This is a genomic window from Citrobacter sp. LST-B2, from assembly GCF_057983045.1.
The window spans coordinates 1,038,090-1,095,760 of the sequence record NZ_CP192598.1 but is presented as its reverse complement, the minus strand read 5'-3'; the positions used below and the strand labels follow the sequence as shown (position 1 = coordinate 1,095,760).

Sequence of the window (57,671 nt, the reverse complement as noted above, 5' to 3'; positions counted from 1 at the left end):
TGTTGCCCGCTGAGAACGTCCGTATGGCTACCATGCTGCTTCAGCGCGTCATTGAGAAGGCGCGCGCTGGCGTCATCGTCCATCACGGCATAACGCGGGGAGAATTCCAGGCACTGCTCCACCATACGGCTGACATTTTTACCTGCCACCAGCGCGATAACGCGGAAGTGCTCAGGGTTTTGACGCACCACGTCCAGCGTGCTGCAACCGATAGAGCCGGTCGAACCCAGAATGGTTAATTGCTTCATCAAACATCCGAAAAAATGAGACAGGATAAAAAGCAAAACGCCGCCAGCCGATCGTATGATCTTCTGAGCGGCGTTTTGAGCGTACAGCGGAATCAGAACTGCATCAGTTCTGCTTCTTTATCTGCCAGCGCCGCATCCACTTTCTTGATGGCGGCATCCGTCATTTTCTGTACGTCGTCCTGAGAACGGCGATCGTCATCTTCGCTGATCTCTTTGTCTTTCAGCAGTGCTTTCACTTTGTCGTTCGCGTCACGGCGGACGTTACGTACGGCAACACGCGCCTGTTCAGCTTCGCCACGAACGATTTTCGTCAGATCTTTACGACGCTCTTCCGTCAGCGGAGGCAGCGGAACGCGAATATCGCTGCCTGCGGAGCTCGGGTTCAGACCGAGGTCAGAAGCCATAATCGCTTTCTCAACGGCCGGGCTCATGGAGCGATCAAACACGTTGATTTTCAGGGTACGGGAATCTTCTACCGTTACGCTTGCCAGCTGACGCAGCGGCGTTGGCGTGCCGTAATATTCCACGACAATGCCATCCAGCAGGCTGGGAGAAGCACGACCCGTGCGTATTTTGCTGATTTGGTTTTTGAACGCTTCTACGCATTTTTCCATGCGTACTTCAGCATCTTTTCTGATATCGCTAATCACGTTACGAATCCTTGGATACTAGTCTCAGTCAGACCAGACAGCACACAATACACTTCATCCTTCAAGCTGGCTCTGCGTTGACTGCAAGCGTTCACTCCAGTCACGTACTCAGGTACGCTCCTGGAGATTCACGCTCTTGTCGCCTTGACGCAGCATGAATGACTTTGTGTATTCAGAATGTGCTCAGTATAGTCTCGTTTAATTTATGACACAGGATATAAAAGTCCCGCCGGGTAAAGGCAAATCTTACCCGTAATTGGCCAATACGGGAATTATTCCGTAATTAATGTGCCTTCTTTTTCACCCATGACGACGCGACGCAGTGCACCAGGTTTGTTCATGTTAAAGACACGAATCGGCAATTTGTGGTCACGCGCCAGCGTAAACGCCGCCAGATCCATCACTTTCAGTTCTTTATCCAGAACTTCATTGTAGGTCAACTGCTCGTACATCGTAGCAGCAGGATCTTTCGCCGGATCGGCAGTAAAGACGCCATCGACTTTCGTCGCTTTCAGCACCACGTCGGCTTCGATTTCAATGCCACGCAGGCACGCCGCAGAGTCAGTGGTGAAGAAAGGATTACCGGTACCCGCAGAGAGGATAACCACGCGGTTATTACGCAGCAGGCTGATAGCCTCTGCCCAGCTGTAGTTGTCGCATACGCCATTCAGTGGGATAGCGGACATCAGGCGAGCGTTCACATAGGCGCGGTGAAGCGCATCGCGCATTGCCAGGCCGTTCATCACGGTGGCCAGCATGCCCATGTGGTCGCCCACAACGCGGTTCATACCCGCTTTCGCCAGACCAGCACCACGGAACAAGTTACCGCCACCAATCACCACACCAACCTGAATACCCAGTTCAACCAGTTCTTTGATTTCCTGAGCCATACGATCCAGTATGCTTGCGTCAATACCGAAGCCTTCCGAACCCTGCAGAGCTTCGCCACTTAACTTAAGCAGAATGCGTTTATAGACGGGTTTTGCATTGGTAGCCATGTTTCTTTCCTGAGACTGTCAACGATTAAAAATGGGGGTAAATTCTGGCGACAATAATATGTCGCTACTCAGTACAACGAAATAAGAGCCATACTGATTTTGCGAGACGGGTGACAAAAAGAAGCCGCCCTCAGGCGGCTCCTTTTCGACAATTAAGACTGCTTGGACATCGCAGCAACTTCTGCTGCAAAGTCAGTCTCAACTTTCTCGATGCCTTCGCCCACTTCGAAGCGGATGAAGCCAGTTACGTCAGCGTTGTGCTCTTTCAGCAGCTGACCAACAGACTTGCTTGGCTCCATAACGAAAGGCTGACCCGTCAGAGAAACTTCGCCGGTGAATTTCTTCATGCGGCCTTCAACCATTTTCTCTGCGATTTCTTTCGGCTTACCAGACTGCATCGCGATGTCCAACTGAACCTGGTATTCTTTTTCTACCACTTCAGCAGACACGTCTTCCGGCTTAACAAATTCAGGCTTGCTTGCAGCAACGTGCATTGCCAGCTGCTTAACCAGCTCTTCGTCTGCGCCTTTAGCGGCAACCAGAACACCGATGCGCGCACCGTGCTGGTAGCTACCCAGAACGTCACCTTCCAGGGAAGCGATACGGCGGATGTTGATGTTCTCACCGATTTTCGCTACCAGCGCAACGCGCTCTTCTTCGAACTGCGCTTTCAGCACTTCAACGTCAGTGATTTTGCCAGCAACAGCGGCATCCAGCACTTTGTCAGCAAATGCCTGGAAACCACCATCTTTAGCAACGAAGTCAGTCTGGCAGTTAACTTCCAGAATGAAAGCGATGTTGCCGTCGATTTTGGTTTTAATCACGCCGTCAGCAGCAACGTTGCCTGCTTTTTTCGCCGCTTTGATAGCGCCGGACTTACGCATGTTTTCGATTGCCAGCTCGATGTCGCCATTAGCTTCAGTCAGTGCTTTTTTGCAATCCATCATGCCTGCGCCAGTACGCTCACGCAGCTCTTTTACCAGGGATGCGGTAATTTCAGCCATTCTAAAATCCTCGGAAGATTTGATCTGCCCGGCGTCAAACCGCACAGATTTAAAAGTGAAAAAGGGGGCCATATACAGGCCCCCTAACCAAACATGATACTACCTGGTTTATAAGGGCTCTTCCCCTTCATATTCCGAACCGCAGGAGCGTTTTCTTCGCTCGCTCATCCCAGTCACTTACTGATGTAAGCTCCCGGGAATTCTCGAGCTTGCCGCCTTCCTGCAACTCGCACTATTTCAGGGAAGTTATCAAGCCTTATTATTCAGCTTCTACGAAGCTTTCTTCCGCCTGGGAAGCCAGATCCTGAGAACGGCCTTCACGAACGGTTGCAGCAACAGCGCCCAGGTACAGGCTAACAGCACGGATTGCGTCGTCGTTACCCGGGATAACGAAGTCAACACCATCCGGATCAGAGTTGGTATCAACGATAGCAAATACCGGAATACCCAGGTTGTTTGCTTCTTTGATAGCAATGTGCTCGTGGTCAGCATCGATGACGAACAGAGCGTCCGGCAGACCGCCCATGTCTTTGATACCGCCCAGGCTGTTTTCCAGTTTCTCAAGCTCACGAGTACGCATCAGCGCTTCTTTCTTGGTCAGCTTTTCGAAAGTACCGTCCTGAGACTGAGTTTCCAGGTCTTTCAGACGTTTGATGGACTGACGAACGGTTTTCCAGTTAGTCAGCATACCGCCCAGCCAGCGATGGTTCACGAAGAACTGGTCGCAGCTGTTAGCAGCGTCTTTCACCGCTTCGCTTGCAGCGCGTTTAGTACCAACGAAAAGGATTTTACCTTTACGAGAAGCAATCTTGTTCAGTTCAGCCAGCGCTTCGTTGAACATCGGTACAGTTTTCTCAAGGTTGATGATGTGAACTTTGTTACGCGCACCGAAGATGAACGGCTTCATTTTCGGGTTCCAGTAACGGGTCTGGTGACCGAAGTGAACACCAGCCTTGAGCATGTCGCGCATGGAAACAGTTGCCATGATTAAAACCTCTATAGATAAAGTTGGGGTTATGCCTCCACGTATCCCATATTACCGACCCCAAAGGGCACCCCGGAATATGTGCCGATACGTGTGTGTTGTTACACAAAGTGAGATTTGTCGCTTCCGTCCATTCTGTGTATACGAAATGAGATCGGAAGTCCGGCGCGCTTTATACCACAAATACGCCGTGGACACCAATTATTGTTGGCTTGCTGTGCTGTTAATGATTCTCAATTTGGCAGCATGTATGCTGGACTGATACCATTGACAGCACTTACACAATTATTGTCGAAATAATCGACACTGATGGACAGAATTCATGGCTATCTCAATCAAGACCCCTGAAGAAATCGAAAAAATGCGCGTCGCGGGCCGTCTGGCCGCGGAAGTGCTGGAGATGATCGAACCGTATATCAAACCGGGCGTTAGCACGGGTGAACTGGATCGTATCTGTAACGACTACATCGTTAACGAGCAGCATGCGATCTCGGCCTGCCTCGGCTATCACGGTTATCCGAAATCCGTCTGCATCTCTATTAATGAAGTGGTGTGTCACGGGATTCCGGATGATGCCAAGCATCTGAAAGATGGCGATATCGTCAACATCGACGTAACCGTCATTAAAGACGAGTACCACGGCGATACCTCCAAAATGTTTATCGTCGGCAAACCGACCATTCTGGGCGAGCGTCTGTGCCGCGTCACCCAGGAAAGCCTGTATCTGGCGTTGCGAATGGTGAAACCAGGTATCCGTCTGCGTACGCTCGGTGCGGCGATCCAGAAATATGCGGAAGGAGAAGGTTTCTCCGTGGTGCGTGAATACTGCGGACACGGCATTGGTCGTGGCTTCCACGAAGAGCCGCAGGTGCTGCACTATGATGCGGATGACGGCGGCGTGGTGCTGAAACCGGGCATGACCTTTACCATCGAACCGATGCTCAACGCCGGTGATTACCGTATCCGCACAATGAAAGACGGCTGGACGGTCAAAACCAAAGACCGGAGCTTGTCTGCACAATACGAGCATACTATTGTGGTGACCGATAACGGCTGTGAAATTCTGACGTTACGTAAGGATGACACCATCCCGGCGGTCATTACGCACGACGCATAACTTTTTTGCCTGATGGCGCTCTCGCTTATCAGGCCTACAAATGGCACTATTCCGTAGGCCGGATAAGGCACTTTCGCCATATCCGGCTTTTTTAATGGGTGGCGCATAATGAATACACTTCCTGAACAACACGCGAATACCGCACTCCCCACCCTCCCCGGTCAGCCGCAGAACCCGGGGACCTGGTCTCGCGACGAACTCACCGTCGCCGGAATCAAAACGCATATCGACGCGTTCCAGCAATGGCTGGGCGATGCCTTCGACAGCGGGATTTCCGCCGAACAGCTGATTGAAGCCCGGACCGAGTTTATCGACCAGTTGCTGCAACGTCTGTGGATCGACGCCGGTTTTGGACAGATTGCCGATCTGGCGCTGGTCGCCGTCGGTGGCTACGGACGCGGTGAGCTTCACCCGCTTTCCGATATCGACCTGCTCATCCTGAGTCGTAAAAAATTACCGGACGATCAGGCGCAAAAGGTCGGCGAGCTGCTGACATTGCTGTGGGACGTCAAACTGGAGGTCGGGCACAGCGTACGTACGCTGGAAGAATGCCTGCTGGAAGGGTTGTCGGACCTGACCGTCGCCACCAACCTGATTGAAACCCGTCTGTTGATTGGTGACGTGGCCCTTTTTCTGGCACTGCAAAAACATATCTTCAGCGAAGGTTTCTGGCCCTCCGACAAGTTCTACGCCGCCAAAGTGGAAGAGCAGCATCAGCGCCACCAGCGCTATCACGGCACCAGCTATAACCTCGAGCCGGATATCAAAAGTAGCCCCGGCGGTCTGCGCGATATCCACACGCTGCAGTGGGTCGCCCGTCGCCATTTCGGCGCTACCTCGCTCGACGAAATGGTCGGCTTCGGCTTTTTGACTCAGGCAGAGCGCGCTGAGCTCAACGAGTGCCTGCACATTCTGTGGCGCATTCGTTTTGCCCTGCATTTAGTGGTCAGTCGTTACGATAACCGCCTGCTGTTCGATCGCCAGTTGAGCGTCGCTCAGCGCCTGAATTACAGCGGCGAAGGCAACGAGCCGGTTGAGCAGATGATGAAGGATTATTTCCGCGTCACCCGCCGCGTCACGGAACTCAACCAGATGCTGCTGCAGCTGTTTGACGAAGCGATCCTCGCGCTGTCCGCCGACGAAAAGCCGCGTCCTATTGATGACGATTTTCAACTGCGCGGCACGCTGATCGATCTGCGTCAGGACGATCTGTTCATCCGCGAACCGGAAGCGATCCTGCGGATGTTCTACACCATGGTACGCAACAGTGCGATCACCGGGATCTACTCCACCACCCTGCGCCATCTGCGCCATGCGCGCCGCCATCTGAATCAGCCGCTGTGTTATATCCCGGAGGCGCGATCGCTGTTTCTCAGTATGCTGCGCCATCCTGGCGCAGTCAGCCGTGGCCTGCTGCCGATGCACCGCCATAGCGTGCTGTGGGCCTACATGCCGCAGTGGTCACGGATTGTCGGGCAGATGCAATTTGACTTGTTCCATGCTTACACGGTGGACGAACACACGATTCGCGTGATGCTGAAGCTGGAAAGTTTTGCCAAAGAAGAGACCCGTCAGCGCCACCCATTGTGTGTGGATCTCTGGCCACGTCTGCGCCAGCCTGAGCTCATTTTTATCGCCGCGCTGTTCCATGATATTGCCAAAGGACGCGGCGGCGACCACTCGGTGCTGGGCGCACAGGACGTGCTCAAGTTTGCGGAACTGCACGGCCTGAACTCGCGCGAAACGCAGCTGATTGCCTGGCTGGTTCGCCAGCACCTGCTGATGTCGGTGACCGCTCAGCGCCGGGATATTCAGGATCCCGAAGTGATTAAGCAGTTCGCCGAAGAGGTACAGACGGAACATCGCCTGCGCTTCCTGGTTTGCCTGACGGTGGCGGATATATGCGCCACTAACGAAACGCTATGGAACAGCTGGAAGCAAAGTTTGCTGCGCGAGCTGTACTTCGCCACGGAAAAACAGCTGCGTCGGGGAATGCAAAACACGCCGGATATGCGTGAACGCGTGCGCCATCACCAGTTGCAGGCGCTGGCGCTGCTGCGGATGGATAACATTGATGAAGAAGCATTGCACCATATCTGGTCGCGCTGTCGCGCCAACTACTTCGTGCGCCACAGCCCGAACCAGCTGGCCTGGCATGCGCGTCATCTGTTGCAGCACGATCTCAGCGAGCCGCTAATTCTGCTCAGCCCGCAGGCAACGCGCGGCGGGACGGAAATCTTCATCTGGAGTCCGGATCGCCCGTATCTGTTTGCCGCCGTCTGCGCCGAGCTGGACCGGCGTAACCTCAGCGTCCACGATGCTCAGATTTTCACCACCCGCGATGGCATGGCGATGGATACCTTTATCGTACTGGAACCGGACGGCAGCCCGCTGTCGTCAGACAGGCATGAAGCCATCCGCTTTGGGCTGGAACAGGCAATCACCCAGCGCAGCTGGCAGCCGCCGCAGCCGCGCCGACAGCCGGCAAAATTACGCCACTTTACCGTCGATACCGAGGTCACATTCCTGCCCACGCACACCGACCGCAAATCGTTCCTCGAGCTTATCGCGCTCGATCAGCCAGGGCTGCTGGCGCGGGTCGGGCAAATTTTTGCCGATCTGGGAATTTCGCTTCATGGCGCCCGAATTACAACCATTGGTGAGCGAGTAGAAGATTTATTCATAATCGCTACAGCAGACCGGCGTGCACTTAATAATGCGCTGCAGCAGGAAGTGCATCAACGGTTGACAGAGGCCCTCAATCCAAACGATAAAGGGTAGTGTGTTTATTTATAGGGAAAGAGTTTAACAATGCAGCAGTTACAGAACGTTATTGAGACCGCTTTTGAGCGCCGTGCCGACATTACTCCGGCCAATGTGGATACCGTGACCCGTGAAGCGGTGAATCAGGTGATTTCCCTGCTGGACTCCGGCGCGCTGCGCGTGGCAGAAAAGGTAGACGGTCAGTGGGTGACTCACCAGTGGTTGAAGAAAGCGGTGCTGCTCTCTTTCCGTATCAACGATAACCAGGTGATCGATGGCGCGGAAAGCCGCTACTTCGATAAAGTGCCGATGAAATTTGCCGACTACGACGAAGCACGCTTCCAGAAAGAAGGCTTCCGTGTGGTTCCGCCTGCGGCAGTTCGTCAGGGTGCGTTTATCGCCCGTAACACCGTGCTGATGCCGTCCTATGTCAACATCGGCGCTTACGTTGATGAAGGCACGATGGTCGATACCTGGGCAACCGTCGGTTCCTGCGCGCAGATCGGTAAGAACGTTCACCTGTCCGGCGGCGTCGGCATCGGTGGCGTACTGGAGCCGCTGCAGGCGAACCCGACCATCATCGAAGATAACTGCTTTATCGGCGCACGTTCTGAAGTCGTAGAAGGCGTGATTGTCGAAGAAGGCTCGGTGATTTCGATGGGCGTTTATATTGGTCAGAGCACCCGCATTTACGACCGTGAAACCGGTGAAGTCCATTATGGTCGCGTTCCGGCAGGCTCCGTTGTCGTTTCCGGCAACCTGCCGTCGAAAGATGGCAAGTACAGCCTGTACTGTGCGGTAATTGTGAAAAAAGTCGACGCCAAAACCCGTGGCAAGGTCGGCATCAACGAGTTATTGCGTACCATCGACTAACGGCGATTTGAAAAAGCGGGCTTAGCCCGCTTTTTTTACATCTGCGAGTGGCAGAAACAGGGCTTTTCGTTAATTATTCAATAGTTATAGTGAGCTTAAGGGTACCGCTATGTATGACAATCTGAAAAGTCTGGGCATTACTAATCCTGAAGAAATCGATCGTTACAGCCTGCGGCAAGAAGCCAATAACGATATCCTGAAAATCTATTTCCAGAAGGATAAAGGTGAGTTCTTTGCCAAAAGCGTGAAGTTTAAATACCCCCGCCAGCGCAAAACCGTGGTTGCCGATGGAGTGGGTCAGGGATACAAAGAGGTACAGGAGATCAGTCCCAACCTGCGCTATGTGATCGACGAACTCGATCAGATCTGCCAGCGCGATCGCACGGAAGTGGATCTGAAACGTAAGATCCTTGATGATTTACGCCATCTGGAAAGCGTGGTGGCGAATAAGATCACCGAAATCGAAGCCGATCTGGAAAAACTGACGCGAAAATAAGCAGTTTGTTGCCGGATGGCGGCGTCATACGCCTTATCAGGCCTACAGGCACATCCGCGTAGGCCTGATAAGCGTAGCCCCATCAGGCAATGAATCAATGCTGCTCATCCAGCTGTAACGCCACGTACAGCAGCAGCCGATCGTCGAAATTCCCCAAATCCAGCCCGGTCAATTCCGAGATGCGATTCAGTCGATATTCCAGCGTATTCCGGTGAATAAACAGCGCCTTAGAGGTCGCCAGCGGCTGCACGTTGTGGCGAAACCACGCCGCCAGAGTGCGGCGCAACAGGCCGTTATTGTCCATCGCCTTCAGCCGCACCAACGGACGCGCCAGCTCATTGGCCTGCCAGCCGCCGCGCAGACTGTCGAGCAGTACCGGCAGCATTAAGTCCTGATAAAAGTAGCTGCGGCTTTCCGGCATTCGTTGTTTGCCGACCATCATCGTCGTGCGCGCAGTACGGTACGAACGCGCGATACTGCCAGGCCCGGTAAAATAGTTGCCCAGCGAAACGCGAAAGCGCAACTGTCCGTTCTCTTTCATGCGCGCAATCAGCTGCTCAACGCGCTTGCGGTGATCTTCGGCATCCCAACGGCCAAACGAATTCAACGCCGGTTTTAACACCACCATCTCGGTCAGCGAAACGATCGCAATCAGGTTATTACGCTCCGGGGTGGTCAGTGCATTCTGTAATTGCTGCAATTCCGCCATAGCGCTGTCCACGCCGAGTTGTCCGCTGTCCACTTCCACCACCGCCACCACGCGCGGCTGGTTGAGGTCGATACCTAAACGTTGCGCCCACTCGGTCAACGCTGGCGTGTTCTCTTCCGCCTGAATCAGGTTCATCACCAGCTCTTCACGCAGGCGACTGTCCTGGGCCAGCAGATGCATCAGGCGCGACTGCTCCAGCATCATCTCCGCCGTCATGCACACCAGTTCGCCATATTTGCGCAGATGTTCCGGTTCGCCGGTCAGGCCAATCACGCCCACAATTTCGCCTTCCAGGCGCAGCGGCAGGTTAATCCCCTGACGAACGCCATGCAGATGACGCGCAACGGCATCATCGATGTCCACCACGCGGCCCTGAGAGAGGACTAACAGCGCGCCTTCGTGCAATTCCCCAATTCGCTCGCGATCGCCGCTACCGATGATCCGTCCACGGGCATCCATCACGTTGATATTGGTATCAATAATGCGCATCGTGCGTGCCACGATATCCTGCGCCATTTTGGTATCAAGATGCCAGCCAGCCATAAAGCCCTCCTGTGAGCAGAGCTCCAGCATAAAGAAGATAACAAACGCTGACATTGTGCAGATGCACAAAGCAAAGGGAAGAAGTATGGAGTTGTGGGAAATATCACAAAAAGAAACCCCTTCCTGTGACAGGAAGGGGTTTTGGGGAGATTACTGCATCAACAGGTAGATATTGCTGTCGCCACGCTGAATGTTCAACGCCAGGACAGACGGTTTGCTGTCGAGGATTTTACGCAGTTCGGCGATGTTTTTCACCGGCTGCTGGTTAGCGCCGACAATCACATCCCCTTTCTTCAGGCCAATTTGCGCCGCCGGGGTGTTCGCTTTCACGTTGTTCACCACGACGCCTTTATCCTGACCTTTATTACTCATTTCAGCCCCTTCAATACCGCTGAAGATGGAGCTGGAATCAACCTGAGTCTGGCTGCTCTGCTGCAGTTCCAGATTCACGGTAACCGGCTTACCGTCGCGCAGCAGGCCGAGGGTAATTTTGCTGCCCACCGGCATGGTGCCAACCTGCGCACGCAGTGCGGCAAAGCTGCTGATCGGCTTACCGTTCAGGGAGGTGATCACATCACCGGCTTTAATACCGGCCTTCGAAGCGGACGAGTTCGGCATGACCTGGCTGACAAAGGCACCGCGCTGTGCATCAACTTTCATCGCTTTCGCCAGTTCGGAGCTCAGTTCGGTACCCATGATTCCCAGTTCGCCGCGTTTCACCTGGCCGAACTCCACCATCTGAGAGGTCAGGTTTTTCACCATATTGCTCGGGATCGCAAAACCGATACCGATGTTGCCGCCGTCCGGCGCGAGGATCGCCGTGTTAATACCGATCAACTCGCCGTTCAGGTTAACCAACGCGCCGCCGGAGTTACCGCGGTTGATCGCCGCATCGGTCTGAATGAAGTTTTCATAGTTCTGCGCATTCAGGCCGCTACGACCCAGCGCAGAGACGATACCGGAAGTGACCGTCTCGCCGAGACCAAACGGGTTACCGATGGCGACAGTGTAATCCCCCACTCGCAGGGTGTCGGAGTCAGCCAGCTTAATCGCCGTCAGGTTTTTCGGATCCTGAATCTGGATCAGCGCAATATCAGAGCGCGGGTCTTTGCCGACGATCTTAGCGTCGAATTTACGGCCATCGCTCAGTTGAACCTTAATCACCGTGGCGTTATCCACCACGTGGTTGTTGGTGACGACATAGCCTTTCGCGGCATCAATGATGACACCGGAACCCAGTGCCATAAACTTCTGCTGCTGGCCGCCGCCATTACCGCCCTGTGGGCCGCCCTGGCAGAAAGGCGAACTCTGGAACGGGGAACCGTCCTGGCAGAACGGGGAATCATCACCAAAGAACTGCTGGAAATTACGCGGCATCCGCGGCGTATTGACGGTTGTGCTACCTTCCACGTTAATGCTGACCACCGATGGCATCACTTTTTCGAGCATCGGTGCCAGACTTGGCATCTGCTGTGCGGTCGTCGCTGATGCAGTTTCAGCCGCCGTTGCAGAAAGCGGGGATAACGCCAAACCTAAACTCAGAGCCAGTGCACTCATTGCTAATGTGGTTTTTTTCATGTGTCTCAATCTCAATTAACAGATAACGCAAAATTGCTGTGTACGTCAGATTCATTTTATAGCGCTAAGTTCCGGACAGAAGTTTATGGAAAAGGTAAAAATTTATTGTCCGTCTTTACAAAACTCAGTCTATTGTTCGACCGCCATCAGGCGGCGGTATTCATCCCATGCATAGAGGTCTGTCATGCCACTGATATAATCCTGGATCAGCCGGCAACGATAATAATATTCCAGCACGGGATACTCAGGCGAATCTGGTGTTAATTTACCCACGGCCTCCACATAGGCCAGTCGGTGACGCGTTGACAATTTCTGAAATAAGCGGGATTCGATAGGAAAGCGCTGCAGACGTTCTTTTTCCACCAGCTCACTGAAATCCGCAAGCGGCAGGCTTAATAAAGGACGGTAGATATCGAGTAAGCCACTGATCACCCGATAACCCTGTAATTCGAGTTGCTCCACATCAGGATGGCTAAACACATGTTTCATCGCAACATTTTTATAGATTTTCAGCAGGCGACTAAAGCTGCTGCCGTCTTCCAGCAATGCCTGATTAAACCTTCCGTCAAAGATTTGTTCCAGGTTATCAATAAAACGCTGCGCGGCGTAAGGCACCAGTTTATTAAGTGTATTCACCCGCAAATACATGAAAAATTGATCTTCAGTACTGCGGCTCAGATAATTCGCCCGTGATTTGTCCCAGGCATTTTCGACAACCTGCGCAAAGAGCGAACCTTTCTCATGCTCCCCCCAGGCCTCATATAAATGATGATAGAGTTGCTCAACGCTGAAGATTCTTTTCTCTACCGCATCTTCCAGATCGGCGACGCAATAAGAGATATCGTCGGCGGCTTCCATTATCCACGTTAACGGAAAGCGACTGTAAACCGCGAGATCGAGTTCTTTACGTAACCTCGCAATATACGGTTCTTCAGAAAGGTAATAGCCGGGTTTTTTCATTAAATAGTTGTGCGTCGCGGGCGTTTCTCCCCGCCACCATGCCGGACGGGTATATTTTAAGATCCCGCCGACCTGGGCCCATGTCAGGTTCATTCGCATCAAGGTATGTACCAGCCGAATCCCCTGAGCATTCCCTTCGAAATGACACAGGTCCTGGCGTACTTTACGGCGGATATCGTTCAACGACTCCTCGCCTTCGCGCAGACGCAACGTCGCCACAATGCAACGATCTTCGGTTAAGGGTTGGCTTTCCGCATCCGCCGGATGTAAGCGCTGGCGAAACCAGTCATTGATCGCCGCCTCGCCAAAATGCCCAAAAGGCGGGTTGCCAATGTCATGCATCAGGCAGGACATTTCGACGATGCTCTCAAACGGTCCCGTTAACTCATCCAGGCCGTATGGTTCCAGCAGTTTTTGTTCTTTGAGGCGGCTTAAAATCTCTTTGGCGATATAACGCCCCACCTGCTGAACTTCCATCGAATGGGTAAGGCGCGTACGCACGGCGGCATTACGCTCAAGGGGAAACACCTGGGTTTTCTGCTGCAGGCGACGGATCGCCGGAGAGTTAATAATGCGTCCACGGTCGCTTTCAAAAATGCGCAGGATCTCATGCTCAGTTTTGACCCCTTGCGGTGAACGAAAACGACGGTGCCAGTTTATTTTTTTCCGGAAATCAATCTGTGACATGTCCTCTCCCGCGTGAGAATGCACTTCGCCTTAAGCGCATGATAGACTATGCCTTTAAATCTCACCTGGCGCGAGTAAATCTATGAAAATCGGCATCATTGGTGCAATGGAAGAAGAGGTTACGCTGCTGCGTGACAAAATCGAAAACCGTCAAACTCTCACCCTAGGCGGTTGTGAAATTTACACCGGTCAACTTAACGGAACCGACGTTGCGCTGCTGAAATCCGGTATTGGTAAAGTGGCGGCGGCGCTGGGCGCTACGCTGCTGCTTGAACGCTGCAAGCCGGACGTCATTATTAACACCGGTTCCGCAGGCGGCCTCGCTCCAACCCTTAAAGTGGGCGACATTGTGGTCTCTGATGAAGCGCGCTATCACGACGCTGACGTCACCGCATTTGGTTATGAGTTCGGCCAACTTCCGGGCTGCCCGGCCGGTTTTAAAGCCGATGAAAAACTGATTGCCGCAGCGGAATCCTGCATCGCTGAGCTGAACCTGAACGCGGTACGCGGCTTGATTGTCAGCGGCGATGCCTTCATTAACGGCTCCGTGGGGCTGGCGAAAATCCGTCACAACTTCCCGCAGGCCATTGCCGTTGAGATGGAAGCCACCGCGATTGCGCACGTTTGCCATAACTTCAAGGTACCGTTTGTGGTGGTCCGCGCGATCTCGGACGTTGCCGATCAGCAGTCCCATCTCAGCTTTGATGAGTTCCTGGCCGTTGCCGCGAAGCAATCCACGCTGATGGTTGAATCGCTGGTACAGAAACTGGCGCATGGCTAAATCCTTCTCCAGGGCGCTTGTCGCCCTGCTGTTAGCCCTCCCGGTGTGGCTGCATGCCGCACCGCGCGTGATTTCACTCTCTCCCGCCAACACGGAACTCGCCTTTGCCGCCGGGATCACCCCCGTTGGCGTCAGCAGCTATTCAGACTATCCGCCACAGGCGCAACGTATCGAGCAGATCTCGACCTGGCAAGGCATGAATCTGGAAAGGATTGTGGCGCTGAAGCCGGATCTGGTCCTCGCCTGGCGCGGCGGTAATGCCGAACGGCAGGTGAATCAACTCTCCTCGCTAGGCATCAAGGTCATGTGGATCGATGCCGTCACCATCGAACAGATTGCCGACACGTTGCAGACGCTGGCCGACTTTAGCCCGCATCCCGAAATGGCAAAGCACGCCGCGCAAACCTTGCTGAACGACTATTCGCAGCTAAAATCTCAATATGCAGGCAAAACGAAAAAACGCGTATTTTTGCAGTTTGGCATCAATCCGCCCTTTACCAGCGGAAAAGGATCGATTCAAAACGAGGTTATTGAGCTCTGCGGGGGAGAAAACATCTTTGCCGGCAGTCGGGTTCCCTGGCCGCAGGTCAGTCGTGAACAGGTGCTGGCGCGCGCGCCGCAAGCGATCGTTGTCGCCGGCGATGCAGGTGAAATTCTCAAAATTAAGCAATACTGGGGTGATCAACTACAAATTCCGGTAATTCCTCTCAACAGTGACTGGTTTGAACGCGCAAGCCCGCGTATTATCCTCGCCGCAAAACAACTCTGTAATGCGCTTTCCCTGGTGAATTAGCGCCTGCCCCAACAGGTGTGTTGTGAGGATTTGATCATGCTCGTCTATTGGCTGGATATTGTAGGCACAGCAGTATTTGCTATCTCTGGCGTGTTACTGGCCGGGAAACTGCGTATGGACCCGTTTGGCGTGCTGGTATTGGGCGTCGTTACCGCCGTGGGCGGCGGGACGATCCGTGATATGGCATTAGATAACGGTCCCGTTTTCTGGGTTAAAGACCCAACCGATCTGGTGGTGGCGATGGTCACCAGCATGTTGACGATCCTGCTGGTGCGTCAGCCCAGACGCTTGCCTAAATGGATGCTGCCGGTGCTGGACGCCGTCGGCCTGGCGGTGTTTGTCGGGATCGGCGTCAACAAAGCATTTATAGCAGGGACGGGGCCGCTGGTGGCTATCTGTATGGGTGTCATCACCGGCGTGGGCGGCGGTATTATTCGCGATGTGCTGGCACGAGAAATCCCGATGATCCTGCGTACGGAAATCTACGCAACGGCCTGTATTATCGGCGGGATTGTCCACGCAACCGCGTATTACACCTTCGCGATGCCGCTGGAAGCCGCCAGTATGATGGGGATGGTTGTGACGCTGGTCATTCGCCTCGCGGCGATCCGCTGGCATCTGAAGCTACCGACATTTGCGTTAGATGAGAATAGCCGTTAAATCCAGGCCGGATTAGACGCTTTGCCCGGTAGCGCCTGCGCTTACCGGGCGCATTACAGACAGCACTCAGATGCTGAAGGAAGAGCCACACCCGCAGGTGCTTTTCGCATTCGGGTTGGTAACTACAAAACGAGAACCTTCCAGACCTTCGGTGTAGTCAACGGAACCGCCGACCAGATACTGCAGGCTCATAGGGTCAACCACCAGGCCAACACCCTGTTTCTCGATGGTCATATCGCCTTCGTTGACCTGGTCATCAAAGGTAAAACCATACTGGAAACCGCTGCAACCGCCACCGGTGATATAGACACGCAGTTTCAGGTTCGGGTTTTCTTCGTCCGCGATCAGGCTTTTTACTTTATTGGCTGCTGCTTCAGTAAATTGCAGTGGCAGCGCTACGTCATCACTCATATTTTTGCTCCAAACGACATCGGCAATTGGGCAAATTCTGACCCAATATTAACGCCATTATCTAATACCCTGGTATTTCATTCAAGTATTCTCGCCAGCGGTGGTCGTCTGACTTTTTGCCGCCTGCTCCGCTTCCTGCTTCGCCAGCGTGCGGGCAAGGATAGTGGAGTATAGCGGTTTTCCGCCCAGGAATTGTGCTAATAGTGTTGCGCCAAGACAGGTAATAATCATTGGCAAAATGAGCTGATAGTTATCAGTCATCTCCAGCACCAGCACAATCCCGGTCAACGGCGCGCGCACCGATGCCGCCAGCAACGCGCCCATTCCGGCAATGGCGAACGTTCCGGCCTCAAGCTGATAATGCGGAAAGCCTGCCGCTGCTGCCATACCAAATGCGGTGCCCAACAACGTACCCAGCGCCAGCATCGGCGCAAAGATCCCTCCGGGCGCACCGGAAGAGAAACAGAGCAACGTGGTGATCACTCGCGCGATAAAGATAAACAGCAACAGTCCGACGCTAAAATTGCCCGCCGCCGCAATAGGGATAAGGTTAAAACCGCCGCCAGCCGCCGCTGGTTCAATCAGCCCCAAAATGCCACACAGACCGCCAATCGCCCCACCCATCAGCACCCATTTAGTGGTGTTTCCATGGTGAAAGCGCTGGAACATATCCTGAGTACGCAGCACCAGCTTATTGAAAACCGGTCCTACACAGCCAAAAATCATCCCGAGGATCAGATACAGCCACAGCGTATTGACCGGTGAGTTGGACAGTTTCCCCACTTCGATAATCGGCGATTCACCGTTGAAAATGCGGAAAACAATGCTCGACATGATCACGCCGGTAAAGACGGCTTTGATCGAGATAAGGTTATAGCGAAACTGCGGGCGCATCTCCTCAATGATAAACAGAATGCCCGCCAACGGTGCGTTGAAGGCGGCAGAAAGCCCTGCCGCTGCCCCGGTTGCCAACAGCGTGTGGCGCGCCTCGGCGCTACGCATGCGGAAGATATCCAGCACCATGCGGCCAATATTTCCGCCGATTTGTACCGTCGGCCCTTCGCGTCCCAGCACCATCCCTGCACCCAGCGTGCCCATCCCACCGATAAACTTCACCGGCAACACACGCCACCAACGGACGGGGCGAAGCTCTTCCAGCGCCCCTTCGATCTCCGGGATCCCCGACCCGCCAGCTTCCGGCGCAAATTTACGCACCAGAAAATAGCCGACCATCGCCAGTAATGCAGAGAGAATAAACGCCAACGGCCAGAGCAGCATCGGATGGTCAGCCACATTCACTAGCGCACCGATACGCAGGTTTTGCACCCAGCTCACCGCTTTTTCGAACGCCACGCCTGCCAGACCGGTAAGCGTCCCCACCACTGCCGCCATCATTAAGATCGCCAGCGGCGTTTTATCTCGTTCCAGCAGTCGACGGATTTGGTCCCTGCGCCGTAAGCGCACAATTTGCTGTGCTTCAAAAGAGGGAGTTTCTGTCTTCATCAGATGATCATTAATTGGTAATACAAATGCAGAGGCGGCATTGTACTCGCCTCTTACCCGAAAATCCCCTGCAAATCGTAATGTTTCAAATGCGCAAAACTTTCATAACCTTCTCTGAATAACTAGAATAGCGGGCATTCACTTTTTCTACGAACCAGGAACCCATCCATGAGTAAGTCTGAAAACCTCTACAGCGCAGCACGCGAGCTAATCCCCGGCGGCGTTAACTCCCCTGTTCGCGCCTTTACTGGCGTGGGTGGTACTCCGCTGTTTATCGAAAAAGCGGACGGCGCGTATCTGTACGATGTCGATGGCAAAGCCTATATCGATTACGTCGGCTCCTGGGGACCGATGGTGCTGGGACACAACCATCCGGCGATCCGCAACGCGGTGATCGAAGCGGCTGAGCGCGGCCTGAGCTTCGGCGCGCCGACCGAGATGGAAGTCAAAATGGCGGAGCTTGTGACCGAACTGGTACCGACGATGGACATGGTACGAATGGTCAACTCCGGTACCGAAGCGACCATGAGCGCCATTCGTCTGGCGCGTGGTTTCACTGGCCGCGATAAGATCATCAAATTTGAAGGCTGCTACCACGGCCACGCGGACTGTCTGCTGGTAAAAGCCGGCTCCGGCGCACTGACGCTGGGCCAGCCGAACTCTCCCGGCGTGCCGGCAGATTTTGCAAAGCATACCCTGACCTGTACTTATAACGATCTCAATTCCGTGCGTGCCGCGTTCGAGCAGTTCCCGCAGGAGATCGCCTGTATCATCGTTGAGCCAGTGGCAGGCAATATGAACTGCATCCCGCCGCTGCCGGAATTCCTGCCGGGTCTGCGCGCACTGTGCGATGAGTTCGGCGCGCTGCTGATTATCGACGAAGTGATGACCGGCTTCCGCGTGGCGCTGGCTGGCGCACAGGATTACTACAGCGTGGTGCCGGATCTGACCTGTCTGGGCAAAATCATTGGCGGCGGTATGCCTGTAGGAGCGTTCGGCGGTCGTCGCGACGTGATGGACGCGCTGGCCCCGACCGGCCCGGTTTATCAGGCGGGCACCCTCTCCGGCAATCCCATTGCCATGGCGGCCGGTTTTGCCTGTCTGACCGAAGTGGCGCAGCCGGGCATTCACGAAACGCTGGATGAACTCACGACGCGCCTGGCGGAAGGTCTGCTGGAAGCGGCAGAGGAAACCGCGATCCCGCTGGTCGTTAACCACGTTGGCGGCATGTTCGGGATTTTCTTCACCGACGCGAAAACTGTCACCTGCTATCAGGACGTGATGGCCTGTGACGTGGAACGCTTCAAGCGCTTCTTCCACATGATGCTGGACGAGGGGATTTACCTTGCGCCATCCGCGTTTGAAGCGGGCTTTATGTCCGTAGCGCACAGCATGGAAGACATCAATAACACTATCGACGCCGCGCGTCGGGTGTTTGCAAAGCTGTAATAGAGTACGTTTTAAACCGTAGGCCGGGTAAGGCGAAGCCGCCACCCGGCTTTTTTATTGCCGGATGGCGACGCGAAGCGTCTTATCTGGCCTACACGAAAAACATCCGAATCAACGACTCTGCTTACGTAACAGATAAATAAAGTACGGCGCACCGATAAACGTCGAGAGTATCCCCGCCGGGATCTGATACGGAAACAGCACCATCCGCCCGCACCAGTCGGCAAAGATGAGCAATAATCCTCCCGCCAGCGCCGACATCACAATATGCGGCATCGTTCGACGAAAACCTAACATCCGCGCGATATGCGGCGCCATCAGCCCGACAAAACTCAGTGGGCCGATTGTCATTGTGGCGGCAGCCGTCAGACTGGCTGCCAGCAGCAGCAGGCCAACCCGCGACGGTGTCAGCGCGATACCGACTGCACGGGCGGTATCACCGCCCAGCGGCAAAATCGTCAACCAGCGACGGCACAGTGGCGTGATCGCCAGCAGGATCGCCATCACCACCCCTGTATGCAGCACCTGCTGACCCGTCGCATTATAGGTCGAACCGGAGATCCAGGTCAGTACCCCGGCCATGCGCGGATCGCCGCTTGCCTGTAGCATCATCAGCAGCATGGTGAAGGCCGTGCTGAGCGCCATCCCGGCCAGCAGCATACGGTGGGGGGAGAACCCTCCCCGTCCGGCGGCAATCATAATGATCAACAGCGTGGCGGCAGCACCGAGACTCCCGGCGGGCAACAGCCAGCCAAACGCATCGCCCGGCACCAGAAACAGCATCAGCACAACGCCGAACGCCGCGCCGGAGCTGATCCCCAGCACCTCAGGACTCGCCATCGGGTTCCCGGTCAGCCGCTGGATGATACACCCCGCCACCGCCAGCATCACCCCGGCGATCATCGCCGCCAGAATGCGCGGCCAGCGCCAGGGCATCAGTTCTTCCAGTTGCACGCCGCTGGCCAAGCTCCAGCCCTGCGCGTCACGCCCCAGCGACAGCGCTACATATGCCCCGATCAACAGCAGCACGCCGCCGATCAGCGCATAACCCAGCACATGCTGACGTTCCGTCGTCACCCGGTCGCTGACGTTCATGTCCGGCGCGCTCATACTACGCAGGCGCGGTAGCAGCCACAGCAGCAGCGGTGCGCCGATCAGTGCCGTCACAGAACCGGTGGACACTTCCATCCATACGCGGGTCAGCCAGAGAATAACCTGATCGGACAGCCACAGAATCAGCGCCCCAATCAGCGGAGCCAGCATCAGGCGCGCCAGCAGACGACGCGCGCCCAGCATTTTCGCCAACAGCGGCGCAAACAGACCGATAAAACCGATAATCCCTACCGCATTGACCAGCAGCGCGCTAAGTACAATCGCCAGCGTCAGCGCCGCCAGACGCGCCAGCGACAGCGCCAGCCCTAAGTTGCGCGCAACGCCATCATCCAGCCCCATCAGGGTTAGCGGGCGCAACAACAACAGAGTGAGCATGACGCCGCCCAGCAGCTGCGGCCACAGACGCTGCACACCGCCCCAGTCAGTTTGCGTCAACGTTCCGGTACTCCACAGGAACATGCTCTGCAACTGATCGTGGTGAAAGATGACTAACAGTTGGTTGATGGCCCCGCAGTACAGACTGACCACCAGACCGGCGAGGATCAGCGTGACGGGAGAAAGTCGTTTTCCCCAGGCGACGCCAAACACCAGCGCCCCGACAATACAAGCGCCCGCCAGAGCGGCAAACTGCCCGGCCATCACGCCCGGTATCGCCCACAATGTCGTGACCGTCATCCCTAACTGTGCGCCGGTCGCCACGCCCAGCGTGGTCGGTTCGGCCAGCGGGTTACGCAGCACCTGTTGAAAGAGCACGCCAACCAGACCCAGCCCGGCCCCAACCAGCAGGGAGATCACCAGACGAGGGAGAAGGCTGTAATGGAAAATCATCTGCTCGATGACGTCGATATCCGGTGACCACAGCGCCTGCTGCCACTGGGTACGCGGCAGCGCAATGGTGAAATTCGTCCAGGTTAACCCTACGGCGACGATAAACAACAGCGCCAGCAATAACGCCGGGAAACGTGCAATACGTTGACTCACGCCTTGCCCCCCAGCGCATTATCCAGAATACGGACAAAATTCATGGTCGACAGTGTGGCGCCATAAAACCACACGGGCGGTACGCGCTGGAAACGCCCTTCACGCACGAACGGCATCGCCTGCCAGAGCGGCGTTGCCATCAGCGTGGCCATTTCTTTGTTATTCCCATGATCAAAGCAAAGCACATCGGCATCTTTGTAGGCTGCAAGGCGATCGATCCCGACCACCGTACTGCCCCAGAAATTGGTTTCTCCCTGCCAGGCGTTGCGAATCCCGTATTCATCCAGCACGTCCTGGAACAGGCAGTTCGGGCCGAAAACCAGCATATGGCGAGGATCGAGGAGAGTGATCAACAGCAGCGGGCGTTCTCCACGCTGCACAAAGCGCGATTTCCGGCTGGCGATAAACTGGTCGTATTCCGCCAGATGTCGCTCAGCTGCAGATTCCAGATTCAGCATCTGCGCCATATCGATCAGAGATCGACGCGCCACGGCTAAGGGCTGTTTGCCATCGCTGAAGTTGAAGCCACGTCCGGGCGCAATTCGCGCCAGCGTTTCGGGAGAAGGGCCGTACCCTGTCGACCAGAACATATAGGAGGGTTTCATTTCGGTCAGCAGCTCAAGGTTCGGCTCAGTGCGTAATCCGACATCAATCACCGACGCAGGCAGCGGCGGTTCATTCACCCACAGGCGGTAGTTAGGAATGTCTGCCACGCCATAGGGCGTCACGCCAAGCGCCAGCAACAGCTCGACCGGCAGCCACTCCAGCGCCACGATACGATGTGGATCGACAGCGGCTGCGCGCGCCGGTTTCATCTGCCAGAGCAGCGGGGAAAGTGCCATCGCCGTTAATAAACGACGACGTGTTATGTGGTGTAAGCCGCTCATCAATACACAAAACTCACAGGTGCAGCGCCTGCCGGATGCGGCAGGATCCCCATCGGGATGCCATAAATACGTTCCAGGGTTTCGCTACGCATTAGGTCGGCGGGCGTTCCCTGGGCAATCATTTCGCCCCCGCGCAAGGCGACTAAGTAGTCACAGTAGCGGGCAGCCATGTTGATATCATGCAGCACAGCGATCACCGTCAGGCCACGCTCCTGGCTGAGTCGATGAACCAGCGCCAGCACATCCACCTGGTGGGCAATATCCAGCGCCGAGGTGGGTTCATCGAGCAGCAGACAGCGACTGTCCTGCGCCACCAGCATCGCAATCCACGCGCGCTGACGTTCACCGCCGGAAAGACTGTCGACCAGACGATGCGCCAGGGGTTTTAACCCAACCAGCGTGATCGCCTCTTCCACTTTTTCTCTGTCTGCGACGCCAAAACGGCCCAGCGCCCCGTGCCACGGATAGCGACCAATCGCCACCAGTTCACGTACGGTCATCCCTTCCGCCTGCGGCAACTGCTGCGGTAAATACGCCACCTTACGGGCAAACGCTTTGCTGTTCCAACTGTTCAGCGGTTGCGCATCGAGCAGGATATCCCCTTCTGACGGCGGCTGATGGCGACCCAACATTTTTAACAACGTGGATTTACCTGAACCATTGTGACCAATCAGGCCAGTCACTTTACCGACGGGAAAAGTTAACGACAGAGGGTGCAGAAGCGTGCGACCTGGCACGCGAAAGGAGACATCACGCAGTGCAAACGTGGTATCGGGATGATGAGTCTGTTCCTGCATAGCGGCCAACTTGTAAAGCGGGCACGCAATGCGTGCCCAAAGAAAAATTAGAAACGGAATGTTGCGGTAGCAACGACCTGACGTTCCGCGCCCCAGAAGCAGCCATAGGTGTTAAAGCAGCTGGCGACGTATTCGCGGTCAAACAGGTTGTTGACATGCAGCGCGACGTTGGAACCTGCCATGCCAAGGCGTGCCAGATCGTACCGAACCAGCGCATCCACCAGGGTGTAGCTGCCGACTTTGAAGGAGTTAGCCGGATCGCCATAGCTGGAGCTGGTATAGCGAACGCCAGTGCCCAGAGTCAGACCGGAAAGCGGGCCGTCAAACATCGTGTAATCCCCCCACAGCGACGCCATATGTTTTGGCACCTGCGCCGGGGTGTTGCCTTTGTAGTTGGTGTCGGTGGTGTATTCCGCATCCGTATAAGTGTAGGAACCGACCACGTTAACGCTGGCAGACAGCGCCGCTTTTGCTTCCACTTCAACGCCGCGTGAACGAATCTCACCGCCTTCAACCGAGAAGAACGAACCGTTAGGATCGGCCATCAGGTTGTTGGTTTTGGTCAACTGATAGACCGCACCGGTGATCACGATCGGACGATCGTTCGGGACATATTTCACGCCCGCTTCGTACTGCTTGCCTTTAGACGGCGCAAAGATGCTGCCGTTCGCGCCCACGGTAGAAGCCGGTTCGAACGACTCGCTGTAGCTGAAATACGGAGTCACGCCGTTGTCGAACAGGTAGTTTACGCCGCCGCGCCAGGTAAACTCGTTATCATTACGCGAGTGCTGAGTATTCGCTTCACGATCCAGAGTATCCTGCTGCGCCCAGTCATAACGTCCGCCCAACGTCACCAGCACTTTATCCCACTGCATCTGATCCTGGGCGTACACGCCGGTCTGCTTCTGCTTGTTCAGCACGCGATAGGCGGCGCCAGGCCCTGGATGGGATCCGAAGTCGAAATCACTGCGATCAAGGTTGTAGATGTCAGATGGCGCAACTGAACCAGCCCAGCCAAACCAGGAGTCGATGTCGTTACGCATACGCATAAAATCAACGCCGGTCAGCAGGGTATGATCCAGAGAACCGGTCGCAAACTTGCTTTGCAGTTGGGTATCCACAGAGAAGTTCTGCAGTTTTTCGTTATCATCCACATACTGACGGGTCAGCGTATGCCCCCACTGTGACTGCGGTACGCTGGCGCAAGGGCTGGTGCTCGGGTTGCTCGAATAGAGCGGATCGGAACACATGCCGTAACCATATACACTGTTCTGCGACACTTTGTTTTCCGCGTAACGCAAGTTCTGACGCACGGTAAACGTATCGTTGAATTCGTGGTCGAAGCTATAACCGACCATCTTCTCATTACGAGAGTAGGTATTGTTTTTCGCGCCTTCGTTGAAGTCGGTCGACAGACGCTTACCGTTCGGCAGCGTGCTGACAGTCCCCTCTTTCGGCAACCAGCCGTAGTAACCGGTCTCAGGTTCGTTCTGGAAGTAGGACAGGAACGTGAAGTTGGTTTTGTCATCCGGACGCCAGCTAAAGGACGGCGCAATAGCATAACGCTGTTCTTCCGCCCCCTGCTGCTGCGCATTCGCCGAGCGGGCCAGACCCGTTAAGCGATAAGAGTAAACGCCGTCGTCATCCAGCGCATCGCTGAAGTCAAAACCGGTCTGGAACAGGCTGTTAGTGCCCATTTTAAACTGAACTTCTTTCAGCGGCTCGGTGGTTGGACGCTTGCTGACCATGTTCAACAAACCGCCTGGGTTGCTCTTACCGTACAGAACAGAAACCGGCCCACGCATCACTTCCGCGCGTTCCAGCATATAAGGATCAATCACCGCATCGTTGTAAAAGTTCCCCTGCATCTTCAGGCCATTCAGATAGTTATTCTGGCTTTGGCCGTCGGCAGCGAAACCGCGAATGATCAGGTAATCATAGGTGTTAGATGCGCCACGCGTGCCCACGGCAACGCCTGGGGTATAGCTGAGCGCCTCTTTCACGGACTTCGGCTGGTGTAGCGCCATCTCTTCGGCAGTCACCACAGAAATAGACTGGGGAACTTTCTGAATCGGGGTATCCGTTTTGGTCGCGGTGGCTGACTGGCGTGCCGCGATGGTTGCCGCCGGTCCCCATGCACTTTCCTGCGGAGCAGGAGCCGCGGTGACGGTGATAGTGTCTTCTTTTTTCGGTTCAACCGCCGCCTGTGCATAGACAGACATGCCGCTAACCGCTGTGGCTACTACGACTGCAATTTTACGCAGCGAGTGTTTTGGCTGAGCAGTTTTTTGACGCGCCATTGGTATATCTCTGATGGAAAGTGAATGATAACGTAAACGAGAATTATTATTATGACGGCAGAATAATATTCGAAACGCGGCCGCGATAGCAAGCGATACGCGTCCCTACCAAAACTGAGGGGTTAAGAAATATCCAGATGAAAAGAAAGGGTTAAAAAGAAGCCGGAAATGTTTCGGTGAAGGCATTGCCGGATGGCGGCGAAAACGCCTTATCCGGCCTACCAACCCAATACTTGCATGAGCCCAGTAGGCCGGATAAGCGAAGTGCCATCCGGCACGGCGGTTAGTTACCGCCAAACATATCCTTAATCCATCCCGCCACGCCATCGCTGTCTTTCTTCTCTGCCTTCGGCGGCTGTTGCTGCGGTTGCTGTGGCTGAGAAGATTGATCGAACGGATTCCCGGTCGGCTGCTGCATCATTTCGCCCTGCTGGCAGAGCGAGTCGGGATCGGAGGTCCAGACTGGCAACGTGCGCATACCGCCACTGCAGACAAAGTTGCCGTCATAGTCGACGCCCATCTCCGTAATATCTTCCGGTGGCGTCAGCGTGAGCGGCGTTGGCGTCTGGTTAGCCAGATAGCGCTGATAAATCGACATCGCCCCGCTCGCCCCGTACAGCTTCGTCGGCTGGTTGTTATCGCGACCCACCCAGGTGATGGTCACCTGACTACCGTCAATACCGGCAAACCAGGTATCGACGTTGTTGTTGGTGGTCCCGGTTTTACCCGCCAGATGCAGATTCGGGTACTTCGCGCCCAGCTGACGACCGGTACCACGCTGCACCACCTGCTGCATCGTCCACAGCGTCATATAGGCGGCCTGCGCCGGAACAGCACGCTCCGCCTGCGGGAAGCTCTGATACAGTACAGTGCCGTCTTCAGCGATGACCGAACGCAGCGCGGAAAGCGGCGCACGATTACCGCCGCTGGCAATCGTCTGGAACGCCTGTGCCACTTCGATCGGCGTCAGGTTCAGTGCCCCCAGCAGCATAGCCGGAACCGGATGCAACTGCTCTTTCGGCACGCCCAGCTTCAGCCAGGTGTCGGTGACAGCCGGCAAGCCAAGCGCCATCCCCAGATTGACCGTCGGCACGTTCATAGAACGCGTCAACGCATCCACCAGCATCACTTTTCCGCTTTCGCTGTAGCGACGGTCATCGTTCTGCGGCGACCACACCTGGCCGTTTGGTTGACGCAGCGCAATCGGCGCATCGGCAATCCAGGTGTTCAGGCGATAGATTTTCGGCTGGCTCAGCGCGGTCAGATAGGTTGCCGGTTTGGCCAGTGAACCAATCGAGCGACGTGCCTGCATCGCGCGGTTATAGCCTGCAAACTGCGGCTCAGCGCCGCCGACCATAGCGCGGACTTCGCCACTGAAGCGGTCTACCACTACAATCGCCGTTTCCAGATCGCTCAGTTTGCGCTGTTTCTTCAGTTCCGGAATGCCATCAACGGCGGCTTTCTCAGCGGCATCCTGGGCGACAGAGTCAAAGGTGGTGAAGATCTTCACGCCGGAGAGATCTTTTACTTTATCACCCAGCTTCGCCTGCAACTCCTGACGCACCATCTGCATAAACGCGGGCTGTGGTGAGATCACCCCACCGCGCGGCTGCACGCCTAACGGACGCGCGCTCAGCATGTCGTAGAGTTCCTGATCGATCACCTGTTGTTGTTGCAGCAGGCGCAGCACCAGGTTACGACGTTCAAGCGCCAGTTTCGGGTTGCGCCAGGGGTTGTAGATTGAGGCCCCTTTCACCATCCCTACCAGCAGCGCCTGCTGATCAAGGCTCAGTTCCTCTACCGGACGGCCAAAGTAGTACAGGCTCGCCAGCGGGAAGCCACGGATCTCATTATCACCGCTCTGACCGAGATACACCTCGTTCATATACAGCTCAAGAATACGATCTTTGCTGTAGCGCGCATCCATCAGCAGCGCCATATAGGCTTCGTTAGCCTTACGCCAGTACGAACGTTCGCTGGAGAGGAACAGGTTTTTCACCAGCTGTTGGGTCAGGGTACTTGCCCCCTGTACCGTGCGTCCGGCGGTCAGGTTTGCCAGCACCGCGCGACCGATGGAGTACAGACTCACCCCGTCATGTTCATAGAAATGACGGTCTTCCGTCGCCAGCAGCGTATCCACCAGCAGATCCGGGAAGCCACTACGCGGGACAAACAGACGCTGTTCACCGTTTGGCGACGACAGCATGGTAATCAAACGCGGATCGAGACGGAAGAAACCGAACTGGCGGTTGTTGTCCATGTTGACAATGGTATCCAGGCGGCCACCATCGAACGTCAGACGCGCGCGCACCTGACCCTCCTTGCTGTCCGGGAAATCAAACGGACGGCGGATCATCTCAATACTGTTCGCCTGCACGGTAAACTCGCCAGGACGCGTCATTTTGCTGACCTGACGGTACTGGGTGGCTTCCAGCAGCTTAACCATTTCGTTTTTGCTGACCGACATCTCCGGCTCAAGGTTGACCATCCGGCCATATACCGCCGCCGGCAACTGCCAGACTTTGCCATCGATACGGCTACGGATTTTTTGATCCAGATAGACGCCGTAAATGGCAAGCAGTACCGCAAAAACAATCGCAATTTTCAGCAGCAGCCACAACCAGCTGCGCTTACCACGAGGCTTACGCCCTTTGCCTTTACCTTTACGCGGCATCGGTTCTTCATCCTCATAGTCATCATCATATTCGTCGTCGTACTCATCATCTCTGAGTTGGCGACGGCTCACCTTTTGTTTCACCGGACGCGTGGGTTTCCCTTTGCGTCCAATTGGCTCGCGGTCATTCCCGGCCATGCTTTTTCTCCGCAACATTCAGGCGCAAAGGCCTGATTCTCTGTTCTTCCGTCAGAAGACAGAAGAAGAAATCTCTCAATTTTACTGCTCTTTTGCCGGATGCGGCATAAACGCCTTATCCGGCCTACGAATACTTTTTGGTTCGCCGCGTCGGCGCCGTGTTCGCCGGATCGTCCGGCCAGACATGTTTGGGGTAGCGCCCTTTCATCTCTTTTTGCACGTCGCGATACGACCCTTGCCAGAACGCGGCCAAATCCTGAGTAATCTGCAATGGTCGCTGCGCGGGGGATAAGAGCTCCAGCACCAGTGGCACGCGGCCCTCCGCAATAGTCGGCGTTTTGGCCTCGCCAAACATCTCCTGCATTCTGACCGCCAGCGCCGGCGGGTTATCTTCGTGATAACGAATGGCTATCCGACTTCCCGTCGGCACAGTGTAATGTGTGGGTAACGAACTCACCAGACGTTGCTGCAGGGAATAATCCAGTAATCCGCTCAATGCCTGGTGAACATCCAACGATTTCAGGCCGCGCAGCGAATGCACGCCGCTCATATGCGGCAGCAGCCAGTTCTCCAGCGTGGCCAGCAATGTCCTGTCGTCCACCGCAGGCCAGTCATACTCCGGCAGCCATTTCGCCGCACAATGCAAACGTAACCGCAGTTGTTCTGCCGCAGGCGTCCAGTTGAGCACGTTCAGGCCTTTATCGCGGATACCGTTAAGCATCGCCAGATGCAACTCGTCTTCAGACGGTTTTGCCAGCGGCTGGACTTTAACCGTCAGTTCTCCTATCCGCATTCTACGCCAGGCTTTCAGCGTCCCCTGCGCCTCATCCCACTCAATGGTATCAGACTGCTGTAGCAGTTCAGGACAACGCGAGATAAGCGCGTCGATATCGAGCGGCAGCGCCAGCAGGATCCGCGCATCCGGCGACGCGCTCCCCTGCAGCAACAGAGGCGCAATCAACCATTCGTGCCGCCCCAGCGCATCATCGACATCCAGCGCCGCGCCCATGCCGTTCGCCAGTTGATAACGCCCGTCCTGGCTGCGTCGACGCGCGATGCGATCGGCAAAGGCCTGGGCCAGTAGTGGGGCGATGCGCGACGCATCCGCTTCGCCGTTACGAACATTCAGACGTTTGAGAAGTTGCTGACTGCGCTGCTGCCAGGCAGGCTGATGGCGGGAAAACGCCACGCCCAGATCGGTATTGCCCATCCGCGGCGGCTCCTCAAGAATGGCTGCCAGCTTTGCTGCCGTAGCTGCATCGTCGGGCGTGGCAGCACTGACTAGCATCGCGGCCAGGCGCGGATCGTTACCCAACGCCGCCATTTTTTGCCCTATCGCACTGAGCTGCTCGCCATCCAGCGCGCCCAGCATGTGCAGTAATCGTTTCGCCGCCTGTACGTTGACGGCGGGTGGCAGATCCAGCCAGGTGAGTTGCGCAGGATCGCGACATCCCCACTGCAACAACTCCATCAGCAAACCGGAGAGATCGCTGTGCAACATCTCAGGATCCCCCTGTGCTGCCGCGCGTTCCGCCTGCTCTTTCGCCAGCAGATGCAGACAAATCCCCGGCTCCAGACGCCCGGCACGCCCGGCGCGCTGGGTCATTGAGGCCTGGCTAATGCGCTGAGTGATAAGCCGGGTCAACCCGGTTCGCGCATCAAACCGCGCCACCCGCTCCTGCGCGCAATCCACCACCAGTCGAATCCCCTCAATGGTCAGACTGGTTTCCGCAATATTGGTTGCCAACACAACTTTGCGCATCCCGTCCGGGGCCGGCAAAATCGCTTTGCGCTGATCGTTGAGCGACAGCGCGCCATACAGCGGACACAGCAGCACATCGCTGCCGACTCGCGTACTTAATTGCTCCTGTACGCGCAGGATCTCCCCGACACCGGGTAAAAACAGCAGCAGCGAGCCGGGCTCTTTGCGCAGCAGCTCGGCGCAGGCGACCGCCACGGCTTCGTCGAAACGCAATTGCGACGCCAGCGGTTGATAACGCCGCTCAACGGGAAAGGCGCGCCCTTCGGAAACGATCACCGGCGCATCCGGCAGGCACTGTTGCAGGCGATCGTTATCCAGCGTGGCGGACATAATCAACAGTTTGAGATCGTCGCGCAGCCCTTGCTGCACATCCAGCAGCAGCGCCAGTGCGAGATCCGCCTGCAAACTGCGTTCGTGAAATTCATCGAGGATCACCAGCCCAACGCCACTGAGTTCCGGGTCACGCTGGATCATACGCGTCAGAACCCCTTCGGTAACCACCTCAAGCCGTGTTGCTGGCCCGACGCAGGATTGCGATCGCATCCGGTAACCGACCGTCTCACCGGGCTTTTCATTGAGCAGTTCCGCAAGCCTTTGCGCCACGTTTCGTGCCGCCAGACGACGCGGTTCCAGCAGGATAATCCGCCCTTCGAACCCTTTATGTGCCAGAAACTGTAGCGGTAACCAGGTTGACTTACCGGCACCCGTCGGCGCGCTCAGCAGAACCTGCGGCGCAGAATCCAGAGCGGTAAGCAATTCAGGCAGTACAGCGGCAACAGGTAACGACGTCACAAATGGCTCCAGAGGGTTAACATTCTTCGCGCCGCATTGTAGCATCGCGTTAATTCATAACCGAGTACCTAAGATGTCTGAGCCGAAACGGCTGTTTTTTGCCCTCGAACTCCCCACCACCGTGCGCGAAGAGATAATACAGTGGCGAGCGGCGCATTTCCCCCCTGAAGCGGGGCGACCGGTCGCGGCCGAAAATCTGCATTTAACGCTGGCGTTTTTAGGCGATGTGAGCGCAGACAAACAACAGGCGCTGATCGCCCTTGCCGGGCGCATTCGCCAGCCCGGTTTTACGCTCAATCTCGATGATGCCGGGCAGTGGTTACGCTCTCGTGTGGTCTGGCTGGGGACGCGTCAGTCCCCACGTGGGCTGCTGCAACTGGCCAATATGCTGCGAGCCCAGGCGGCGCGCAGCGGTTGTTATCAGAGTCCGCAGCCGTTTCACCCTCACGTCACGCTGCTGCGCGATGCAAGCCATGCGGTGGCGATTCCGCCGCCGGGCTTTTGCTGGTCCTTTCCGGTGACGGAATTTACCCTCTATGCCTCGACCTTTGCACGCGGTCGCACGCGTTATACGGAACTTCAGCGCTGGACGCTCAGCGACTAATTAAGGAAATGCGCGATGCAATTTACTCCTTCTCTCCAGCGCGCGACGCTGGTTCAGCGGTATAAACGCTTTTTAGCCGATGTGATCACACCTGACGGGACTGAACTCACGCTACACTGCCCTAACACCGGGGCGATGACCGGGTGTGCAACGCCCGGTGATACGGTCTGGTATTCGACGTCGGAGAATAGTAAACGCAAATATCCGCACACCTGGGAATTAACGCAAACCCAGACGGGCGCGTTAATTTGTGTGAATACGTTATGGGCTAACAGGCTGACGAAAGAGGCCATTGAACAGGGGCGAGTTTCAGAACTTTCAGGTTATTCCACGCTGAGAAGCGAAGTAAAATACGGCGCCGAACGGAGCCGCATTGATTTTATGTTACAGGCAGATTCGCGGCCTGACTGCTATATTGAAGTGAAATCGGTAACGTTAGCGGAAAAGGATTTTGGTTATTTTCCCGATGCCATCACTGAACGAGGTCAGAAACATCTTCGGGAACTGATGAGCGTAGCGGCTGAGGGCAAACGCGCAGTGATTTTCTTTGCCGTCCTGCACTCCGCCATTACACGGTTTTCACCCGCGCGCCATATTGACGCGAAATATGCGCAACTATTGTTCGAAGCACAGCGTAAGGGGGTAGAAATTCTGGTTTATAAAGCGGAACTTTCTGCCGATAGTATGACTCTGATAGAGCCATTAACTGTCACTTTATAGTGTTGTAAACAATTGGTTATTTAGTATTCTGGTCGCGTGCGCAAATACGCTTTTCCTCACAGGGTTGTCAAGTGTTACGTTTAGTTAATTGCTATCCGGAAAAGCATCTGCTATTTATAGCGACCTGATTTTTCCCCCGAACATGGGGATCGATAGTGCGTGTTAAGGAGAAGCAACATGCAAGAAGGGCAAAACCGTAAAACATCGTCCCTGAGTATTCTCGCCATCGCTGGGGTGGAGCCGTACCAGGAGAAACCGGGCGAAGAGTATATGAACGAAGCCCAGCTGTCGCACTTCAGGCGTATTCTTGAAGCATGGCGTAATCAACTTAGGGATGAAGTCGATCGCACCGTTACTCATATGCAGGATGAAGCTGCCAACTTCCCGGACCCGGTAGACCGTGCCGCACAGGAAGAAGAGTTCAGCCTCGAACTGCGTAACCGTGACCGTGAGCGCAAACTGATCAAAAAGATCGAGAAAACGCTGAAAAAGGTTGAAGACGAAGATTTCGGCTACTGCGAATCCTGCGGTGTGGAAATTGGTATTCGTCGCCTGGAAGCGCGTCCAACAGCCGATCTGTGCATCGACTGCAAAACGCTGGCTGAAATTCGCGAAAAACAAATGGCGGGCTAAGGCCTGGCGTTTGAAACGTTTACAACAGGCGGGGCTTTCCCCGCCTGTTCATTTTTACATAAAGATGACTGACTCACACTACATTGGCCGATTCGCTCCTTCGCCTTCCGGTGAACTGCATTTTGGCTCCCTCATTGCTGCGCTGGGCAGCTACTTACAGGCTCGCGCCCGTCAGGGAGTATGGCGAGTACGTATAGAAGATATTGATCCCCCTCGTGAAGTTCCCGGTGCCGCTGACACTATTCTGCGTCAACTGGAACATTACGGCCTGCACTGGGATGGCGACATTTTATGGCAGTCACAACGCCATGACGCCTACCGCGAAGCGCTCGCCTGGTTATACGACCGGGGGCTGAGCTACTACTGCACCTGTACCCGTGCGCGGATCCAGAGCATTGGCGGAATATATGATGGTCATTGCCGTGAGTTACATCACGGGCCGGAACAGGCGGCGGTGCGGATTAAACAGCGGCATCCTGTCACCCGTTTTCACGATCGGCTGCGCGGAGACATTCAGGCTGACGAACGACTGGCGAGAGAGGATTTTATTATCCATCGCCGTGATGGGCTGTTCGCCTATAACCTGGCGGTGGTGGTGGATGACCATTTTCAGGGGGTCAGCGAAATCGTGCGCGGCGCCGATTTGATCGAACCGACGGTGCGACAAATTTCACTGTACCAGCAGTTCGGCTGGACGCCTCCCGACTATATTCATCTACCGCTGGCGCTCAATGAACAAGGCGCTAAACTTTCCAAACAGAATCATGCCCCTGCCTTGCCGCACGGCGATCCACGCCCTGTTCTTATCGACGCGCTACGCTTTCTCGGGCAACAGAGCGATTTGCCGTGGCAGGAGATGCGCGTCGATGAGATCCTGGCATCCGCCGTGGCAAACTGGACGCTTTCGACGATACCTGAATCGGCGATTGTAAATCCGGCATTCTCAAATACGTCGTGCTGAGCTATGATTAGCCGCTATTTTTACACAGCCAACGATTTGAACTGAATTCTGAATATTGTTTGACACTACCGAGGTGCACTATTTTTACCCGAGTCGCTAATTTTTGCCGCAAGGTGCTAAGCCGCGAGGAGAGCGAGGCCGAAATTGCCGTCGCCCGTCCGCGTATGACGGTCATCCCGCGCGAGCAGCACGCTATTTCACGCAAAGATATCAGTGAAAATGCCCTGAAGGTAATGTACAGGTTGAATAAAGCGGGATATGAAGCCTGGCTGGTTGGCGGTGGCGTCCGCGACCTTCTGCTCGGCAAAAAACCGAAAGATTTTGACGTCACAACCAATGCGACGCCGGACCAGGTGCGCAAGCTGTTCCGCAATTGCCGTCTTGTTGGCCGCCGTTTCCGTCTGGCGCACGTCATGTTTGGCCCTGAGATTATTGAAGTCGCCACCTTTCGAGGTCACCACGAAGGCAGCGAAAGCGACCGCACCACGTCCCAGCGCGGACAAAACGGCATGCTGCTGCGCGACAACATTTTCGGTTCCATCGAAGAAGACGCCCAGCGCCGTGACTTCACCATTAACAGCCTTTATTACAGCGTCGCCGATTTCACCGTTCGCGACTATGTCGGCGGCATGCAGGATCTGGAAGATGGCGTGATTCGCCTGATCGGCAATCCGGAAACCCGCTATCGCGAAGACCCGGTGCGGATGCTGCGCGCCGTGCGTTTCGCAGCCAAGCTCGATATGAAGATCAGCCCGGAAACGGCAGAGCCGATCCCGCGCCTGGCCACGCTGCTCAACGATATCCCGCCTGCGCGTCTGTTTGAAGAGGCGCTGAAGCTGCTACAGGCGGGCTACGGCTATGAAACTTATAAAAAGCTGCGCGAATACAGCCTGTTCCAGCCATTGTTCCCGACCATTACGCGCTATTTCACCGAGAATGGCGACAGCGCAATGGAACGTATCATCGCGCAGGTACTGAAAAATACCGATAACCGCATTCATAACGATATGCGCGTTAACCCGGCCTTCCTGTTTGCCGCGATGTTCTGGTATCCGCTGCTGGAAATGGCGCAGAAAATCGCCCAGGAAAGCGGTCTGGCCTACTATGACGCGTTTGCGCTGGCAATGAATGAAGTGCTCGATGAAGCCTGCCGTTCGTTGGCAATCCCGAAACGCCTCACGTCGCTGACCCGCGATATCTGGCAGCTACAGCTGCGCATGTCCCGTCGTCAGGGTAAACGCGCATGGAAGCTGATGGAGCATCCGAAATTCCGCGCCGCATATGATTTACTCGCTCTGCGTGCTGAAGTGGAAAACAACGCCGAACTGCAGCGTCTGGCGCAATGGTGGGGAGAATTCCAGGTTTCTGCGCCACCCGAGCAGAAAGGCATGCTGAACGAGCTGGATGAAGATCCATCGCCGCGCCGTCGTCACCGTCGTCCGCGCAAGCGTGCGCCGCGTCGTGAAGGAACGGCATGACCCTCGTTTATATCGCACTGGGCAGTAATCTGGCCTCTCCTCTGGAGCAGGTCAATGCTGCCGTCAACGCGATAGGCGAGATCCCCGAAAGCCAGATTGTCGCCATCTCTTCTTTTTATCGAACCCCGCCGCTGGGCCCGCAGGATCAGCCCGATTACCTGAACGCCGCCGTGGCGCTGGAAACAACGCTCGAACCAGAAGCCCTGCTCGACCACACCCAGCGCATCGAACTCCAGCAGGGCCGGGTACGCAAGGCCGAACGCTGGGGACCGCGCACGTTAGACCTGGATATCATGCTGTTTGGCGATCGCGTCATCAACAGCGAACGCCTGACCGTGCCGCATTACGATATGAAAAATCGCGGTTTTATGCTCTGGCCGCTGTTCGAAATCGCCCCTGACCTGCACTTCCCTGACGGTACCTCACTGCAACAGAGACTCACTCATCTTGGTGCAGAAAAACCCGCACACTGGTAATGGCCCTCACCTCATTTCCTGTTTATTGCTTTCGTGCAAACAGTTGCTTAAAACAATTGCCCCCCTGAATGTGACTGTTAGAATGCCGGTAAATATGACGTTCACCATCAGGAAATGTTATGAAACCGACCACCCTCTCGCTGTTGCAGAAGTGCAAACAAGAGAAAAAACGCTTCGCCACCATTACTGCTTATGACTACAGTTTCGCCAGACTGTTTGCCGACGAAGGGATCAATGTGATGCTGGTCGGGGATTCCCTGGGGATGACAGTACAGGGGCATGACTCCACCCTGCCGGTGACGGTTGAGGATATCGCTTACCATACGCAGGCGGTGCGTCGCGGCGCGCCGAATTGCCTGCTGCTCGCCGATCTGCCGTTTATGGCTTACGCGACGCCGGAACAGGCCTTTGAAAATTCGGCCACCGTCATGCGCGCGGGCGCGAACATGGTCAAGATTGAAGGTGGCGCCTGGCTGGTGGAGACCGTGAAAATGCTCACCGAGCGCGCGGTCCCCGTCTGCGGACACCTGGGCCTGACGCCACAGTCGGTCAATATTTTCGGCGGCTATAAAATTCAGGGCCGTGGCGATGCCGGACAGGTTTTGCTGGACGATGCCCTGGCGCTGGAAGCCGCAGGCGCGCAGCTCATCGTTCTGGAATGCGTTCCGGTTGAACTGGCCAAACGCGTGACGGAGGCACTCTCCATTCCGGTTATCGGTATCGGTGCCGGCAACGTGACCGACGGACAAATTTTAGTCATGCACGACGCCTTTGGCATCACCGGCGGCCATATTCCGAAATTTGCCAAAAATTTCCTTACGCAAGCAGGCGACATGCGCGCCGCGGTACGGCAGTATATTGCCGAGGTTGAGTCCGGCGTCTATCCGGGCGAAGAACACAGTTTCCATTAAGGAGTCTTGTTGTGCTGATTATTGAAACCCTGCCGCTGCTGCGCCAGCATATCCGCAGAGCCCGTCAGGAAGGGAAGCGCATTGCGCTGGTGCCGACGATGGGCAACCTGCATGATGGTCACATGAAGCTGGTGGATGAAGCCAAAGCTCGTGCGGACATCGTGGTGGTGAGTATTTTCGTCAACCCAATGCAGTTTGACCGTCCGGACGATCTGGTGCGCTACCCCCGCACGCTGCAGGAAGACTGCGAAAAACTGAACAAGCGTAAGGTGGATTTCGTCTTTGCTCCCGCACCGGACCAAATCTATCCTCAGGGCACCGACGGGCAGACCTACGTGGATGTCCCCGGCCTTTCGACGATGCTGGAAGGCGCCAGCCGCCCGGGCCATTTCCGTGGGGTTTCAACCATCGTCAGCAAGTTGTTCAATCTGGTACAACCGGACGTCGCCTGCTTTGGCGAGAAAGACTTCCAGCAACTGGCGCTGATCCGCAAAATGGTTGCCGACATGGGCTACGACATCGAGATCGTCGGCGTGCCGATTATTCGCGCCAAAGACGGTTTAGCCCTGAGTTCGCGTAACGGTTATCTGACGGCCGAACAACGCAAAATCGCCCCAGGTTTGTACAAAGTGATGGGCCGCATCGCGGAGAAGCTGCAGGCCGGCGAGCGTGAACTGGAAGAGATTATTGCCATCGCTGAACAGGAGCTGACGGAAAAAGGCTTCCGCCCCGATGACATTCAGATCCGCGATGCTGACACGCTGCTTGAGCTAACCGAAAGCAGCCAGCGTGCGGTGATTCTGGTTGCCGCATGGCTTGGCCAGGCACGGTTAATTGACAATCAGACGGTTGCATTAACCCAGTAGACAGGGGTTAAAAATCGGGCAATACTGCCTGAGAAATTTCTCAAAGCAGGTTTCGACCTGCTTCGTTATCGATACGAGTTTAAGGTAGACGTTATGATTCGCACTATGCTGCAGGGCAAACTCCACCGCGTGAAAGTAACTCAGGCGGACCTGCACTATGAAGGTTCCTGCGCCATCGATCAGGATTTTCTGGATGCCGCCGGGATTCTGGAAAATGAAGCCATCGATATCTGGAACGTGAGCAACGGTAAACGCTTTTCCACTTATGCGATTGCCGCCGAGCGCGGTTCCAGAATCATCTCCGTCAACGGCGCAGCGGCACACTGTGCCAGCGTGGGCGACATTGTGATCATCGCCAGCTTCGTGACCATGTCAGACGAAGAAGCGCGCCGCTGGCAGCCAAAGGTCGCTTACTTCGAAGGCGATAATGAAATGAAACGCACCGCAAAAGCTATTCCGGTTCAGGTTGCGTAAGCGAACTACCCCTGCGGCTGATTGCTAATCAGCCGCGACATCGTCTCCAGCGAATCCGTTCTTAAGATATACAGGCGTTTCAGTAAAAACGGATTATCCCCCGGCTTCACCTTCCCTTTCATCGTAGTCACCGCCAGGTGAAATCCAGCCTCTTCCGCGGCTTTTACGGCCGTCGCGTTATAACCGCCAAACGGATACGAAAGATAAAGGACATGGGGATTAAACGGGGCCAGCGCACGCCGGGAGCGTGCAAAATCAAACAGAATATTGTGATGGCTGCGGCTGAGCAGGATTGGCCGGTGATAGCCGTCGACCCGATGTAAAAAGTGCGTATGGGACTGAAAGTCAAACACGTCGCGGATACCATTAAGCTCTGAAATGCTCATGAACTGCAGCGATTTGGGGTCCCATTTTTGTGGGCGAACTTTAATTCGCGACGAGATAATAAACGCCGTGGCCTTCATCCCATACTGCTTCAGCACCGGATAAGCATAACGACTCACTGACTTCAGGCCGTCATCAAAGGTAATCACCACCGCTCGCGCGGGCAGATTCATATTGTTACGCACATAGCCTTCCAGTTGCGCCATCGTCAGCGTACGGTATCCGCGATCGCGCAGCCAGGTCATCTGGTTGCTGAAGGCGCGAACTGACGTGGTGGTGGAGGTATGACGAAAACGGGTGTTCTCTTCATCGCGCAGAATATGGTGATAGGTCAGCACCGGCAATCCACGGTCTTCCTGGGCATCGAGGGCACTTATCCAGGCCAGCCGGTCGCCAATGCGAATCTGATACCAGGTTTGATTCAGCCGGTCTTTCAGTTTACTGATGATGGGATAACGCAGGTTATCCGCCAGTACGCCAAACGGCGCACTACCAATATTCGGTGCGTTATAAACGGGAGTGGCTTGCCAGGTGATCAGATTCTGATTGCTGAGCTGTTTATTAAGATCGCCGAGGCTGTCCTCAACGCGTTGTTTACCCTGCACCGGTTCCAGATGGCCTTTGTCAATAAACCCGGTACCGAAGCCGAATTTGAATTCGTAATAATCCGCCGCGACCGGAATGACAGAAATAATCTGTCCGGCGCGAATATTTCCCACGGTCACCATGTCATCGCCTATTTGCGCCCAAATAGCCGCATCTTCAGTGGTTTGCATATAGCGAGCAGGCAACGCCGCACTGACGACTGTAGAGAGGGACAGCAGCAGCAGAAACAGATATTTCATCATTAACCATAACCGGGGCAAGAAACAACGCAGCGATTGTATCAATTCACCTCATTAATAAGAATGATCAATACTCATACAAATCGTGCAGTAGAACAAAGGGAGGATTTTTCTGTTGCTGATGCCAAAGACTGGTCACCTCTGGCCCACCAAGAGCAACTATCTGGTCGCGAAACGCCTGACTACTCATGGATTCTCGTGTTGGGAGCATTTGCTCCAGCAACGTTACAGAAATGCCGGAAATGACTTCACACTGCGGATGTTTATGGCTCAGCAGTGAAGCCACGCGATACGGCGCCGCACCGGGCTGGTCGGTCAGAAAGATGACGCCATCACCGGAATCCGTAGCATGCAATGCGTCGCACATCATCCGACTCAGCATGTTCGCGCTCAATCCACGCCAAAAATTCACCGCCCGGCATTGCGCCAGTGGGCCGTGTTTTTTTTCCAGAAGGCTCAGCAGTTCCTCAGCCTTATCGTCATGACAGGTTATGACCCAGCCTAGCATTTCTCACCTCATTAGCAGGCAAGTAGTTTATCAGAGTGACAAATGGAGAATGATGACAATGGTCAACAATCACCCTCTCCTCACCGGGAGGAGAGGGTGAAAACGGTCAGCTACGCAACCCGCGACCGCGCTGGATTAAAGACCAGCACAGCAGATAAAACACCACAATAAAGACCACCAGCACGCCAAACGTAGTCACTAACGGCACATCGTGAATGCCGAGGAAGCCGTAGCGGAAGCCGCTAATCATATAGACGATCGGGTTCAGTTGCGATAACCCCTGCCAGAACGGCGGCAGCAGCGTCAGGGAGTAAAACACCCCACCGAGATAGGTCAGCGGCGTCAGGACAAACGTCGGGATCAGGCTGATGTCATCAAAGGTTTTCGCAAATACGGCGTTCAACAGCCCCGCCAGCGAAAACAGAATCGCCGTCAGAACCAGCGTCAGCGCCACAAACAGCCACGAATGCACCTGGAACGGAACAAAGAACAGGGAAATCGCCGTCACCAGCACCCCAACGCACAGTCCGCGCGCCACTCCGCCGCCGACAAAACCGGCGATAATCACGTGTGTCGGTACCGGCGCAACCAGCAGCTCTTCAATGTTGCGCTGGAATTTGGCGCTAAAGAATGACGACGCCACGTTCGCATACGCGTTGGTGATGACCGCCATCATGATTAGACCCGGCACGATAAACTGCATATAGCTGAAACCGTGCATCTCGCCAATGCGGGAACCAATCAGGTTACCGAAGATAATAAAATAGAGCGTCATGGTGATGACGGGCGGCACGAGCGTCTGGATCCAGATCCGCATAAAGCGGTTAATTTCTTTCGCCCAGATGCTTTTCAGCGCGACCCAGTAAAGCTGCATCATGCGCGATCTCCTTGTTTTTCATGAACCAGTGACACAAACAGCTCTTCAAGGCGGTTCGCTTTGTTACGCATACTCAATACCTGAATGCCCTGCGCGCTGAGCTGGCTGAACACGCTGTTAATTCCCTGCTCACGCAATACTTCCACTTCCAGCGTTGAGGTATCCACCAGCCGATAGTGATAGCCCTCCAGCTGCGGCAACGGACTTTTCGCTGCCAGATCGAGAATGAAGGTTTCGGACTTGAGCTTAGAGAGCAGGTTCTTCATCGAGGTGTTTTCGACCAGCTCGCCGTGCTGAATAATCCCGATGTTGCGGCAGAGCATTTCTGCCTCTTCCAGATAGTGAGTGGTCAGAATGATCGTGGTGCCTTTATCGTTTAAATCCTTCAAAAACCCCCACATTGAGCGGCGAAGTTCAATATCGACACCCGCTGTCGGTTCATCGAGAATCAGTAGCTTCGGTTCGTGCATCAGCGCGCGGGCGATCATCAGACGGCGCTTCATCCCGCCGGATAACATCCGCGCACGTTCGTTGCGTTTTTCCCACAGATCGAGCTGTTTTAAATACTTTTCGCTGCGCTCAACCGCCTCTTTTCGCTCCACGCCGTAGTAGCCCGCCTGATTGACCACAATCTGCTGTACGGTCTCAAACGGGTTGAAGTTAAATTCCTGTGGCACCAGCCCGAGTTGACGTTTGGCGTTGACGACATCTTTTTCGAGATCGTAACCAAAGACGCTGACGCGCCCGGACGATTTATTCACCAGCGAGCTGATGATACCGATAGTGGTCGACTTGCCTGCCCCGTTCGGCCCCAGAAGCGCGTAAAAATCTCCCGCTTCGACCTGTAAATCTATCCCGCGCAGTGCCTGAACACCGCCAGGATAGGTTTTTTTAAGTTGTTGAAGTTCCAGTGCAATGGTCATAAATTTTTACTTACCTTACGTACTTACACTTTATATGTGGTTTAAATAATCCCGGAGTTGCCCTATATTAGCCCAACGCACTTATTTGGTTACAGGTCGTTAACCTCCATGAAAGACATAGATACACTCATCAGCAACAATGCACTATGGTCAAAAATGCTGGTGGAAGAGGATTCCGGATTTTTTGAGAAACTGGCGCAAGCGCAAAAACCGCGCTTTCTATGGATTGGATGTTCCGACAGTCGCGTTCCCGCAGAACGTTTAACCGGTCTTGAACCGGGCGAATTATTTGTCCACCGTAATGTGGCCAACCTGGTCATCCACACCGACCTCAACTGCCTCTCTGTTGTTCAGTATGCCGTTGATGTCCTCGAAGTTGAACACATTATTATCTGTGGTCACTACGGGTGTGGCGGCGTACAGGCTGCGGTCGATAACCCGGAACTGGGCCTCATCGACAACTGGCTGCTGCATATCCGTGATATCTGGTTCAAACATAGCTCATTGCTGGGTGAAATGCCGCAAGAGCGCCGTATGGACACGCTGTGCGAGCTGAACGTGATGGAACAGGTGTATAACCTGGGCCACTCCACCATCATGCAGTCAGCCTGGAAACGGGGTCAAAAAGTGACCATCCACGGCTGGGCATACGGTATTCACGACGGCCTGCTGCGCGATCTGGAAGTGACCGCGACCAGTCGCGCCACCCTGGAGCAGCGTTATCGTCAGGGCGTGTCTAACCTCAGCCAGAAGCACGTTAATCACAAATAAAAATCCCCGGTCATACACCAGGGATGTATCCAGTCAAAGCCGGGATTTTCCCGGCTTTTTTACGCTTATTCGTCCAGCAACACCACTTTGCCGACATACGGCAGATGACGATAGCGCTGCGCATAATCAATACCGTAGCCCACCACGAACTCATCCGGAATGGAGAACCCGATGAACTCGACCGGAACGTTCACTTCACGGCGGGAGGGTTTATCCAGCAGGGTGCAAATCGCCAGAGATTTCGGTTCACGCAGGCTCAGGATTTCACGCACTTTCGACAGCGTGTTACCGGAGTCGATAATGTCTTCCACAATCAGCACGTCCTTGCCGCGAATGTCTTCATCGAGATCTTTGAGGATCTTGACGTCACGGGTGGTGGACATGCCGCTACCGTAGCTGGAGGCGGTCATAAAATCGACTTCATGAGATACCTGCACTTCACGGCACAGGTCCGCCATAAACATGAATGAGCCACGTAGCAGACCCACCAGCACCATATCACTGCCGCTGTCTTTATAACGCTCAGTAATCTGACGACCCAGTTCAGCGATACGCGCTTTGATCTCCGCTTCGGGGATCATGACTTCTACAGTATGTTTCATATCTCTAACCATATGATTTAAAAACAAATCACTCAATGCCAGCTCTTGATAAGTCAGCATCTAAGCGCAAGGCACGCAGTATACCAGTAAAAGTATTTATTCGCGGCATCTCTTAATAAAGCTCATTTTGTGATGACGATCACACATGTTAAATCCTATAATTAATTGCTACTAAAAAATTAACAAATTGAGATGGTGTATTTTTATGGCAGATAACAACGCACGTTCGCCACGGTTACTCGTGACGCTAACGGCCCTCTTTGCAGCGCTATGCGGGCTTTATCTTTTGATCGGCGGAGGCTGGCTGGTCGCCATTGGCGGCTCCTGGTACTACCCGATTGCGGGACTGGTGATGCTGGGCGTTGCCGTATTGCTCTGGCGCAGCAAACGTTCCGCACTCTGGCTGTACGCCGCCCTGCTCCTCGCCACCCTGATTTGGGGCGTGTGGGAGGTCGGGTTCGACTTTTGGGCGCTGACGCCGCGCAGCGATATTCTGGTCTTCTTCGGCATCTGGCTGATTTTACCGTTCGTCTGGCATCGCCTGATCGTCCCTTCCCGCGGTGCCGTAGCTGCTCTGGTGGTGGCCCTGCTGATCAGCGGCGGGATCCTCACCTGGGCGGGCTTTCATGATCCGCAGGAGATCAACGGCACGCTGAGCGCCGACGCCACACCAGCCGAACCTATCTCCGCCATTTCGGACAACGACTGGCCCGCGTATGGTCGTAATCAGGAAGGCCAGCGTTTCTCGCCGCTCAAACAGATCAACGCCGATAACGTCCACAATCTGAAAGAAGCGTGGGTGTTTCGCACCGGTGACCTGAAGCAGCCGAACGATCCGGGTGAAATCACCAATGAAGTGACGCCGATTAAGGTTGGCGATACGCTGTATCTTTGTACCGCCCATCAGCGTCTGTTCGCGCTGGATGCCGCTACCGGTAAAGAGAAGTGGCATTTCGATCCGCAACTCAATACCAACACCAGCTTCCAGCACGTGACCTGCCGTGGCGTGTCGTACCATGAAGCGAAAGCCGATAACGCTTCCCCGGAAGTGGTTGCCGACTGTCCGCGCCGTATCATCCTGCCCGTCAACGACGGTCGTCTGTTTGCGGTGAATGCCGAAACCGGCAAGCTGTGTGAAACCTTTGCCAACAAAGGTATTCTGAATCTGCAGACCAACATGCCGGACACCACGCCGGGTCTGTATGAGCCAACATCGCCGCCAATCATCACCGATAAAACGATTGTGATTGCTGGTTCAGTAACGGATAACTTCTCCACCCGCGAAACCTCGGGCGTGATCCGTGGTTTTGACGTCAATAACGGTAAACTGCTGTGGGCGTTCGATCCGGGTGCGAAAGACCCGAATGCAATCCCTTCCGATGAGCACTCTTTTACCTTTAACTCGCCGAACTCCTGGGCTCCGGCGGCCTACGACGCGAAGCTGGATCTGGTCTATCTGCCGATGGGGGTGACTACGCCGGATATCTGGGGGGGTAACCGTACGCCAGAGCAGGAACGCTACGCCAGCTCGATTGTGGCGCTGAACGCGACCACCGGTAAACTTGCCTGGAGCTATCAGACCGTCCACCACGATCTGTGGGATATGGACATGCCGTCCCAGCCGACGCTGGCGGATATCACCGTCAACGGTGAGAAAGTCCCTGTTATCTACGCGCCAGCGAAAACCGGTAACATCTTTGTCCTCGACCGCCGTAACGGTGAACTGGTCGTTCCGGCACCGGAAAAACCGGTTCCGCAGGGTGCCGCGAAAGGCGATTACGTCAGCAAAACGCAGCCGTTCTCTGAACTGAGTTTCCGCCCGAAAAAAGATCTGACCGGAGCGGATATGTGGGGCGCCACCATGTTCGATCAACTGGTGTGCCGCGTGATGTTCCACCAGATGCGCTATGAGGGCATCTTTACTCCGCCGTCTGAGCAGGGCACGCTGGTGTTCCCGGGTAACCTCGGGATGTTCGAATGGGGTGGTATCTCGGTCGATCCGAACCGTCAGGTGGCGATTGCCAACCCGATGGCGCTGCCGTTCGTCTCGAAGCTGATCCCACGCGGTCCGGGTAATCCGATGGAACAGCCGAAAGATGCAAAAGGCACAGGCACCGAATCCGGTATCCAGCCGCAATATGGCGTGCCGTTTGGCGTCACGCTGAACCCATTCCTGTCGCCGTTTGGTCTGCCATGTAAGCAACCGGCCTGGGGTTATATCTCCGCGCTGGATCTGAAGACCAATGAGGTAGTCTGGAAAAAACGCATTGGCACGCCGCAGGACAGCATGCCGTTCCCGATGCCGGTTCCAGTACCGTTCAATATGGGGATGCCAATGCTGGGCGGTCCTATCTCAACGGCGGGCAACGTGTTGTTTATTGCCGCCACGGCGGATAACTACCTGCGCGCCTATAACATGAGCAACGGTGAGAAACTGTGGCAGGGGCGTCTGCCAGCCGGTGGACAAGCCACACCGATGACCTATGAGGTGAAAGGTAAACAGTATGTCGTAATTTCAGCCGGAGGCCACGGCTCGTTTGGTACGAAGATGGGCGATTATATTGTCGCTTACGCCTTGCCTGACGACGCGAAATAAAACCATTTTGTTCTGAGCAGAGACAGCGTGGAAATCCCACGCTGTCTTTTTTTAACGCAAAACGCCCACAATACTTGCGGGCGCTTATCGATATTTAGCGATAATGATTAGTCAAACTTAAGCGACATTAATGACGCTTTTGCGACATCCTGATACTGGTCAACTAAATCCTTCGTCATATTAAAGGCAACCTGCACAGCTTTATTATCCTGACTGGTAATCAGCATCAGATTCAGAATTTCGCTATCCGCAGCCTGAGAGCGGAAAGTCACTAACCATGCCTTATGCCCATCAACCGTAACGGCTTCTGCCTCTGGTTTGTAGTTAGCTAACATTTTCAACATCGCATCTTTCATCATATCCAGCTGCGCCGCAGGCAGTGCGTTGCGACCCGCCGTCACGCCCAGTGAGGCTTTACCTCTCTCGTCGCCATAAATGATCTGTGGACGATTCTCAGACGGGTATTTAATTTTCGCCATTTCCGCCGACATAGGCGTTAGCGTTTGCGGAATTTCGATGCTTAACTTCAGCTCGGGAAAGTGTTTACGCTCCATGTCCATTCCGGCATGAGCAGAAATCGCCACTAACATAGCAAAAGAAGCCGCCACAATTTTACGGAAAATATCCATTTTTCACCTCAGGTTTGATGGTCAGATTCCGCGAGTATATCCCGAAAGAGGAATAAAAATACGGCCTTAATCTATTTTCAGAAATTAAGGATGAGAGTGGTATTATTCTTATTACTGATGGATGGCGATTCCGGGAAAACCGACATCGCCATCCGTCGCTTATACCGTAAAGCCTAACATCATGCCGGTATCTTCATGTTCCAGCAGATGACAGTGCGCCATATAGGCATGCTCTTTGGGCGCGACGTGATCAAATTTCACTAACACCTCGCTGACGCTGCCTTCCACCCGAACGGTATCTTTCCAGCCCGCACGATGGGCCGCAGGCGTCTGGCCGTTCTCCGACAGGATGCGGAACTGCGTACCGTGGATATGGAACGGATGCAGCATCATATCGCCCACCCCGGAGATGACCCAGCGTTCATATTGACCTTTGCTGGCCGCGAACATCGGCTTGTTCATATCGAACGCCACGCCGTTTATCTTATTCGCGTTATGGAAATCAAACTGACCGCCGTGGTTCATATGGCCCATGTCGCCATGCTGCATGTTGCCCATATGCCCCTGCATCTGCCCGTGATGCATGCCCGCCATCGCCTGATCGCCATACTTTTTCATCAGCATCTGCATTCCCATCATGTCGAGCATCGGATCCATCGACAGTTGCAGATTACGCACCGTCAGGCCGTCAACCGCAGGTAGCGCAGGCATGGTACTTAGGGTGTCCGGCAGCGTACCGGAGGCATTCACGGCAACCGGCTGAATACGCATGACCGGATGCGGCTTATCAAACGGCGCAATCGCCATCCCCATCTGGCTGACCGGCAAGGTAACCAAATCAAACGGTTTACCGTCACTGACGTCCACCAGTACTTCAAAACGCTCGCCCATCAGCATGGGCAGTTCGTTTACTTTTACCGGTTCCGCCAGCAGCCCGCCGTCGCTGGCAATGACGTACAGCGGACGCTTATCGCTGGCGGCAAAATTGAGTGAACGGGCGTTACAACCGTTAAGCAACCGCAGACGTAACCAGCCGCGCGGCGCAGCATGTTGAGGATAAATGGCGCCATTGGTCAGTAGCGTATCGCCAAACCAGCCTACAGCAGCCGTCATCACATCAAGCTGATAATCAATCTGCCCGGCCGCGTTAAACCGTTTGTCCTGCACGATGACCGGAATATCGTCGATTCCCCACTGCTTCGGGAGCAGCAGCTTATGAATTTCTTCATCCTCAATCAGAACCAGACCCGCTAAGCCCATCGCCACCTGATGCCCGGTTTTCCCATGCTGATGGGGATGAAACCAGCAGGTCGCCGCTCGCTGATCCGGCGTAAACGTGATGGTACGTTTTCCGCCCGCCGGGATAATCCCCTGCGGCCCGCCATCCACCTCGCGCCCGGCACCTCCAACCCATGCCAGTGCAGTGTGGTCTCTTCCTGAAGCTGGTTGTGGATATCCACCGTCACCGCTTTGCCTTTTTGCAACTTCAGCGCAGGCCCGAGCAGATTACCGTTATAGCCCCAGGTGGTTGCCGTTTTTCCGGCAAAGGTCGACTGACCCGCTTTCACCATCAGCGAGATCTGGTTACGTGCGTCGGCGGTGAGAAGCTCGGGAATGGGCAACGTGGGGCGTTGGGCGGCAAAAACGGTGCGGCTCCAGAACGGTAAAGCTGACGACAGCCCCAGAGCCACAGAATATTTTAAGAAATCACGACGTTGCATAATTATTTCCTTATTTTGCTGCAGGCGAAATAACGCTAATCTCTGAGCATAGACCCTCCCCTTACGGCAAGGTCAAGCCAGGGATATCACTTAATAGATAATAAAAGTCGTCGCTTCGCCTCCAGTATGCTAACGTTGACTTTCCGTAATGCAGTGGTAGAAGCAATGAAGACGTTTTTCAGAACCGTGTTGTTCGGCAGCCTGATGGCCGTATGCGCAAACAGCTATGCGCTCAGTGAATCTGAAGCCGAAGATATGGCCGATTTGACGGCCGTTTTTGTCTTTCTGAAAAATGACTGCGGCTACCAGAATTTACCCAACGGGCAGATTCGTCGCGCACTGGTCTTCTTTGCTCAGCAAAACCAGTGGGACCTCAGCAATTACGACACCTTCGATATGAAATCCCTCGGCGAAGACAGCTATCGCGATCTCAGCGGTATCGGTATCCCTGTCGCCAAAAAATGCAAAGCGCTGGCGCGCGACTCCCTGAGCCTGCTGGCTTACGTTAAATAACCTCCCGTCCCTGTTGCTGAAATAATGACCGTGCATCAACGGTCATTGTTAGCTATGATGTTGCGCCCTTTTTTTACGGGTGTTAACAAAGGAGGCATCACCCTATGGCCGAAAAACCACAGTGGCATGAAACGCTACACGACCAGTTTGGGCAGTACTTTGCCGTCGATAACGTTCTTTATCACGAGAAGACCGCGCATCAGGATCTCATCATCTTCGAAAACGCCGCCTTTGGTCGCGTAATGGCGCTGGACGGCGTGGTGCAGACCACCGAGCGCGATGAATTTATCTATCATGAGATGATGACGCACGTTCCGTTGATGGCTCACGGTCACGCGAAACACGTACTGATTATCGGCGGTGGCGACGGTGCGATGCTGCGCGAAGTCACCCGGCACAAAAACGTTGAAACCATCACGATGGTGGAAATCGATGCTGGCGTTGTCTCGTTCTGCCGCCAGTATCTGCCCAACCACAACGCCGGTAGCTATGACGATCCGCGCTTTACGCTGGTGATCGACGACGGCGTGAATTACGTCAACCAGACGCAGAACACGTTTGATGTGATCATCTCCGACTGCACCGATCCGATCGGTCCCGGTGAGAGTCTGTTCACCTCGGCATTCTACGAAGGTTGTAAACGCTGCCTGAATCCGGGCGGGATCTTTGTCGCGCAGAACGGCGTCTGCTTCCTGCAACAGGATGAAGCCCTCGACAGCCACCGTAAGCTCAGCCATTACTTCGCCGACGTTGGCTTCTACCAGGCGGCGATCCCCACCTACTACGGCGGCATAATGACTTTTGCGTGGGCGACCGATAACAAAGCGTTGCGCCACCTGTCGACTGAAATCATCCAGGCGCGTTTTCACACCTCCGGCCTTAAGTGTCGCTATTACAACCCGGCAATCCACACGGCAGCGTTTGCCTTACCCCAGTATCTGCAAGACGCGCTGGCGACAGCATCGTCCTAAGGAGAAGATAAGAAATTGAAAAAACTGAAACTGCATGGCTTTAACAACCTGACTAAAAGTCTGAGTTTTTGTATTTACGATATCTGCTATGCCAAAACCGCCGAAGAGCGCGACGGATACATCGCCTATATCGACGAACTCTACAACGCCAACCGTCTGACCGAAATTCTGTCAGAAACCTGCTCTATCATCGGCGCCAATATCCTGAATATTGCCCGTCAGGATTACGAACCTCAGGGTGCCAGCGTCACCATTCTGGTGAGTGAAGAACCTGTCGATCCGCAGTTGATTGATAAAACCGAGCATCCCGGCCCGCTGCCGGAAACGGTGGTCGCCCATCTTGATAAGAGCCATATTTGCGTGCATACCTATCCGGAAAGCCACCCGGAAGGCGGATTATGCACCTTCCGCGCCGATATTGAGGTTTCAACCTGCGGTGTGATTTCTCCCTTGAAGGCGCTGAATTACTTGATCCACCAGCTTGAATCCGACATCGTGACCATCGATTATCGCGTGCGTGGCTTTACCCGTGATATCAACGGGATGAAGCACTTTATCGATCATGAGATTAACTCCATTCAGAACTTTATGTCCGAGGATATGAAGTCGTTGTATGACATGGTGGATGTGAACGTGTATCAGGAAAATATCTTCCATACCAAAATGCTGCTTAAAGAGTTCGACCTTAAGCACTACATGTTCCACACCAGACCAGAAGATTTAACGGAAGCAGAGCGTAAAGAGATTACCGCTGCGCTGTGGAAAGAGATGCGAGAGATTTACTACGGGCGCAATATCCCGAGCGTGTAAGAAAAATGCTCAGGCACTCTGCGGAGTGCCTGAGCCGAATCCGAGACTATTCATTTCCCCATCGATTCAGGAATTCTGCGATATCATCGATGCGTTGCGCGTCAATGCCAGCGTCGACCGCCATCTCCTGCTGCGCTTCTTCGCTGATCTCTTCGTTATTTGTTAAGCGAGCAATCAGTAGCTGGAAATAGCGAGCAAGAGGATCACGCTCCGACGCGTTAACCGGTTCTGCGGATTCCGTCGAATACTCATCCACAATGTCATAATATTTCAGTGGTATTTCATTACCCATCACTCATCTCCTGGGGTTATCCCAACGTTAATTACTCAGGCTGTACCAGCGTCAGGGCGACGGATTGCGCTTTCAGTTCGGCCTGTACGGCTTGCGGTAAATTAACATCGGTAATGACGTCGGTAAAGCGACTGAGAGAAGCCACATTAAATAGCGAATGCGCGCCGTATTTGCTGCTGTCGGCCAGTAGCACTTTTCGTTGCGCATTGGCGATAATTTCCTGCTTCAGTCCCGCTTTGTCCTCAGTCGGCGTGGTCACGCCCTTTTCCATACTCCAGGTATTACAGCTCATAAACGCGATATCAGGATAGACGCTGCGCAGCATTTTGCGGCCAAACTCGCCGATGCATGACTGGCTGCTGTCATCAATTCGCCCACCGACAATAGTCACCTCTATCTGGCGAAACTCGGATAAAAACAGGGCGATGTGCAGATCAACGGTAATGACTCTGAGGGGAAGATGGGTTAAACATTTTGCCAGCTCCAGCATCGTGGTTCCGGCATCAAGCACCACGGCATCGCCCGCATGCACCATCGAGGCCGCATAACGCGCAATCGCCCGTTTTTCGGCGGGCGATCGCAGTTGCTTCTCGTTGGTGGTCGGTTGCACTGCTTCAAAACGCCGTAACGCCACACCGCCGTGGCTGCGACTGATCACCCCCTGTTCATCCAGTTTGATCAGATCGCGGCGGATCGTTGCCGGAGAGGCCTCAACGGCATCCACCAGTTGTTCCACGGTCACCAGCGTATGATTTTTCAAATACGCCACAATCTGATCCAGACGGTGTTGTCCTTTCATAACAGGAAATTATGCCAGTTGCATTGCCAGTTTAATCGATACGGCCATGCTCTCAGATTTTGCTTTTCCCGTCCAGGCGATATCAAATGCCGTCCCGTGATCGGCAGAGGTGCGAATAAACGGCAAACCGGCAGTGATGTTGACGCCGTCATAGAACCCCAGCAGCTTCAGCGGGATATGGCCCTGATCGTGGTACATCGCCACCACCATGTCATAGTGACCTTCATACGCCTGCAAAAATACAGTGTCCGGCGGGCATGGGCCGTAAACATCCATCCCCTTTGCCTTCATGTTCTCAATCGCCGGACCGACGATGCGAATCTCCTCATCGCCAAACAGCCCGTTCTCACCAGCATGTGGATTCACCCCCGCCACGGCTATACGCGGCTGCGCATAACCCACACGCTTCAGGAAGGTATCGGCGATACTAATAACAGTCTCCACGCGCTGACCGTTCAGGGTATCGAGGAACTTACGCAGGGCGATATGGGTGGAAACGTGGATGACTTTCAGCTTATCGGTATAAAGCACCATCGCGTAGTCGCGACTTTCCGTCAGCGTCGCCAGCAGCTCGGTGTGTCCGGGGAAATGGTGCCCGCCAAGATGCAGGGCTTCTTTGTTCAACGGCGCAGTGGCGATAGCATGAACATCACCTTTCATCGCCAGTTCCGTTGCCCGTTTTACGCAGCGATAAGCCAGATCGCCTGCCTGAGCCTGCACTTTACCCGGCTCCAGCGCGTCCGGGTCCACCAGCGGTTCATCAATCACATGAATCACACCAGGCGCGAAGCGGGCGTCCGCCACCTGCGTAATGGCGCGAAACGTCACGCCCTCCGCCAGACCGTTGGCCTGTAACCGCTTCAGGGTTTGCAGGCATCCCACTACCACCAGCGGCGCGCCGTTAAGTTCATCTTCACTGAGCGCTTTAACAATAATTTCCGGGCCGATCCCCGCAGGATCGCCCATCGTAATCGCGACGGTTTTAGTTACCACTGTACATCTCCTCAATAAAATAAAGCGCATCACAAAGGGTACTGTCGGAGCCGAATCCTCCTGCTTTGGTGATCACCGGCAGATCGTCAATCTCGCTGTTCACGAACGTTCCGCACGGAATGCACGGCGCTACCTCGCTCTGAATGCGATAGCCTTCCGCCCCCAGCGCACTGGCAACGGCGGTCGCAATATCCCCTCCGGTCAGGAACAGGCCGCCAATACGCGCCTGCTCAATAATGCGTAACGTGATGATTCCAAGACGCTGGCTTAACCGTTCGCCAAGCGCCTGACGGCTCATCCCGACGCTGGCACACAGCGTGTCGATCATCTGTCGGTCGTCCGCACTACGACTGGTACGTAAAATCGTATGGTGGTGACGGCTCAGTAACGCGCAGGCCTGCTCCACCACCGACGCGATTTCCTGTTCGAAGCCGGCAGAGGCCAGTCGTGAGGCATCGATCTCGACAACCTTTGCCCGGTCCTGACACAGCGCCTTGTCTACCTGACGTCGCGTGGCTTCACTCATCGAACCCGCGACGACCAGCACCGGCAACGCTTGCTTTTCCTGCATAAACAGGCGGACCGGCAGGGCATTGGCGAGACCAGCCGCGCCGACCAGTAACGGCAGCGTCTCCTGCTCACAGATAGCATGCGCAATCAGCGACAAATCACGGTCCTCAACGGCATCCACCACCACCATGCACTCGCCTTCAGCAGCGAAAGCGGCTAACAGCGCGCTCAGTCGTCCGCGACGGACATCGTCGAGCGACACTTCATGCACCGGAATGTCACTTTGCAACGAGACCAGTTCCGCAATGCGCGAAGAGATAATCGGCGTTTTGGGATCGCTGGCAAATTCGGTCTCCAGTAATGGCGTTCCGTTGACCAGGCACAGTCCATCACGTGTTGTGCGCCCTGCGGCGGGGATCGCCGCCGCAATCACGGCCAGCGTCCGGTTAGCGGCGCGCATCGCCGCCGTCACCTCGGCGCCGACGTTGCCACGAAACGTAGAATCAATTTTTTTATACACCAGCGGCGCGGTTTCCCCTTCACACCAGGGGGCTAACGCTTGTTGTACCGCCTGCGCGGCTTGCGCCGACGGGATTGCCCGGCTCTCTGTGTTGATCACCAGCACATCAGCACGACGGGAAGGCTTCTGCGTCGGGGTGAGCATTACCTCTGTGCGTGCGCCTTTTTTCGCCAGTTGCACGCCGGTATCGTTAGAGCCCGTAAAATCATCGGCAATGACGATCATTTTCATGCTTTATTCTCCTGAGTAACCTGACGAGCCTGTTTTTTGGCAACCCACGAGGTCAGGATCGGCGTCAGGATCGCGGTGGTGATCACGGAGGCGGCAATCAATGGCGCGGCAGCAGCAGCGACTTCCGCCAGCGAAGGGTCAGCCTGGGCTATCGCCAGCGGCGTTGCAACGGCATTACCGGCGGTACTGGAGGCCGCCGCTCCGGCAATCCCGGTACCGCCCACCAGACGGTCTGCGCGGATGTTAAAGAAGCCGCCGACGAACGTGGTTAACACCCCCAGCAGGATGCCCGCCAGACCGCCCTGCAATAGCATTTCGAGGTTGATGCCAGCCCCCAGCGCAAAGGCGAAGAACGGGATCAACAGCGGTCCGCCTTTGGTCAGGAAGTCACGCATGTTGTGATCGAGGTTACCGAGGATCATGCCAACCACCAGCGGGACCAGGACCGCCACCAGTGCCATGATCGGAATGTTGGCCATTCCCGCAGCACCCAGCGCGATCATGGTAAAGAATGGACCGTCATTAAGAGACAGAATAGAGATTGCGCCGACGTCACGCTCGTTACCGAACTCGCCGACTAATGCCGCGTACAGCCCCCCATTCGAGTTACTCATGGCAGCAATAATCGCCAGTCCGCTTAAGCCAAAGATCCCTTCAGTCCCGAACAGGTGCTCAACGCCAAGACCGAGCGCAATGGCGATCAGCAGTTTGGTCAGGGTAATCGTACCGCCCTGCAATAAAGCCTGAGGTGCCGCCTTCACGCTGATCCCTGCGCCCATGCACAACAGGAATGCACCGATTAGCGGCGCGGCGCCGTTTTTAAACAGCGCGGTAGTAAATCCGCCGATCTCCAGCGCCTGCGGGGCAAAGGTATTGATAATGGCACCGATAACCAATGGCACGACCATCATGCCGCCGGGTACGCGTTCTATTGCCTTCTTGATGTTCATGGTCTTCCCGCCTGTTGTTGTGTTGTGATTAAATAAAATCACAACGATTATATTTAATCAATTTTAGATCACAAATGGGCCAGATCACAGTTTTAAAATGATTAATAAAAATCAAACAATCATTTTTCGGTAAAAAAAAACCGGACGCAGACGCCCGGCTCCACTGATGATTGAAATTATTCAGGATTGACGCAGAAATTCCCGATAGGCGTTTACCACCTGCAGGAAATCCTCGACGCCGCACAGCGACAGGCTTTCTTCATCGTAGTAATTCATCCCTTCTTCCATTTCGTCGCCGGTAAACTCCAGCTGATTGGCGCGGATCATCACCTCTTCGCCGTCCATCCAGAGCGTATATTCATGCCCCGCCCGTTGCCAGGAACGTTCGCTGCCTTTCACCGCGTGAGCCGCCTGTTCCACTTCGTCCAGCAGGGCCAGGTTTTCTTTCACTTCTTCATTAAACCAGTGCCCGACCACTTCGTGACCCATGGACATGCGCACCAAAACCCGACCGGTAACATCGCGCAGAAATTCGTAATCCATAATGTAGTCCTCTGCTCCCGGCAATGCGCCATTACCGCATTGCGCCTTGTCTTAATTATCGCAGCCTGGACGCAGAAAAAAAGCGGATCGCGTATAAGGAATGGAAATAAAAATGCCCGGAGAAGCACGCTTCACCGGGCATTGATGCGTTTTTACGCGAAAGGCGTTAGCGCATTACACGGCAGTCTGGAAAATCACACCGTCCGCTTTCTCAGTGTATTGAGAGAGCTGGTCAAAGTTCAGATAACGATAGGTGTCGACTGCCGTTTTATCCACCTGCGCCACATAGGTCTGGTACTCTTCCGGCGTCGGCAATTTACCGATCAGTGCCGCAACCGCCGCCAGCTCCGCAGACGCCAGGTAGACGTTCGCACCGGTACCTAAACGGTTCGGGAAGTTACGCGTAGAAGTCGATACCACCGTCGCGCCGTCTGCGACACGCGCCTGGTTACCCATGCACAGTGAACAGCCCGGGATTTCAATACGCGCACCGCTCTTACCAAAGACGCTGTAGTAGCCCTCTTCGGTCAGCTGTGCCGCATCCATACGGGTTGGCGGCGCCACCCACAGACGCGTCGGCAACTGGCCTTTGTGCGCATCCAGCAGCTTGCCGGCCGCACGGAAGTGACCAATGTTGGTCATGCAGGAACCAATGAACACTTCGTCGATTTTATCGCCCTGAACATCAGAGAGCAGACGCGCATCGTCCGGATCGTTCGGTGCACAAAGGATAGGCTCTTTGATATCCGCCAGATCGATGTCGATCACCGCCGCGTACTCTGCGTCAGCATCGGCTTCCAGCAGTTGCGGATCGGCCAGCCATTTTTCCATCCCCTGAATACGACGTTCCAGCGTACGACGGTCGCCGTAGCCTTCTGCGATCATCCACTTCAGCAGAACGATGTTGGAGGTCAGGTATTCCACGATCGGCTCTTTGTTCAGCTTGATGGTGCAACCTGCCGCAGAACGCTCGGCGGATGCATCGGTCAGCTCAAACGCCTGCTCGACTTTCAGATCCGGCAGACCTTCGATTTCGAGAATACGACCAGAGAAGATGTTCTTCTTGCCTTTTTTCTCAACGGTCAGCAGACCCTGTTTGATCGCATACAGCGGAATGGCGTGTACCAGATCGCGCAGGGTAATACCCGGCTGCATTTTGCCTTTGAAGCGCACCAGCACCGATTCCGGCATATCCAGCGGCATCACGCCGGTCGCCGCAGCAAACGCCACCAGGCCCGAGCCCGCCGGGAAGGAGATACCAATCGGGAAACGGGTATGGGAGTCACCACCCGTACCGACGGTATCCGGCAACAGCATACGGTTCAGCCAGGAGTGGATCACGCCATCACCCGGACGCAGCGAAACACCGCCGCGATTCATAATAAAGTCAGGCAGCGTGTGGTGCGTGGTGACGTCAACCGGCTTCGGATAGGCGGCGGTGTGACAGAAAGACTGCATCACTAGGTCCGCAGAGAAGCCCAGGCACGCCAGGTCCTTCAGTTCGTCACGGGTCATCGGGCCAGTGGTATCCTGAGAACCTACGGAGGTCATCTTCGGCTCGCAGTACGCACCCGGACGGATACCGGCTACGCCGCACGCACGACCCACCATTTTCTGCGCCAGCGAGTAACCACGGCTGCTTTCCGCCACATCTTTCGCCTGACGGAAAACGTCTGAGTGCGGCAGACCCAGCGCTTCACGCGCTTTGGTGGTCAGACCGCGACCGATGATCAGCGGGATACGGCCACCGGCACGCACTTCATCAATCAGCACGTCAGTTTTCAGTTCAAAGCTTGCCAGCAGTTCGCCGGTTTCATGGTTACGTACTTCACCTTTGAACGGGTAAACGTCAATCACATCACCCATGTTCAGGTTTGACACATCCACTTCGATCGGCAGTGCGCCTGCATCTTCCATGGTGTTGAAGAAGATAGGGGCGATTTTACCGCCGAGGCACAGACCGCCGCCGCGCTTGTTCGGCACGTGCGGAATGTCGTCGCCCATGAACCACAGCACGGAGTTGGTGGCGGATTTACGTGAAGAACCGGTCCCGACGACGTCACCGACGTAAGCCAGCGGGTAACCTTTACTCGCCAGGGCTTCGATCTGTTTGATTGGGCCAACGACACCCGGCTGATCCGGCTCAATGCCTTCACGGGCGTTTTTCAGCATCGCTAACGCGTGCAGCGGGATATCCGGACGAGACCACGCATCAGGTGCCGGAGACAGGTCATCGGTATTGGTTTCACCGGTGACTTTGAAAACGGTGACAGTCATTTTTTCAGCCAGCGGCGGACGGCTCAGGAACCATTCGGCCTCCGCCCAGGACTGCATCACCTGCTTCGCATATTCGTTCCCTGCTTTGGCTTTTTCTTCTACGTCATAGAAGTTATCGAACATCAGCAGCGTATGGGAGAGCGCTTTGGCGGCAATCGGCGCCAGTTTTGCATCGTCCAGAGCGTCAATCAGCGGATGAATGTTGTAACCACCCTGCATGGTGCCGAGCAGTTCAATCGCTTTTTCAGGCGTAATCAGTGGGGAAGTCGTTTCGCCTTTCGCGACGGCAGCGAGGAAACTGGCTTTGACATAGGCGGCTTCATCGACGCCCGGGGGAACACGGTTGATCAACAGGTCTAACAGGAATTCTTCTTCGCCCGCAGGCGGTGCTTTCAGCAGCTCGACGAGCGCGGCCATTTGGGTTGCATCTAAGGGTTTGGGCACAATCCCCTCGGCGGCACGTTCTGCTACGTGCTTACGGTATTCTTCTAGCACGACGGTTCTCCTCGCTCTCATTGTCATAGTGCGGCGCTTTATCGATGGGCGATTCTCTTCACGCTCCTGTGAGACAGCAGTTTGTAGGGTAAATGCCCGGTACCGCAATGGGCAGAATAACAGGATTTTAGTGAGG

At 55.0% G+C, this 57,671-nt stretch carries 52 protein-coding genes and 1 pseudogene (1 of these 53 only partly in view); 22 read left to right on the top strand and 31 right to left on the bottom strand.

What is annotated here, in order from left to right; genetic code table 11:
- The 5 genes from ispC to rpsB all read right to left on the bottom strand — a co-directional run.
- A protein-coding gene (gene ispC, locus ACQ0PY_RS05255) for a 1-deoxy-D-xylulose-5-phosphate reductoisomerase (protein ID WP_044255378.1) crosses the window boundary here: on the bottom strand, nt 1-248 show its beginning. Its footprint begins 949 nt before the window's first position; the window shows 248 of its 1,197 coding nt (coding positions 1-248); it begins with the start codon at nt 246-248; the stop codon falls past the left edge of the window.
- 92 nt (nt 249-340) lie between these two features.
- Nucleotides 341-898, bottom strand: coding sequence for a ribosome recycling factor (frr, locus tag ACQ0PY_RS05250; protein WP_042323692.1), 558 nt, complete (start codon nt 896-898; stop codon nt 341-343).
- 272 nt (nt 899-1,170) lie between these two features.
- Nucleotides 1,171-1,896 (bottom strand): UMP kinase, encoded by a 726-nt coding sequence (gene pyrH, locus ACQ0PY_RS05245; RefSeq protein WP_042997866.1) that lies wholly within the window; start codon nt 1,894-1,896, stop codon nt 1,171-1,173.
- A 152-nt stretch (nt 1,897-2,048) separates the two neighbouring features.
- On the bottom strand, nt 2,049-2,900 hold the full coding sequence (gene tsf, locus ACQ0PY_RS05240) for a translation elongation factor Ts (RefSeq protein ID WP_042323696.1): 852 nt from the start codon (nt 2,898-2,900) through the stop codon (nt 2,049-2,051).
- A 259-nt stretch (nt 2,901-3,159) separates the two neighbouring features.
- Complete coding sequence (rpsB, locus tag ACQ0PY_RS05235; protein WP_012133990.1) at nt 3,160-3,885, bottom strand: 30S ribosomal protein S2; 726 nt, start codon at nt 3,883-3,885, stop codon at nt 3,160-3,162.
- Nucleotides 3,886-4,207: 322 nt separating this feature from the next.
- On the opposite strand from rpsB, the gene map reads away from it, so the two are divergent.
- The 4 genes from map to ACQ0PY_RS05215 all read left to right on the top strand — a co-directional run bounded on the left by map (nt 4,208) and on the right by ACQ0PY_RS05215 (nt 9,134).
- Nucleotides 4,208-5,002 (top strand): type I methionyl aminopeptidase, encoded by a 795-nt coding sequence (gene map / locus ACQ0PY_RS05230; protein WP_044255381.1) that lies wholly within the window; start codon nt 4,208-4,210, stop codon nt 5,000-5,002.
- Nucleotides 5,003-5,110: 108 nt separating this feature from the next.
- Nucleotides 5,111-7,783: a bifunctional uridylyltransferase/uridylyl-removing protein GlnD gene (gene glnD / locus ACQ0PY_RS05225; protein WP_042997868.1), complete on the top strand. Its 2,673-nt coding sequence runs from the start codon at nt 5,111-5,113 to the stop codon at nt 7,781-7,783.
- Between the two features lie 30 nt (nt 7,784-7,813).
- Nucleotides 7,814-8,638, top strand: a complete 825-nt coding sequence (gene dapD, locus ACQ0PY_RS05220) for a 2,3,4,5-tetrahydropyridine-2,6-dicarboxylate N-succinyltransferase (RefSeq protein ID WP_042997869.1) — start codon at nt 7,814-7,816, stop codon at nt 8,636-8,638.
- Between the two features lie 109 nt (nt 8,639-8,747).
- Nucleotides 8,748-9,134 carry a DUF3461 family protein gene (locus tag ACQ0PY_RS05215; RefSeq protein WP_042997870.1) on the top strand — a complete coding sequence of 129 codons (387 nt, stop codon included), beginning with the start codon at nt 8,748-8,750 and terminating at the stop codon, nt 9,132-9,134.
- A 94-nt stretch (nt 9,135-9,228) separates the two neighbouring features.
- Here the strand turns inward: ACQ0PY_RS05215 and cdaR are convergent, their stop codons facing one another.
- From cdaR to dgt, 3 genes are all read right to left on the bottom strand, one after another.
- Entirely contained in the window at nt 9,229-10,386 is a 1,158-nt protein-coding gene (gene cdaR / locus ACQ0PY_RS05210; RefSeq protein WP_044255383.1) for a DNA-binding transcriptional regulator CdaR, read from the bottom strand.
- A 150-nt stretch (nt 10,387-10,536) separates the two neighbouring features.
- Nucleotides 10,537-11,964 carry a serine endoprotease DegP gene (degP, locus tag ACQ0PY_RS05205; protein WP_044255385.1) on the bottom strand — a complete coding sequence of 476 codons (1,428 nt, stop codon included), beginning with the start codon at nt 11,962-11,964 and terminating at the stop codon, nt 10,537-10,539.
- Between the two features lie 129 nt (nt 11,965-12,093).
- Nucleotides 12,094-13,611 (bottom strand): dGTPase, encoded by a 1,518-nt coding sequence (gene dgt / locus ACQ0PY_RS05200; protein WP_042997873.1) that lies wholly within the window; start codon nt 13,609-13,611, stop codon nt 12,094-12,096.
- A gap of 82 nt (nt 13,612-13,693) precedes the next feature.
- Here dgt and mtnN point away from each other — a divergent pair, with 82 nt between their 5' ends.
- The 3 genes from mtnN to ACQ0PY_RS05185 are packed head-to-tail and all read left to right on the top strand — an operon-like array spanning nt 13,694 to nt 15,845.
- The gene (gene mtnN, locus ACQ0PY_RS05195) at nt 13,694-14,392 is read left to right on the top strand and encodes a 5'-methylthioadenosine/S-adenosylhomocysteine nucleosidase (protein WP_042997874.1); all 699 of its coding nucleotides are present in this window, start codon (nt 13,694-13,696) and stop codon (nt 14,390-14,392) included.
- Entirely contained in the window at nt 14,385-15,185 is an 801-nt protein-coding gene (gene btuF, locus ACQ0PY_RS05190) for a vitamin B12 ABC transporter substrate-binding protein BtuF (RefSeq protein ID WP_109739886.1), read from the top strand. Before mtnN ends, btuF begins: the two co-directional genes overlap by 8 nt.
- A 36-nt stretch (nt 15,186-15,221) precedes the next feature.
- Nucleotides 15,222-15,845 (top strand): TRIC cation channel family protein, encoded by a 624-nt coding sequence (locus ACQ0PY_RS05185; protein WP_042997876.1) that lies wholly within the window; start codon nt 15,222-15,224, stop codon nt 15,843-15,845.
- 66 nt (nt 15,846-15,911) lie between these two features.
- Here ACQ0PY_RS05185 and erpA read toward each other — a convergent pair whose 3' ends face one another.
- The 3 genes from erpA to clcA are packed head-to-tail and all read right to left on the bottom strand — an operon-like array spanning nt 15,912 to nt 17,759.
- Nucleotides 15,912-16,256, bottom strand: a complete 345-nt coding sequence (erpA, locus tag ACQ0PY_RS05180; RefSeq protein WP_042997877.1) for an iron-sulfur cluster insertion protein ErpA — start codon at nt 16,254-16,256, stop codon at nt 15,912-15,914.
- Complete coding sequence (gene yadW / locus ACQ0PY_RS05175; protein ID WP_350396263.1) at nt 16,253-16,303, bottom strand: small protein YadW; 51 nt, start codon at nt 16,301-16,303, stop codon at nt 16,253-16,255. The genes erpA and yadW overlap by 4 nt, the downstream gene beginning before the upstream one ends.
- 34 nt (nt 16,304-16,337) lie before the next feature.
- Complete coding sequence (gene clcA, locus ACQ0PY_RS05170; protein ID WP_054177178.1) at nt 16,338-17,759, bottom strand: H(+)/Cl(-) exchange transporter ClcA; 1,422 nt, start codon at nt 17,757-17,759, stop codon at nt 16,338-16,340.
- A 168-nt stretch (nt 17,760-17,927) separates the two neighbouring features.
- On the opposite strand from clcA, the gene hemL reads away from it, so the two are divergent.
- Nucleotides 17,928-19,208 carry a glutamate-1-semialdehyde 2,1-aminomutase gene (gene hemL / locus ACQ0PY_RS05165; RefSeq protein WP_042997879.1) on the top strand — a complete coding sequence of 427 codons (1,281 nt, stop codon included), beginning with the start codon at nt 17,928-17,930 and terminating at the stop codon, nt 19,206-19,208.
- 111 nt (nt 19,209-19,319) lie between these two features.
- Here the strand turns inward: hemL and fhuB are convergent, their stop codons facing one another.
- The 6 genes from fhuB to hrpB all read right to left on the bottom strand — a co-directional run bounded on the left by fhuB (nt 19,320) and on the right by hrpB (nt 30,652).
- On the bottom strand, nt 19,320-21,302 hold the full coding sequence (gene fhuB, locus ACQ0PY_RS05160) for a Fe(3+)-hydroxamate ABC transporter permease FhuB (RefSeq protein ID WP_109739885.1): 1,983 nt from the start codon (nt 21,300-21,302) through the stop codon (nt 19,320-19,322).
- Complete coding sequence (gene fhuD / locus ACQ0PY_RS05155; RefSeq protein WP_042997881.1) at nt 21,299-22,189, bottom strand: Fe(3+)-hydroxamate ABC transporter substrate-binding protein FhuD; 891 nt, start codon at nt 22,187-22,189, stop codon at nt 21,299-21,301. Before fhuD ends, fhuB begins: the two co-directional genes overlap by 4 nt.
- The gene (gene fhuC / locus ACQ0PY_RS05150; protein ID WP_109739884.1) at nt 22,189-22,986 is read right to left on the bottom strand and encodes a Fe3+-hydroxamate ABC transporter ATP-binding protein FhuC; all 798 of its coding nucleotides are present in this window, start codon (nt 22,984-22,986) and stop codon (nt 22,189-22,191) included. The genes fhuD and fhuC overlap by 1 nt, the downstream gene beginning before the upstream one ends.
- A 47-nt stretch (nt 22,987-23,033) precedes the next feature.
- Complete coding sequence (gene fhuA, locus ACQ0PY_RS05145; RefSeq protein ID WP_042997883.1) at nt 23,034-25,286, bottom strand: ferrichrome porin FhuA; 2,253 nt, start codon at nt 25,284-25,286, stop codon at nt 23,034-23,036.
- A gap of 283 nt (nt 25,287-25,569) precedes the next feature.
- On the bottom strand, nt 25,570-28,098 hold the full coding sequence (gene mrcB / locus ACQ0PY_RS05140) for a bifunctional glycosyl transferase/transpeptidase (protein ID WP_109739883.1): 2,529 nt from the start codon (nt 28,096-28,098) through the stop codon (nt 25,570-25,572).
- 124 nt (nt 28,099-28,222) lie between these two features.
- On the bottom strand, nt 28,223-30,652 hold the full coding sequence (gene hrpB / locus ACQ0PY_RS05135) for an ATP-dependent helicase HrpB (RefSeq protein ID WP_109739882.1): 2,430 nt from the start codon (nt 30,650-30,652) through the stop codon (nt 28,223-28,225).
- 73 nt (nt 30,653-30,725) lie between these two features.
- Here hrpB and thpR point away from each other — a divergent pair, with 73 nt between their 5' ends.
- The 9 genes from thpR (at nt 30,726) to panD (ending at nt 37,775) form a co-directional block, all read left to right on the top strand.
- Nucleotides 30,726-31,256 carry an RNA 2',3'-cyclic phosphodiesterase gene (gene thpR / locus ACQ0PY_RS05130; RefSeq protein WP_042997886.1) on the top strand — a complete coding sequence of 177 codons (531 nt, stop codon included), beginning with the start codon at nt 30,726-30,728 and terminating at the stop codon, nt 31,254-31,256.
- A gap of 15 nt (nt 31,257-31,271) precedes the next feature.
- Nucleotides 31,272-31,976: a DNA/RNA nuclease SfsA gene (gene sfsA / locus ACQ0PY_RS05125; RefSeq protein WP_042997887.1), complete on the top strand. Its 705-nt coding sequence runs from the start codon at nt 31,272-31,274 to the stop codon at nt 31,974-31,976.
- A 177-nt stretch (nt 31,977-32,153) separates the two neighbouring features.
- Nucleotides 32,154-32,609 carry an RNA polymerase-binding protein DksA gene (gene dksA / locus ACQ0PY_RS05120; RefSeq protein WP_003829221.1) on the top strand — a complete coding sequence of 152 codons (456 nt, stop codon included), beginning with the start codon at nt 32,154-32,156 and terminating at the stop codon, nt 32,607-32,609.
- A gap of 64 nt (nt 32,610-32,673) precedes the next feature.
- A complete protein-coding gene (gene gluQRS, locus ACQ0PY_RS05115; protein WP_042997888.1) occupies nt 32,674-33,570 on the top strand; it encodes a tRNA glutamyl-Q(34) synthetase GluQRS in 897 nt (298 codons plus the stop codon).
- Nucleotides 33,571-33,650: 80 nt separating this feature from the next.
- Nucleotides 33,651-35,048 (top strand): polynucleotide adenylyltransferase PcnB, encoded by a 1,398-nt coding sequence (pcnB, locus tag ACQ0PY_RS05110; protein WP_205685287.1) that lies wholly within the window; start codon nt 33,651-33,653, stop codon nt 35,046-35,048.
- On the top strand, nt 35,045-35,524 hold the full coding sequence (gene folK, locus ACQ0PY_RS05105; protein WP_042997889.1) for a 2-amino-4-hydroxy-6-hydroxymethyldihydropteridine diphosphokinase: 480 nt from the start codon (nt 35,045-35,047) through the stop codon (nt 35,522-35,524). The genes pcnB and folK overlap by 4 nt, the downstream gene beginning before the upstream one ends.
- A gap of 119 nt (nt 35,525-35,643) precedes the next feature.
- Nucleotides 35,644-36,435, top strand: a complete 792-nt coding sequence (panB, locus tag ACQ0PY_RS05100; RefSeq protein ID WP_042997890.1) for a 3-methyl-2-oxobutanoate hydroxymethyltransferase — start codon at nt 35,644-35,646, stop codon at nt 36,433-36,435.
- An 11-nt stretch (nt 36,436-36,446) separates the two neighbouring features.
- Complete coding sequence (gene panC, locus ACQ0PY_RS05095; protein WP_042997891.1) at nt 36,447-37,301, top strand: pantoate--beta-alanine ligase; 855 nt, start codon at nt 36,447-36,449, stop codon at nt 37,299-37,301.
- A gap of 93 nt (nt 37,302-37,394) precedes the next feature.
- Nucleotides 37,395-37,775 carry an aspartate 1-decarboxylase gene (gene panD, locus ACQ0PY_RS05090; protein WP_042323756.1) on the top strand — a complete coding sequence of 127 codons (381 nt, stop codon included), beginning with the start codon at nt 37,395-37,397 and terminating at the stop codon, nt 37,773-37,775.
- Between the two features lie 5 nt (nt 37,776-37,780).
- Here the strand turns inward: panD and ACQ0PY_RS05085 are convergent, their stop codons facing one another.
- The 4 genes from ACQ0PY_RS05085 to ACQ0PY_RS05070 form a co-directional block, all read right to left on the bottom strand.
- On the bottom strand, nt 37,781-39,007 hold the full coding sequence (locus ACQ0PY_RS05085) for a polysaccharide deacetylase family protein (protein WP_162300699.1): 1,227 nt from the start codon (nt 39,005-39,007) through the stop codon (nt 37,781-37,783).
- Between the two features lie 64 nt (nt 39,008-39,071).
- Nucleotides 39,072-39,512: a PTS sugar transporter subunit IIA gene (locus tag ACQ0PY_RS05080; protein ID WP_044255413.1), complete on the bottom strand. Its 441-nt coding sequence runs from the start codon at nt 39,510-39,512 to the stop codon at nt 39,072-39,074.
- A gap of 106 nt (nt 39,513-39,618) precedes the next feature.
- On the bottom strand, nt 39,619-40,389 hold the full coding sequence (locus ACQ0PY_RS05075) for an ABC transporter permease (protein ID WP_042997893.1): 771 nt from the start codon (nt 40,387-40,389) through the stop codon (nt 39,619-39,621).
- The gene (locus ACQ0PY_RS05070) at nt 40,386-41,312 is read right to left on the bottom strand and encodes an ABC transporter ATP-binding protein (RefSeq protein WP_042997894.1); all 927 of its coding nucleotides are present in this window, start codon (nt 41,310-41,312) and stop codon (nt 40,386-40,388) included. The genes ACQ0PY_RS05075 and ACQ0PY_RS05070 overlap by 4 nt, the downstream gene beginning before the upstream one ends.
- A 108-nt stretch (nt 41,313-41,420) precedes the next feature.
- On the opposite strand from ACQ0PY_RS05070, the gene can reads away from it, so the two are divergent.
- On the top strand, nt 41,421-42,083 hold the full coding sequence (gene can, locus ACQ0PY_RS05065) for a carbonate dehydratase (protein WP_042997895.1): 663 nt from the start codon (nt 41,421-41,423) through the stop codon (nt 42,081-42,083).
- Between the two features lie 65 nt (nt 42,084-42,148).
- Here the strand turns inward: can and hpt are convergent, their stop codons facing one another.
- On the bottom strand, nt 42,149-42,685 hold the full coding sequence (gene hpt / locus ACQ0PY_RS05060) for a hypoxanthine phosphoribosyltransferase (RefSeq protein WP_042997896.1): 537 nt from the start codon (nt 42,683-42,685) through the stop codon (nt 42,149-42,151).
- Nucleotides 42,686-42,890: 205 nt separating this feature from the next.
- On the opposite strand from hpt, the gene ACQ0PY_RS05055 reads away from it, so the two are divergent.
- On the top strand, nt 42,891-45,281 hold the full coding sequence (locus ACQ0PY_RS05055; protein WP_044326906.1) for a glucose/quinate/shikimate family membrane-bound PQQ-dependent dehydrogenase: 2,391 nt from the start codon (nt 42,891-42,893) through the stop codon (nt 45,279-45,281).
- Between the two features lie 107 nt (nt 45,282-45,388).
- Here the strand turns inward: ACQ0PY_RS05055 and ACQ0PY_RS05050 are convergent, their stop codons facing one another.
- Entirely contained in the window at nt 45,389-45,910 is a 522-nt protein-coding gene (locus ACQ0PY_RS05050) for a hypothetical protein (RefSeq protein WP_042997898.1), read from the bottom strand.
- Nucleotides 45,911-46,069: 159 nt separating this feature from the next.
- Nucleotides 46,070-47,631, bottom strand: a pseudogene (cueO, locus tag ACQ0PY_RS05045) (multicopper oxidase CueO).
- Between the two features lie 165 nt (nt 47,632-47,796).
- Between cueO and ACQ0PY_RS05040 the strand changes: the two are divergent.
- From ACQ0PY_RS05040 to speD, 3 genes are all read left to right on the top strand, one after another.
- Nucleotides 47,797-48,144 carry a YacC family pilotin-like protein gene (locus ACQ0PY_RS05040; protein ID WP_000846617.1) on the top strand — a complete coding sequence of 116 codons (348 nt, stop codon included), beginning with the start codon at nt 47,797-47,799 and terminating at the stop codon, nt 48,142-48,144.
- A gap of 104 nt (nt 48,145-48,248) precedes the next feature.
- Nucleotides 48,249-49,115: a polyamine aminopropyltransferase gene (gene speE / locus ACQ0PY_RS05035; RefSeq protein ID WP_042997900.1), complete on the top strand. Its 867-nt coding sequence runs from the start codon at nt 48,249-48,251 to the stop codon at nt 49,113-49,115.
- Between the two features lie 15 nt (nt 49,116-49,130).
- The gene (gene speD / locus ACQ0PY_RS05030) at nt 49,131-49,925 is read left to right on the top strand and encodes an adenosylmethionine decarboxylase (RefSeq protein ID WP_042997901.1); all 795 of its coding nucleotides are present in this window, start codon (nt 49,131-49,133) and stop codon (nt 49,923-49,925) included.
- A 46-nt stretch (nt 49,926-49,971) separates the two neighbouring features.
- Here the strand turns inward: speD and ACQ0PY_RS05025 are convergent, their stop codons facing one another.
- The 7 genes from ACQ0PY_RS05025 to acnB all read right to left on the bottom strand — a co-directional run bounded on the left by ACQ0PY_RS05025 (nt 49,972) and on the right by acnB (nt 57,535).
- Entirely contained in the window at nt 49,972-50,217 is a 246-nt protein-coding gene (locus tag ACQ0PY_RS05025) for a YmjA family protein (protein ID WP_042997902.1), read from the bottom strand.
- 31 nt (nt 50,218-50,248) lie between these two features.
- The gene (locus tag ACQ0PY_RS05020) at nt 50,249-51,016 is read right to left on the bottom strand and encodes a DeoR/GlpR family DNA-binding transcription regulator (protein WP_042997903.1); all 768 of its coding nucleotides are present in this window, start codon (nt 51,014-51,016) and stop codon (nt 50,249-50,251) included.
- Between the two features lie 9 nt (nt 51,017-51,025).
- A complete protein-coding gene (locus tag ACQ0PY_RS05015) occupies nt 51,026-52,009 on the bottom strand; it encodes a D-threonate 4-phosphate dehydrogenase (RefSeq protein ID WP_080721861.1) in 984 nt (327 codons plus the stop codon).
- A complete protein-coding gene (dtnK, locus tag ACQ0PY_RS05010; protein WP_042997905.1) occupies nt 51,999-53,270 on the bottom strand; it encodes a D-threonate kinase in 1,272 nt (423 codons plus the stop codon). The genes ACQ0PY_RS05015 and dtnK overlap by 11 nt, the downstream gene beginning before the upstream one ends.
- Nucleotides 53,267-54,220 (bottom strand): 2-keto-3-deoxygluconate permease 1, encoded by a 954-nt coding sequence (locus tag ACQ0PY_RS05005; RefSeq protein WP_042997906.1) that lies wholly within the window; start codon nt 54,218-54,220, stop codon nt 53,267-53,269. The genes dtnK and ACQ0PY_RS05005 overlap by 4 nt, the downstream gene beginning before the upstream one ends.
- 180 nt (nt 54,221-54,400) lie before the next feature.
- Entirely contained in the window at nt 54,401-54,763 is a 363-nt protein-coding gene (gene yacL / locus ACQ0PY_RS05000) for a protein YacL (protein ID WP_042997907.1), read from the bottom strand.
- Nucleotides 54,764-54,937: 174 nt separating this feature from the next.
- Entirely contained in the window at nt 54,938-57,535 is a 2,598-nt protein-coding gene (acnB, locus tag ACQ0PY_RS04995; protein ID WP_042997908.1) for a bifunctional aconitate hydratase 2/2-methylisocitrate dehydratase, read from the bottom strand.
- Nucleotides 57,536-57,671: the final 136 nt, after the last annotated feature.

Excerpts from the sequence above, each read along its gene's own strand:
- fhuA (WP_042997883.1), bottom strand. The coding sequence starts at position 25,286 with ATGGCGCGTCAAAAAACTGCTCAGCCAAAACACTCGCTGCGTAAAATT.
- map (WP_044255381.1), top strand. The coding sequence starts at position 4,208 with ATGGCTATCTCAATCAAGACCCCTGAAGAAATCGAAAAAATGCGCGTC.
- dtnK (WP_042997905.1), bottom strand. The coding sequence starts at position 53,270 with ATGAAAATGATCGTCATTGCCGATGATTTTACGGGCTCTAACGATACC.
- dapD (WP_042997869.1), top strand. The coding sequence starts at position 7,814 with ATGCAGCAGTTACAGAACGTTATTGAGACCGCTTTTGAGCGCCGTGCC.
- mtnN (WP_042997874.1), top strand. The coding sequence starts at position 13,694 with ATGAAAATCGGCATCATTGGTGCAATGGAAGAAGAGGTTACGCTGCTG.
- fhuC (WP_109739884.1), bottom strand. The coding sequence starts at position 22,986 with ATGCAGGAACAGACTCATCATCCCGATACCACGTTTGCACTGCGTGAT.
- mrcB (WP_109739883.1), bottom strand. The coding sequence starts at position 28,098 with ATGGCCGGGAATGACCGCGAGCCAATTGGACGCAAAGGGAAACCCACG.
- ACQ0PY_RS05025 (WP_042997902.1), bottom strand. The coding sequence starts at position 50,217 with ATGGGTAATGAAATACCACTGAAATATTATGACATTGTGGATGAGTAT.
- ACQ0PY_RS05070 (WP_042997894.1), bottom strand. The coding sequence starts at position 41,312 with ATGACCATTGCACTGGAACTTCAACAACTTAAAAAAACCTATCCTGGC.
- dgt (WP_042997873.1), bottom strand. The coding sequence starts at position 13,611 with ATGTCACAGATTGATTTCCGGAAAAAAATAAACTGGCACCGTCGTTTT.
- thpR (WP_042997886.1), top strand. The coding sequence starts at position 30,726 with ATGTCTGAGCCGAAACGGCTGTTTTTTGCCCTCGAACTCCCCACCACC.
- ACQ0PY_RS05020 (WP_042997903.1), bottom strand. The coding sequence starts at position 51,016 with ATGAAAGGACAACACCGTCTGGATCAGATTGTGGCGTATTTGAAAAAT.
- hpt (WP_042997896.1), bottom strand. The coding sequence starts at position 42,685 with ATGAAACATACTGTAGAAGTCATGATCCCCGAAGCGGAGATCAAAGCG.
- ACQ0PY_RS05005 (WP_042997906.1), bottom strand. The coding sequence starts at position 54,220 with ATGAACATCAAGAAGGCAATAGAACGCGTACCCGGCGGCATGATGGTC.
- can (WP_042997895.1), top strand. The coding sequence starts at position 41,421 with ATGAAAGACATAGATACACTCATCAGCAACAATGCACTATGGTCAAAA.
- ACQ0PY_RS05075 (WP_042997893.1), bottom strand. The coding sequence starts at position 40,389 with ATGATGCAGCTTTACTGGGTCGCGCTGAAAAGCATCTGGGCGAAAGAA.
- ACQ0PY_RS05080 (WP_044255413.1), bottom strand. The coding sequence starts at position 39,512 with ATGCTAGGCTGGGTCATAACCTGTCATGACGATAAGGCTGAGGAACTG.
- speE (WP_042997900.1), top strand. The coding sequence starts at position 48,249 with ATGGCCGAAAAACCACAGTGGCATGAAACGCTACACGACCAGTTTGGG.
- erpA (WP_042997877.1), bottom strand. The coding sequence starts at position 16,256 with ATGAGTGATGACGTAGCGCTGCCACTGCAATTTACTGAAGCAGCAGCC.
- tsf (WP_042323696.1), bottom strand. The coding sequence starts at position 2,900 with ATGGCTGAAATTACCGCATCCCTGGTAAAAGAGCTGCGTGAGCGTACT.
- ACQ0PY_RS05050 (WP_042997898.1), bottom strand. The coding sequence starts at position 45,910 with ATGGATATTTTCCGTAAAATTGTGGCGGCTTCTTTTGCTATGTTAGTG.
- btuF (WP_109739886.1), top strand. The coding sequence starts at position 14,385 with ATGGCTAAATCCTTCTCCAGGGCGCTTGTCGCCCTGCTGTTAGCCCTC.
- glnD (WP_042997868.1), top strand. The coding sequence starts at position 5,111 with ATGAATACACTTCCTGAACAACACGCGAATACCGCACTCCCCACCCTC.
- yacL (WP_042997907.1), bottom strand. The coding sequence starts at position 54,763 with ATGGATTACGAATTTCTGCGCGATGTTACCGGTCGGGTTTTGGTGCGC.
- ACQ0PY_RS05185 (WP_042997876.1), top strand. The coding sequence starts at position 15,222 with ATGCTCGTCTATTGGCTGGATATTGTAGGCACAGCAGTATTTGCTATC.
- panD (WP_042323756.1), top strand. The coding sequence starts at position 37,395 with ATGATTCGCACTATGCTGCAGGGCAAACTCCACCGCGTGAAAGTAACT.
- degP (WP_044255385.1), bottom strand. The coding sequence starts at position 11,964 with ATGAAAAAAACCACATTAGCAATGAGTGCACTGGCTCTGAGTTTAGGT.
- ACQ0PY_RS05085 (WP_162300699.1), bottom strand. The coding sequence starts at position 39,007 with ATGATGAAATATCTGTTTCTGCTGCTGCTGTCCCTCTCTACAGTCGTC.
- folK (WP_042997889.1), top strand. The coding sequence starts at position 35,045 with ATGACCCTCGTTTATATCGCACTGGGCAGTAATCTGGCCTCTCCTCTG.
- pyrH (WP_042997866.1), bottom strand. The coding sequence starts at position 1,896 with ATGGCTACCAATGCAAAACCCGTCTATAAACGCATTCTGCTTAAGTTA.
- ACQ0PY_RS05055 (WP_044326906.1), top strand. The coding sequence starts at position 42,891 with ATGGCAGATAACAACGCACGTTCGCCACGGTTACTCGTGACGCTAACG.
- ACQ0PY_RS05040 (WP_000846617.1), top strand. The coding sequence starts at position 47,797 with ATGAAGACGTTTTTCAGAACCGTGTTGTTCGGCAGCCTGATGGCCGTA.
- sfsA (WP_042997887.1), top strand. The coding sequence starts at position 31,272 with ATGCAATTTACTCCTTCTCTCCAGCGCGCGACGCTGGTTCAGCGGTAT.
- clcA (WP_054177178.1), bottom strand. The coding sequence starts at position 17,759 with ATGAAGACAGAAACTCCCTCTTTTGAAGCACAGCAAATTGTGCGCTTA.
- panB (WP_042997890.1), top strand. The coding sequence starts at position 35,644 with ATGAAACCGACCACCCTCTCGCTGTTGCAGAAGTGCAAACAAGAGAAA.
- fhuD (WP_042997881.1), bottom strand. The coding sequence starts at position 22,189 with ATGAGCGGCTTACACCACATAACACGTCGTCGTTTATTAACGGCGATG.
- cdaR (WP_044255383.1), bottom strand. The coding sequence starts at position 10,386 with ATGGCTGGCTGGCATCTTGATACCAAAATGGCGCAGGATATCGTGGCA.
- hemL (WP_042997879.1), top strand. The coding sequence starts at position 17,928 with ATGAGTAAGTCTGAAAACCTCTACAGCGCAGCACGCGAGCTAATCCCC.
- dksA (WP_003829221.1), top strand. The coding sequence starts at position 32,154 with ATGCAAGAAGGGCAAAACCGTAAAACATCGTCCCTGAGTATTCTCGCC.
- ACQ0PY_RS05215 (WP_042997870.1), top strand. The coding sequence starts at position 8,748 with ATGTATGACAATCTGAAAAGTCTGGGCATTACTAATCCTGAAGAAATC.
- rpsB (WP_012133990.1), bottom strand. The coding sequence starts at position 3,885 with ATGGCAACTGTTTCCATGCGCGACATGCTCAAGGCTGGTGTTCACTTC.
- gluQRS (WP_042997888.1), top strand. The coding sequence starts at position 32,674 with ATGACTGACTCACACTACATTGGCCGATTCGCTCCTTCGCCTTCCGGT.